The sequence below is a fragment of the Streptomyces sp. NPDC058773 genome, from assembly GCF_042746015.1.
Taxonomy (GTDB): Bacteria; Actinomycetota; Actinomycetes; order Streptomycetales; family Streptomycetaceae; genus Streptomyces.
Genome location: NZ_JBHYPE010000044.1, coordinates 1 through 55617, shown reverse-complemented (window position 1 = coordinate 55617; position 55617 = coordinate 1). Strand labels below are relative to the sequence as shown.

The 55617-nt window shown below is 71.5% G+C and carries 51 protein-coding genes, 1 tRNA gene and 1 riboswitch; of the genes, 23 read left to right on the top strand and 29 right to left on the bottom strand.

What is annotated here, in order from left to right:
* Both ACFW5B_RS28805 and ACFW5B_RS28800 read right to left on the bottom strand, forming a co-directional pair.
* Positions 1-1189 (bottom strand): alpha/beta hydrolase (locus tag ACFW5B_RS28805; RefSeq protein WP_386445686.1); only part of this gene is annotated, 1189 nt, incomplete at its 3' end.
* Positions 1190-1507: 318 nt separating this feature from the next.
* Positions 1508-2161 carry a TetR/AcrR family transcriptional regulator gene (locus tag ACFW5B_RS28800; protein ID WP_386445684.1) on the bottom strand — a complete coding sequence of 218 codons (654 nt, stop codon included), beginning with the start codon at positions 2159-2161 and terminating at the stop codon, positions 1508-1510.
* A 115-nt stretch (positions 2162-2276) separates the two neighbouring features.
* Here ACFW5B_RS28800 and ACFW5B_RS28795 point away from each other — a divergent pair, with 115 nt between their 5' ends.
* Together ACFW5B_RS28795 and ACFW5B_RS28790 are read left to right on the top strand one after the other, a co-directional pair.
* The gene (locus tag ACFW5B_RS28795) at positions 2277-3878 is read left to right on the top strand and encodes an MFS transporter (RefSeq protein WP_386445681.1); all 1602 of its coding nucleotides are present in this window, start codon (positions 2277-2279) and stop codon (positions 3876-3878) included.
* A gap of 691 nt (positions 3879-4569) precedes the next feature.
* Positions 4570-4995 carry a peptidase inhibitor family I36 protein gene (locus tag ACFW5B_RS28790; protein ID WP_386445678.1) on the top strand — a complete coding sequence of 142 codons (426 nt, stop codon included), beginning with the start codon at positions 4570-4572 and terminating at the stop codon, positions 4993-4995.
* Positions 4996-5123: 128 nt separating this feature from the next.
* Here ACFW5B_RS28790 and aceE read toward each other — a convergent pair whose 3' ends face one another.
* On the bottom strand, positions 5124-7856 hold the full coding sequence (gene aceE, locus ACFW5B_RS28785) for a pyruvate dehydrogenase (acetyl-transferring), homodimeric type (RefSeq protein ID WP_386445676.1): 2733 nt from the start codon (positions 7854-7856) through the stop codon (positions 5124-5126).
* A 515-nt stretch (positions 7857-8371) separates the two neighbouring features.
* Between aceE and ACFW5B_RS28780 the strand changes: the two genes are divergently transcribed.
* The 6 genes from ACFW5B_RS28780 (at position 8372) to ACFW5B_RS28755 (ending at position 12944) form a co-directional block, all read left to right on the top strand.
* Positions 8372-8803, top strand: a complete 432-nt coding sequence (locus ACFW5B_RS28780; protein WP_386445673.1) for a DUF3052 domain-containing protein — start codon at positions 8372-8374, stop codon at positions 8801-8803.
* Positions 8804-8950: 147 nt separating this feature from the next.
* Complete coding sequence (locus ACFW5B_RS28775) at positions 8951-9409, top strand: peroxiredoxin (protein WP_386445670.1); 459 nt, start codon at positions 8951-8953, stop codon at positions 9407-9409.
* Between the two features lie 163 nt (positions 9410-9572).
* Positions 9573-10148, top strand: coding sequence for a TerD family protein (locus ACFW5B_RS28770; RefSeq protein ID WP_386445667.1), 576 nt, complete (start codon positions 9573-9575; stop codon positions 10146-10148).
* 190 nt (positions 10149-10338) lie between these two features.
* Positions 10339-10914, top strand: coding sequence for a TerD family protein (locus tag ACFW5B_RS28765; protein ID WP_386445664.1), 576 nt, complete (start codon positions 10339-10341; stop codon positions 10912-10914).
* Positions 10915-10966: 52 nt separating this feature from the next.
* Positions 10967-12103, top strand: coding sequence for a DUF475 domain-containing protein (locus ACFW5B_RS28760; RefSeq protein WP_386445661.1), 1137 nt, complete (start codon positions 10967-10969; stop codon positions 12101-12103).
* Positions 12104-12200: 97 nt separating this feature from the next.
* A complete protein-coding gene (locus ACFW5B_RS28755) occupies positions 12201-12944 on the top strand; it encodes a Tellurium resistance (RefSeq protein ID WP_386445658.1) in 744 nt (247 codons plus the stop codon).
* An 89-nt stretch (positions 12945-13033) separates the two neighbouring features.
* Here the strand turns inward: ACFW5B_RS28755 and ACFW5B_RS28750 are convergent, their stop codons facing one another.
* Complete coding sequence (locus ACFW5B_RS28750) at positions 13034-14179, bottom strand: TerD family protein (RefSeq protein ID WP_386445655.1); 1146 nt, start codon at positions 14177-14179, stop codon at positions 13034-13036.
* Between the two features lie 218 nt (positions 14180-14397).
* Here ACFW5B_RS28750 and ACFW5B_RS28745 point away from each other — a divergent pair, with 218 nt between their 5' ends.
* From ACFW5B_RS28745 to ACFW5B_RS28730, 4 genes are all read left to right on the top strand, one after another.
* A complete protein-coding gene (locus tag ACFW5B_RS28745) occupies positions 14398-15570 on the top strand; it encodes an HpcH/HpaI aldolase/citrate lyase family protein (protein ID WP_386445652.1) in 1173 nt (390 codons plus the stop codon).
* A 15-nt stretch (positions 15571-15585) separates the two neighbouring features.
* Positions 15586-18099, top strand: a complete 2514-nt coding sequence (locus tag ACFW5B_RS28740) for a phosphoribosyltransferase (RefSeq protein WP_386445649.1) — start codon at positions 15586-15588, stop codon at positions 18097-18099.
* Positions 18096-18971: an HAD family hydrolase gene (locus tag ACFW5B_RS28735; RefSeq protein WP_386445646.1), complete on the top strand. Its 876-nt coding sequence runs from the start codon at positions 18096-18098 to the stop codon at positions 18969-18971. Before ACFW5B_RS28740 ends, ACFW5B_RS28735 begins: the two co-directional genes overlap by 4 nt.
* Positions 18972-19174: 203 nt before the next feature.
* Entirely contained in the window at positions 19175-19834 is a 660-nt protein-coding gene (locus ACFW5B_RS28730; RefSeq protein WP_386445643.1) for an O-methyltransferase, read from the top strand.
* Between the two features lie 68 nt (positions 19835-19902).
* On the opposite strand, the gene ACFW5B_RS28725 is transcribed toward ACFW5B_RS28730, so the two are convergent.
* The 7 genes from ACFW5B_RS28725 to ACFW5B_RS28695 form a co-directional block, all read right to left on the bottom strand.
* Positions 19903-20118 (bottom strand): zinc ribbon domain-containing protein, encoded by a 216-nt coding sequence (locus tag ACFW5B_RS28725; protein WP_362829442.1) that lies wholly within the window; start codon positions 20116-20118, stop codon positions 19903-19905.
* A 25-nt stretch (positions 20119-20143) separates the two neighbouring features.
* Complete coding sequence (locus ACFW5B_RS28720) at positions 20144-21220, bottom strand: sugar kinase (protein WP_386445698.1); 1077 nt, start codon at positions 21218-21220, stop codon at positions 20144-20146.
* An 80-nt stretch (positions 21221-21300) separates the two neighbouring features.
* On the bottom strand, positions 21301-21921 hold the full coding sequence (locus tag ACFW5B_RS28715; protein WP_386445639.1) for a bifunctional 4-hydroxy-2-oxoglutarate aldolase/2-dehydro-3-deoxy-phosphogluconate aldolase: 621 nt from the start codon (positions 21919-21921) through the stop codon (positions 21301-21303).
* Positions 21922-22140: 219 nt separating this feature from the next.
* Complete coding sequence (gene dgoD, locus ACFW5B_RS28710; RefSeq protein WP_386445636.1) at positions 22141-23286, bottom strand: galactonate dehydratase; 1146 nt, start codon at positions 23284-23286, stop codon at positions 22141-22143.
* Positions 23287-23526: 240 nt separating this feature from the next.
* Positions 23527-24234 carry a FadR/GntR family transcriptional regulator gene (locus ACFW5B_RS28705; protein WP_386445633.1) on the bottom strand — a complete coding sequence of 236 codons (708 nt, stop codon included), beginning with the start codon at positions 24232-24234 and terminating at the stop codon, positions 23527-23529.
* Between the two features lie 118 nt (positions 24235-24352).
* Positions 24353-24985, bottom strand: coding sequence for a DUF4383 domain-containing protein (locus ACFW5B_RS28700; RefSeq protein WP_386445695.1), 633 nt, complete (start codon positions 24983-24985; stop codon positions 24353-24355).
* 405 nt (positions 24986-25390) lie between these two features.
* Positions 25391-26770: a hypothetical protein gene (locus ACFW5B_RS28695; protein WP_386445630.1), complete on the bottom strand. Its 1380-nt coding sequence runs from the start codon at positions 26768-26770 to the stop codon at positions 25391-25393.
* A 142-nt stretch (positions 26771-26912) separates the two neighbouring features.
* Here ACFW5B_RS28695 and ACFW5B_RS28690 point away from each other — a divergent pair.
* From ACFW5B_RS28690 to ACFW5B_RS28675, 4 genes are all read left to right on the top strand, one after another.
* Positions 26913-26984: transfer RNA gene (locus ACFW5B_RS28690), tRNA-Val, on the top strand.
* A gap of 229 nt (positions 26985-27213) precedes the next feature.
* Positions 27214-28308, top strand: coding sequence for a DUF1152 domain-containing protein (locus ACFW5B_RS28685; protein WP_386445627.1), 1095 nt, complete (start codon positions 27214-27216; stop codon positions 28306-28308).
* Positions 28309-28585: 277 nt separating this feature from the next.
* Entirely contained in the window at positions 28586-29137 is a 552-nt protein-coding gene (locus tag ACFW5B_RS28680; protein ID WP_386445624.1) for a DoxX family protein, read from the top strand.
* Positions 29138-29330: 193 nt separating this feature from the next.
* Positions 29331-29831, top strand: a complete 501-nt coding sequence (locus ACFW5B_RS28675) for a VOC family protein (protein ID WP_386445621.1) — start codon at positions 29331-29333, stop codon at positions 29829-29831.
* Between the two features lie 70 nt (positions 29832-29901).
* On the opposite strand, the gene ACFW5B_RS28670 is transcribed toward ACFW5B_RS28675, so the two are convergent.
* From ACFW5B_RS28670 to ACFW5B_RS28660, 3 genes are all read right to left on the bottom strand, one after another.
* Positions 29902-31056 carry a HoxN/HupN/NixA family nickel/cobalt transporter gene (locus ACFW5B_RS28670; protein WP_386445692.1) on the bottom strand — a complete coding sequence of 385 codons (1155 nt, stop codon included), beginning with the start codon at positions 31054-31056 and terminating at the stop codon, positions 29902-29904.
* A 30-nt stretch (positions 31057-31086) separates the two neighbouring features.
* Positions 31087-31300, bottom strand: a riboswitch (cobalamin riboswitch).
* A 67-nt stretch (positions 31301-31367) separates the two neighbouring features.
* Positions 31368-32216, bottom strand: a complete 849-nt coding sequence (locus ACFW5B_RS28665) for an alpha/beta fold hydrolase (protein ID WP_386445618.1) — start codon at positions 32214-32216, stop codon at positions 31368-31370.
* Positions 32213-32971: a MarR family winged helix-turn-helix transcriptional regulator gene (locus tag ACFW5B_RS28660; protein WP_386445616.1), complete on the bottom strand. Its 759-nt coding sequence runs from the start codon at positions 32969-32971 to the stop codon at positions 32213-32215. Before ACFW5B_RS28660 ends, ACFW5B_RS28665 begins: the two co-directional genes overlap by 4 nt.
* A gap of 128 nt (positions 32972-33099) precedes the next feature.
* On the opposite strand from ACFW5B_RS28660, the gene ACFW5B_RS28655 reads away from it, so the two are divergent.
* The gene (locus tag ACFW5B_RS28655; RefSeq protein WP_386445689.1) at positions 33100-33513 is read left to right on the top strand and encodes a hypothetical protein; all 414 of its coding nucleotides are present in this window, start codon (positions 33100-33102) and stop codon (positions 33511-33513) included.
* Here ACFW5B_RS28655 and ACFW5B_RS28650 read toward each other — a convergent pair.
* The 8 genes from ACFW5B_RS28650 to ACFW5B_RS28615 form a co-directional block, all read right to left on the bottom strand.
* A complete protein-coding gene (locus ACFW5B_RS28650) occupies positions 33476-34144 on the bottom strand; it encodes a nucleoside/nucleotide kinase family protein (RefSeq protein ID WP_386445613.1) in 669 nt (222 codons plus the stop codon). The genes ACFW5B_RS28655 and ACFW5B_RS28650 overlap by 38 nt on opposite strands.
* A gap of 54 nt (positions 34145-34198) precedes the next feature.
* Positions 34199-35413 (bottom strand): methyltransferase, encoded by a 1215-nt coding sequence (locus ACFW5B_RS28645; RefSeq protein WP_386445610.1) that lies wholly within the window; start codon positions 35411-35413, stop codon positions 34199-34201.
* Between the two features lie 196 nt (positions 35414-35609).
* A complete protein-coding gene (locus ACFW5B_RS28640) occupies positions 35610-36194 on the bottom strand; it encodes a GNAT family N-acetyltransferase (RefSeq protein WP_386445607.1) in 585 nt (194 codons plus the stop codon).
* A gap of 223 nt (positions 36195-36417) precedes the next feature.
* A complete protein-coding gene (locus tag ACFW5B_RS28635; protein ID WP_386445605.1) occupies positions 36418-37065 on the bottom strand; it encodes a DedA family protein in 648 nt (215 codons plus the stop codon).
* A gap of 308 nt (positions 37066-37373) precedes the next feature.
* Positions 37374-37838, bottom strand: coding sequence for a DoxX family protein (locus ACFW5B_RS28630; protein ID WP_386445602.1), 465 nt, complete (start codon positions 37836-37838; stop codon positions 37374-37376).
* A 153-nt stretch (positions 37839-37991) separates the two neighbouring features.
* Positions 37992-39941: an FAD/NAD(P)-binding protein gene (locus ACFW5B_RS28625; protein ID WP_386445599.1), complete on the bottom strand. Its 1950-nt coding sequence runs from the start codon at positions 39939-39941 to the stop codon at positions 37992-37994.
* Between the two features lie 241 nt (positions 39942-40182).
* On the bottom strand, positions 40183-41907 hold the full coding sequence (locus tag ACFW5B_RS28620; protein ID WP_386445596.1) for an alkaline phosphatase D family protein: 1725 nt from the start codon (positions 41905-41907) through the stop codon (positions 40183-40185).
* Positions 41908-42042: 135 nt separating this feature from the next.
* Positions 42043-42687 (bottom strand): HNH endonuclease family protein, encoded by a 645-nt coding sequence (locus ACFW5B_RS28615; protein ID WP_386445594.1) that lies wholly within the window; start codon positions 42685-42687, stop codon positions 42043-42045.
* 208 nt (positions 42688-42895) lie between these two features.
* On the opposite strand from ACFW5B_RS28615, the gene ACFW5B_RS28610 reads away from it, so the two are divergent.
* The gene (locus ACFW5B_RS28610; protein WP_386445592.1) at positions 42896-43654 is read left to right on the top strand and encodes an ABC transporter permease; all 759 of its coding nucleotides are present in this window, start codon (positions 42896-42898) and stop codon (positions 43652-43654) included.
* A gap of 230 nt (positions 43655-43884) precedes the next feature.
* Positions 43885-44466, top strand: a complete 582-nt coding sequence (locus tag ACFW5B_RS28605; RefSeq protein ID WP_386445589.1) for a TMEM165/GDT1 family protein — start codon at positions 43885-43887, stop codon at positions 44464-44466.
* Positions 44467-44750: 284 nt separating this feature from the next.
* Here the strand turns inward: ACFW5B_RS28605 and ACFW5B_RS28600 are convergent, their stop codons facing one another.
* Positions 44751-45413: an HAD-IA family hydrolase gene (locus ACFW5B_RS28600; RefSeq protein ID WP_386445586.1), complete on the bottom strand. Its 663-nt coding sequence runs from the start codon at positions 45411-45413 to the stop codon at positions 44751-44753.
* 175 nt (positions 45414-45588) lie between these two features.
* Entirely contained in the window at positions 45589-46299 is a 711-nt protein-coding gene (locus ACFW5B_RS28595; RefSeq protein ID WP_386445583.1) for a peptidoglycan-binding protein, read from the bottom strand.
* A 409-nt stretch (positions 46300-46708) separates the two neighbouring features.
* Between ACFW5B_RS28595 and ACFW5B_RS28590 the strand changes: the two genes are divergently transcribed.
* Complete coding sequence (locus tag ACFW5B_RS28590; RefSeq protein WP_386445581.1) at positions 46709-48793, top strand: DHA2 family efflux MFS transporter permease subunit; 2085 nt, start codon at positions 46709-46711, stop codon at positions 48791-48793.
* A 70-nt stretch (positions 48794-48863) separates the two neighbouring features.
* Here the strand turns inward: ACFW5B_RS28590 and ACFW5B_RS28585 are convergent, their stop codons facing one another.
* Both ACFW5B_RS28585 and ACFW5B_RS28580 read right to left on the bottom strand, forming a co-directional pair.
* Complete coding sequence (locus ACFW5B_RS28585; RefSeq protein ID WP_386445578.1) at positions 48864-49388, bottom strand: GNAT family N-acetyltransferase; 525 nt, start codon at positions 49386-49388, stop codon at positions 48864-48866.
* Positions 49389-49454: 66 nt separating this feature from the next.
* On the bottom strand, positions 49455-49793 hold the full coding sequence (locus ACFW5B_RS28580; RefSeq protein ID WP_386445575.1) for an antibiotic biosynthesis monooxygenase family protein: 339 nt from the start codon (positions 49791-49793) through the stop codon (positions 49455-49457).
* On the opposite strand from ACFW5B_RS28580, the gene ACFW5B_RS28575 reads away from it, so the two are divergent.
* Positions 49794-50726 carry a recombinase family protein gene (locus ACFW5B_RS28575; RefSeq protein WP_386445572.1) on the top strand — a complete coding sequence of 311 codons (933 nt, stop codon included), beginning with the start codon at positions 49794-49796 and terminating at the stop codon, positions 50724-50726.
* The gene (locus tag ACFW5B_RS28570) at positions 50677-51000 is read left to right on the top strand and encodes a hypothetical protein (RefSeq protein ID WP_386445569.1); all 324 of its coding nucleotides are present in this window, start codon (positions 50677-50679) and stop codon (positions 50998-51000) included. The genes ACFW5B_RS28575 and ACFW5B_RS28570 overlap by 50 nt, the downstream gene beginning before the upstream one ends.
* Positions 51001-51347: 347 nt before the next feature.
* Here the strand turns inward: ACFW5B_RS28570 and proP are convergent, their stop codons facing one another.
* From proP to ACFW5B_RS28555, 3 genes are all read right to left on the bottom strand, one after another.
* Positions 51348-52859: a glycine betaine/L-proline transporter ProP gene (proP, locus tag ACFW5B_RS28565; RefSeq protein WP_386445565.1), complete on the bottom strand. Its 1512-nt coding sequence runs from the start codon at positions 52857-52859 to the stop codon at positions 51348-51350.
* A gap of 443 nt (positions 52860-53302) precedes the next feature.
* A complete protein-coding gene (locus ACFW5B_RS28560) occupies positions 53303-54334 on the bottom strand; it encodes a CU044_5270 family protein (protein WP_386445562.1) in 1032 nt (343 codons plus the stop codon).
* Positions 54327-54962, bottom strand: a complete 636-nt coding sequence (locus ACFW5B_RS28555) for an RNA polymerase sigma factor (protein WP_386445560.1) — start codon at positions 54960-54962, stop codon at positions 54327-54329. Before ACFW5B_RS28555 ends, ACFW5B_RS28560 begins: the two co-directional genes overlap by 8 nt.
* A gap of 125 nt (positions 54963-55087) precedes the next feature.
* On the opposite strand from ACFW5B_RS28555, the gene ACFW5B_RS28550 reads away from it, so the two are divergent.
* Positions 55088-55617, top strand: a 530-nt coding sequence (locus tag ACFW5B_RS28550; protein ID WP_386445557.1) for a cbb3-type cytochrome c oxidase subunit I, incomplete at its 3' end; no start/stop codon positions are given.

Sequence of the window (55617 nt, the reverse complement as noted above, 5' to 3'; positions counted from 1 at the left end):
GGGGGTCGCACGCGCTGGCGTCGGGGGTGGGCGCGCCCACCCCGCCGCGCGCTATGGTGCGCTGGCTGGGGGGGCCCGGCGCGATGTCGCCGGCGTGGCCGCCGGCGCCGCCGCCCGACAGGATGCGGGAGCCGAAGGACGGGTCGACCGGGTCGGCGCCGTGCCCGAGCCCGCCGACCTCCAGGTTCGGGATGTCCTGGATCCAGTCGTCGGAGTCCCGCATCGCCCAGACCCGGGCCTGAGTGCCCAGCGCGGAGCGGCTCTTGGCCCGCATACCGGGGCTGCCGGCCACCGCGATGTCCTCGACGTTGGACGGGAGGTCACGGGCCGCGACGCCGCACACCACGGAGCCGTAGCTGTGGCAGAACAGCGAGACGGCGTCGGAGGAGGGCAGCGCGTCCACCAGGGCGCGCAGCCGGACCGCACCGGCCGCGGCGAGCTGCCCGGTGGCGGCCTCGACGCCGACCCCGGCCGGCGAGGTGTAGTCGGCCCAGGCGATCACGGCCGTACGGGCGCCCGGCCGGGCCTGACGCTCGGCGCCGTAGAGGGCGCGCGCCATCCCGACCGGAGCGCTGGTCGCCCGCGCGGTGCGCTCGAAGGTCGTCAGATTGGTGTCCACACCGGGCACCACGACGGACACCCGGTGGGCCGCCGGGAGATTGCCGAAGACCTCGGCGGCCCGGCCGCCGCCGGCCGGATCGAACGCCAGGATCTGCCGGCCGGGCGCCATCATCGATTCGAGGCGGTGCATCAGCCGGCCCGCCTCCTGGCGGCCGACGGGCGTGAGCCGCCGGTCGTTCATCCGGCGTTTCTCGATCCGGCGGGCGTCGTCGATCGCCATCCGGTTGGCGCGGTAGCGCAGCTTCACGGGGGCGCCGCCCATATTGCCGACGACCAGCGGATAGCGGGCCGTGAGCTGCTGTTTCTCGGCCCGGTCGAGGCCGGCGAAGAAGGAGCGGACGGCGGCCGGCGGACCCTGGGGGTCGGGCAGCGGACGCCCGAGGAAGGTGGCGTGCTGCCAGGCGGTTCTGGCGGTGGCCAGCGGGTTGGCGTCCTCCTTGGTACCTCTGACGGCCGTCCACCCGGTTATGGCGAGCATGACGAAGACCACCGCCAGAGCGAGAGCGGCACGCCAGGCCGTGGACTGCAGGAAACCGGAGGAGGGGCCGAGGCCCGAGAACGAATTCACCGCGAGCCACCCTAGGAGACGTGACGGGGCGTCCGCTGTGACCGTGAGTGATATCACGTTTTGCGGTGGGTATTTCGAACAAAACGGACACGGGTCAGCGGTTTCCCGTGCTCAGCCGTGCAGGGCGAACCTCAGGCGGGGCCCGTCATGATCGCTTAGCGGTGTGTCGTCGTCACGGAGAGTGTTGGATTTTGTGAGGGTGGTGCGGGGCGGTGTGTCCGGCCCGGGGGCTTCGCCGGACCGGAACCGGAACGCCCGGTCCATCCCCCGTGGCCGGGCGCCGTGGCGCTCGGTGCGCTCCCCTCGGGCGCGCGGCGCTCAGCGCGTCCCCCAGTCGTCCTCCATGGCCGGCCCGATGTGGTTCATGTAGGACCTGGTCAGCTCGCGGATCGACGCCACGGTGCAGTCCTGGCCCTCGCCCCACACCTGGCCCGCCACCCGCATCACCCCGCCGAACGCGGCGACCAGCACCCGCGGCCGGGGGTCGGTGTCCACGTCCAGCCCTTCACGCCGGGCGATCAGCTGCGCTATCCGCTCCTCCAGTTCGGACGAGCGCCGCAGATGCGCCGCCACCAGGGCGGGCGTCGACTCGATCATCCGGAACGAGCGCATGTACAGCTCCACCGGGATCACCGACTCGATGGCGCTGCCGATGTCGTCCCAGGCCACGATCACGGCGGTGCGCAGGGCGGTCAGCGGCGCCTCCGACGTGGGGCGCGCGGCCAGTTCGTCGAGGAGGCGGGCCTCGACCATCTCCTGGACGGCGAAGGTGACGTCCTCCTTGTTGGCGAAATAGCGGAAGTACGTCCGCTGGGAGACGTTCACCGCCTCCGCGATCTCGTCGATCGTCGTCGTCTCGTACCCGTGCTCCGTGAACAGTTCGAGTGCCGCGCGGATCAGCGCGTCGCGGGTGCGCTGCTTCTTGCGTTCCCGCAGGCCCGCGGGTGCCGTCTGCGGCGTCGGGGTCGCCATCCTGAGCCGCCCTTCCGTGGAGTTCTCGCTGCTCAGGTTACCTGTGAGCGAGATGACAGTTACCGACTCATGAAATGCTTTGTCAATTGTCAGTGGCTGACATTAGCCTCGGGGTATGAGTTCTCAGACCCCGGTCGCCGAAGCCGCGCCGGAACTTCCCGTACCGGATCCCCCCAAGGGGCTGCGCGGTCATCCCTGGCTGACCCTCTTCTCCGTCGCCATCGGCGTCATGATGGTCGCCCTGGACGGCACGATCGTCGCCATCGCCAACCCGGCCATCAAGCAGGACCTCGGCGCCTCTCTCGCCGACGTGCAGTGGATCACCAACGGCTACATGCTCGCCCTGGCCATCTCGCTGATCACGGCCGGCAAGCTCGGTGACCGCTTCGGCCACCGCCAGACCTTCCTGATCGGCATCCTGGGCTTCGCCGCCGCCTCCGCCGCCATCGGCTTCTCCGGCGAGGTCGCGCTGGTCATCACCTTCCGGGTGCTCCAGGGCCTGTTCGGCGCGCTGCTGATGCCCGCGGCGCTGGGGCTGCTGCGCGCCACCTTCCCGGCCGAGAAGCTCAACATGGCGATCGGCATCTGGGGCATGGTCATCGGCGCCTCCACCGCCGGCGGCCCGATAGTCGGCGGACTGCTGGTCGAGCACGTCAACTGGCAGTCCGTGTTCTTCATCAACGTCCCGGTCGGTGTGCTGGCCCTCGTCCTCGGCCTGGTGATCCTCAAGGACCACCGCGCGGAGAACGCGCCCCGTTCGTTCGACATCCCGGGCATCGTGCTGCTCTCCGGCGCGATGTTCTGCCTCATCTGGCCGCTGATCAAGGCGGGGGAGTGGCACTGGGACAGCATGAAGACCTGGGGCTTCCTGATCGCCTCCGTGGTCCTCTTCGTCCTGTTCGCCCTTCTGGAGAGCAAGGTCCGCGAACCGCTCATCCCGCTGCGGATGTTCCGCTCGCTGCCGCTGACCGCCGGCACCGTTCTGATGGTGCTGATGGCCTTCGCCTTCATGGGTGGCCTGTTCTTCGTGACGTTCTACCTCCAGAACGTGCACGGCATGACGCCCGTCGACAGCGGTCTGCACCTGCTGCCGCTCACCGGCATGATGATCGTCGGCTCGCCGCTCGCCGGCGCCCTGATCACCAAGTTCGGCCCGCGCATCCCGCTGGTCGGCGGCATGGTCCTCACCGCCGTCGCCATGTACGGCATGTCCGGCCTCGACACCGGCACCGGCACCGGCCCGATGTCCCTCTGGTTCGCACTGCTCGGCCTGGGCCTCGCGCCCGTCATGGTCGGCGCCACCGAGGTCATCGTCGGCAACGCCCCGCTGGAGCTCTCCGGTGTCGCCGGCGGTCTCCAGCAGGCCGCGATGCAGGTCGGCGGCAGCCTGGGTACGGCCGTGCTCGGCGCGGTGATGGCCTCCCGCGTCGACAACGACCTCCCGGACAAGTGGCGGTCGGCCGGCCTCCCGCCGGTCCCGCCCGCGAAGGCCGCCGAGCTCTCCGACGCCGTCTCGGCCGGTATCGCCCCGGTCCCGAAGGGCACCCCGCCGGAGTTCGCCCAAAAGATCACCTCCGTCGCCCATGAGACCTTCGTGTCCGGCATGGGCCAGGCCTTCACGGTCGCTTGCGGTGTGGCGATCGTCGCGGCGATCGTCGCCATCTTCACCAAGCGCGGCACGAACGCCGAGGCGGGCGCGGGCGTGGGACACATCTGAGCGACGGCGCCCGGCCTGCGGAGCGGCTTACGACTGGCCGGCCCCAGCGGTACCGGTGCGCGGAGCGACCTACGGCCGGTCGGCCCCACCACCGGCGCCCGGCGCGCGGTACGGACGAGGTTCTCTCGTTCGTGCCGCGCGCCGTTGTCTGTGCGGTGGGAGGTGGGGGCGGCACGGCGGCGCCCAGCCGGCCGGCCAGTCGACGAGCGTGCCCGCCGCCCGGCTCGCCCGCCGCCCCCTTTCCCCGCCGCCCAGGTTCCCCGGCCCTCCACCCGCCGCTCCACCACACCGCGCGTCAACCAGCCGCCCCGGCCCGCCGCCGGGCCCCATCTGCCTTGGCCCAGGCGGCAGTTGGCCCCGGGCGCCGGGGCGAATCCCTCATCCGGATGAGCCGGACCGGGAACCCCGCCGCGCCCCCTACGGCCACGGCGTACCGCCACCGGGCGCCGCACCCGGCGGATCACGGGAGGAACGGTTTCCGCAGCCCGCCCGCGCCGTCCCGGGCAGCGTCAACCTCGCGCACCGGGCGTTCCGCTCCGGCGCGGCCGTTCGTCCACATACCTGATCCGGGTGGCAGTGCCGTCACGGGCTTGGCAGCCGCACAGCGCCGTCGCGATGCTCGAAGAGAACCCGCCGCGGGCAGCCGGCCCGCCGCGGTGCCTCAGCGTCGTACTCCACGGGGGAGATTCCCATGCGCCTGCGTACCACCCTGCGTACATCCCGGACCACCGCGCTCCTCGCCGGCCTCCTGGCCGCACTGACCGCGGCGTTCGCCATCCCGCCCGCCCTCGGCACCCCGGCCGCACACGCGGTCGCCGGCCACCGCTCCGCCTCGTCCGGCGACTGCGACGCGGGCCAGCTCTGCCTCTGGACGAAGGCCGACTACGGCGGCGCCCGGCGGACCTACGAACTGTCCGGTACCGACATCGAGAGCTGTGTCCCGCTGCCCAAGGGAAGCCGCGCCGCCGCTCTCGCCAACCGCACGGGCCGGCCGGTCACCACCTACCAGAGCGCGGAGTGCGCCGAGACCGCCGAATTCGACACCTATCCGGGCGGCGGCAGCTGGGTGCCCCGCTCGCCGTACCGGGTCCGGGCGTTCAAGGTGTGGGAGCGCTGAACCGGCCGCCCACGGGCCCGCCGTCGCGCGCCCGTACACCCCGCCCGACAGCACCGCGCCCCCCGGTCCGCGCAGGACGCGGATCGGGGGGCACGGGGAGAGCGCTGCGGCGGCAGGCCGCGGTGAGGTCAGGCGTCGCCGCCCGCCTCACCCGCCTCGGCGGCCGCCACGTCCAGGAGCTGGTAGCGGTCGATCGCCTGCTTCAGCAGCGACCGGTCGACCTTGCCCTCCTTGGCGAGCTCGGTGAGCACGCTCAGGACGATGGACTGCGCGTCGATGTGGAAGAAGCGACGGGCCGCGCCACGGGTGTCCGCGAAGCCGAAGCCGTCGGCACCCAGCGACTGGTACGTGCCGGGAACCCAGCGGGCGATCTGGTCCGGGACGGACCGCATCCAGTCCGAGACCGCGACCTTCGGGCCCTCGGCACCCTGGAGCTTCTGCGTCACGTACGGGACGCGCTGCTCCTCCTCCGGGTGCAGCAGGTTGTGCTCCTCGGCGTCCACCGCCTCGCGGCGCAGCTCGTTCCAGGACGTCGCCGACCAGACATCGGCCTTGACGTTCCACTCGTCCGCCAGGATCTGCTGAGCCTCGACCGCCCACGGCACGGCCACACCCGAGGCGAGGATCTGGGCGCTGTGCTCGCCCTTCTCGCCCGGCTTGACGCGGTGCAGACCCTTGAGGATGCCCTCGACGTCGGCGTCGGCCGGCTCCGCGGGGTGCAGGATCGGCTCGTTGTAGACGGTGAGGTAGTAGAAGATGTCCTCGGCGTTCTCGCCGTACATCCGGCGCAGACCGTCCTTGACGATGTGCGCGATCTCGTAGCCGTAGGCCGGGTCGTAGGCGACACAGGCCGGGTTGGTCGAGGCCAGCAGCTGCGAGTGGCCGTCCGCGTGCTGGAGACCCTCACCGGTCAGCGTCGTACGGCCGGCGGTGGCGCCGAGCACGAAGCCGCGGGCGAGCTGGTCGGCCATCTGCCAGAACTGGTCACCGGTCCGCTGGAACCCGAACATCGAGTAGAAGACATAGACCGGGATCAGCGGCTCGCCGTGCGTCGCATAGGCGGAACCCGCCGCGATCAGCGACGCCGTGCAGCCCGCCTCGGTGATGCCGTCGTGCAGCATCTGGCCGGTCGGCGACTCCTTGTACGCCAGGAGCAGTTCGCGGTCGACCGACTCGTACTGCTGGCCCAGCGGGTTGTAGATCTTGGCCGACGGGAAGAACGCGTCCATGCCGAAGGTGCGGTACTCGTCGGGCGCGATCGGCACGAAGCGCTTGCCGATCTCCTTGTCCCGCATGAGGTCCTTCAGGATGCGGACGAACGCCATGGTCGTGGCGATCTTCTGCTGCCCCGAGCCCTTCTTGGCGCCCGCGTAGGCCTTGTCGTCCGGCAGCTTCAGCGGCTCGGCGCGCACGACACGGGTGGGCACATAGCCGCCCAGGCCCTTGCGGCGGTCGTGCATGTACTGGATCTCTTCGGAGTTCCGGCCCGGGTGGTAGTACGGCGGCAGGCCGTCCTCCAGGTCCTTGTCCGGGATCGGCAGGTGCAGCCGGTCACGGAAGCCCTTGAGGTCCTCGACCGTCAGCTTCTTCATCTGGTGGGTCGCGTTGCGGCCCTCGAAGTTCGGGCCGAGCGTCCAGCCCTTGACGGTCTGCGCGAGGATCACCGTCGGCTGGCCCTTGTGGGCCTTGGCCGCCGCGTACGCCGCGTAGATCTTCTTGTGGTCGTGACCGCCGCGGCCCAGGTGCAGGATCTGGTCGTCGGTCATGTTCTCGACCATCGCGCGCAGGCGGTGGTCGTCACCGAAGAAGTGCTCGCGGATGTACGCACCGGTCTCGGTGGCGTACGTCTGGAACTGGCCGTCGGGGGTGGTGTTGAGCTTGTTGACCAGGATGCCGTCGCGGTCCTGCGCGAGCAGCGGGTCCCAGCTGCGGTCCCACACCAGCTTGATCACGTTCCAGCCGGCGCCGCGGAACTGCGACTCCAGCTCCTGCATGATCTTGCCGTTGCCGCGGACCGGGCCGTCGAGGCGCTGCAGGTTGCAGTTGACGACGAAGGTCAGGTTGTCGAGGCCCTCACGGGCGGCGATGGACAGCTGGCCGAGCGACTCGGGCTCGTCCATCTCGCCGTCGCCGAGGTAGGCCCAGACGTGCGACTTGGAGGTGTCGGCGATACCGCGCGCCTCCATGTAGCGGTTCATCCGCGCCTGGTAGATCGCGCCGAGCGGACCGAGACCCATCGAGACGGTCGGGAACTCCCAGAAGTCCGGCATCAGCCGCGGGTGCGGGTAGCTGGACAGCCCGTCGGGAGCCTTCGACTTCTCCTGGCGGAAGGCGTCGAGCTGGTTCTCGTTCAGCCGGTCCAGGAGGTACGCGCGGGCGTAGACACCGGGCGAGGCATGGCCCTGGAAGAAGATCTGGTCGCCGCCGTCACCCCCGTCCTTGCCCCGGAAGAAGTGGTTGAAGCCCACGTCGTAGAGGGAGGCGGAGGAGGCGAAGGTGGCGATGTGGCCACCGACGCCGATGCCCGGACGCTGGGCGCGCGAGACCATCACGGCGGCGTTCCACCGGGTCGCGTTGAGGACCTTGCGCTCGATCTCCTCGTTGCCCGGGAAGAACGGCTCGTCCTTGGTCGCGATGGTGTTGACGTAGTCCGTGCTGCGCATCTCGGGCACGGCCACACGCTTCTCGCGGGCGCGCTCGATCAGGCGGAGCATGAGGTAGCGGGCACGTTCCCGGCCTCGCTCGTCGACGGCCGCGTCGAGCGAGTCGAGCCATTCCTGGGTCTCTTCGGGATCGAAGTCCGGGACCTGGCTGGGAAGGCCGCCAATGATGATCGGGTTTCGATCGGATCCGGAAGCCACGCTGTTCCTTCGTGTTCGGTTCGTGTCGTGCCCCGCAAGGGATTGATGCTGCGCACGGACGAATGCTGTCTCTGCCTTGGTGTCGCGCCGTCTTCCATCGTGTACCGAGCCACAGGGATACGTCACCTCTACTGATGGGTAACCCGTCAGTAGAGAGATGGCGCTGAAAAGGCCGATTTCTCGGGTCGGCCAAATCGCAACCATACGCCCATGTCGAAAGTGCTTCGCGTACGGACGTGCGGACCCCGAAATCAGGTCCGCGAGCGGCGGCTGCCCCCCGAAGGGACCAGTCAGGCGCGAGTACCCGATAAACCCTGCAGAAAGCTGTGTCGTGAATCACTTCAGCCTCTCCCGCAGGGGTCGCGGTTGCGGCGAGACGCCGCCAAACGTCACCGTTTCGGCGGTCTGGACCGCCGGGTACTTGCGCGATCCGCCCGGCCCGTGTGGACTACGCCCAATGCTCCGCGCACGCGCGGGGTCCCCGAGCATTTCCGAAACATGACAGGAGGCAATCCGTGAGCGCGACCGCGGACCACGCGGAGGAGCGGACCAACCCTGCCGCCAGGCTGGGGTTCGAGCCCGGACAGGTGGTCCAGGAGATCGGTTACGACGATGACGTCGATCAGGATCTCCGCGAAGGCATTGAGACCGTGATCGGCCAGGATCTCGTCGACGAGGACTACGACGACGTGTGTGACGTCGTGGTGCTGTGGTTCCGCGACGAGGACGGCGACCTCACGGACGCGCTGGTGGACGCCATCGGCCTGATCGACGAGGGCGGGCAGATCTGGCTGCTGACCCCGAAGACCGGCCGTGACGGCTACGTCGAGCCGAGCGACATCAATGAGGCCGCGCAGACCGCGGGTCTGTCCCAGACCAAGAGCATCAACGCGGCCAAGGACTGGACCGGCAGCCGCCTGGTCACGCCCAAGTCCGGCAAGCGCTGAGCCACCCCGACTCGACGTTCGCCGCCGAGCCCCTTCCGCCTGTTCCGGAGGGGGCTCGGCCCTGTTCAGGACAGGTTCCCCGGACGTGTGCACCGGCGCGTAGGGTTGGTCGCGTCCTGTTGTGAGTGAGCGGAAGGGAAGCACCCCATGGCGATCGAGGTCGGCACGAAGGCTCCGGATTTCGAGCTGAAGAACCAGCACGGCGAACTGGTCAAGCTCTCCGACTTCCGCGGCGAGAAGGCCGTCGTCCTCCTCTTCTACCCCTTCGCTTTCACCGGTGTGTGCACCGGCGAGCTCTGCGCGCTCCGTGACGAGCTGCCGAAGTTCGTCAACGACGACGTGCAGCTGCTGGCCGTCTCCAACGACTCCCCGTTCTCGCTGCGCATCTTCGCCGAGCAGGAGGGCCTGGAGTACCCGCTGCTGTCCGACTTCTGGCCGCACGGCGAGGCCTCGCGGGCGTACGGCGTCTTCGACGAGGAGAAGGGCTGCGCGGTGCGCGGCACCTTCATCATCGACAAGGAGGGCGTGGTGCGCTGGACGGTCGTCAACGGCCTGCCCGACGCCCGCGACCTGAACGACTACGTCAAGGCGCTCGGCACCCTCTGAGCCGGCGCACTCTCCCGGGTACCGCTGCGCCCACCGGGCCGACATCCGCATGATCCAGGTGCGAGAGCTGCAATCGGTGGGAACCGGTCACTAGGATCAATTCGTTGATCCGATGCCATGCACGATGGGGGCGCAGGTACCCCTCGAATCTATGGGAGGACTCGTGGGAGTCAGCCTCAGCAAGGGCGGCAACGTCTCGCTGACGAAGGAAGCCCCCAATCTGACCGCCGTCGTCGTCGGTCTGGGCTGGGATGCGCGTACCACCACCGGTACGGACTTCGACCTGGACGCCAGCGCCCTGCTGACGAACGACCAGGGCAAGGTGGGCAACGACCAGAACTTCGTGTTCTTCAACAACCTGAAGAGCCCGGACGGTTCGGTCGAGCACACCGGTGACAACATCACTGGTGAGGGCGAGGGCGACGACGAGCAGATCAAGGTGAATCTGGCCGCCGTCCCGGCCGATGTCGCCAAGATCGTCTTTCCGGTGTCGATCTACGACGCCGAGACCCGCCAGCAGAGCTTCGGCCAGGTCCGCAACGCCTTCATCCGCGTGGTCAACCAGGCCGACAACAACGAGCTGGCGCGTTACGACCTGAGCGAGGACGCCTCGACCGAGACCGCCATGGTCTTCGGCGAGCTGTACCGCAACGGCGCGGAGTGGAAGTTCCGGGCCATCGGCCAGGGCTACGCCTCGGGCCTGCGCGGCATCGCGCAGGACTTCGGCGTCAACGTCTGACCGGGCCGGACCCGGGTCCGATCGACGACGCCGCCAGGGCAGTGCCGTAGCGGCGGCTGCCCGGGCCAAGAACGACCGCGTCCGGCGCCGTACGTCCCCGCCCGGGGAGTGCGGCGCCGGACGCGCGTGAACGAGGGTGACGGGCCGCGCGCCGGGCGGGCCCGCACCGACACCGGGGAGGATGCGAACGATGAGCGTCACGCTTGCCAAGGGGGGCAATGTCTCCCTGTCCAAGGCCGCGCCGGATCTCACGCAGATCATGGTCGGCCTCGGCTGGGACGCGCGGTCCACGACCGGAGCGCCGTTCGACCTGGACGCCAGCGCGCTGCTGTGCCAGGCCGGCCGGGTGCTGGGGGACGAGTACTTCGTCTTCTACAACAACCTCAAGAGCCCCGAGGGCTCCGTCGAGCACACCGGGGACAACCTCACCGGCGAAGGTGAGGGCGACGACGAGTCGATCCTGGTGGATCTTTCCCAGGTGCCCGAACAGGTCGACAAGATCGTCTTTCCGGTCTCCATTCATGAGGCGGATCTGCGCGGCCAGAGCTTCGGCCAGGTCAGCAATGCCTTTATCCGCATCGTCAATCAGGCCGACGGCAGTGAACTCGCCCGCTACGACCTCAGTGAGGACGCCTCCGGCGAAACCGCGATGATCTTCGGCGAGGTCTATCGCTACCAGGGCGAATGGAAGTTCCGGGCAGTGGGGCAGGGGTACGCGTCGGGTCTCCGGGGCATCGCTCTAGACTTCGGGGTCAACGTTTCGTAAAGCGCCGCGCGCTGCGCGCGGGGGACCCACACACCGAGGGAATGGGTAGGCAGTGCTCCTGAAAACCTTTGGCTGGTCGTTCGCCGTCACGGCGCTCGGCCTCGCCTTGGCGGGCGTGCTCTGGGGGTGGCAGGGGCTGGCGATTGTCGGGATCCTGTCCGTCCTGGAGATCTCCGTCTCGTTCGACAACGCCGTCATCAACGCAGGCATCCTGCGCAAGATGAACGCCTTCTGGCAGAAGATCTTCCTTACGCTCGGCATCCTGATCGCCGTGTTCGGCATGCGACTGGTGTTCCCGGTCGTCATTGTCGCGATCACCGCGAAGCTGGGGCCGATCGAGGCGGTCAACCTCGCCATCCATGACAAGGCGCAATACCAGGAACTGGTCACCAGCGCCCATCCGGCCATCGCGGCCTTCGGCGGAATCTTCCTGCTGATGATCTTCCTCGACTTCATATTCGAGGAGCGCGATTACAAGTGGCTGTCCTGGATCGAAAAGCCCATGGCCAAGATGGGCAAGCTGGACACCCTGTCCATCATCATCGCGCTGGTCGCCCTGCTGGTGGCCGCGATGACGGTGGCCACCGACGTCGCGCACGGCGGCGGTGACAAGAGCGCCACGGTGCTGCTGTCCGGCGTCGCGGGCCTGATCACGTACCTCGTCGTCGGCGGTATCTCCGGCTACTTCGAGGAAAAGCTGGAGGAGGACGAGGACGACGAGGAGGCGGGCGACGGGGCCGCGGCGGCTCCCGCCACGAACGGCAACGGCTCGGCCGTCGGCCTGGCCGGCAAGGCCGCGTTCTTCATGTTCCTCTACCTCGAGGTCATCGACGCGTCCTTCTCCTTCGACGGCGTCATCGGTGCGTTCGCGATCACCAACGACATCTTCATGATGGCGCTGGGCCTGGGCATCGGCGCGATGTACATCCGGTCGCTGACCGTCTTCCTGGTCCGCAAGGGGACCCTGGAGGACTACGTCTACCTGGAGCACGGCGCCCACTACGCGATCGGCGCGCTGGCCGTCATCCTGCTCATCACGATCAAGTACGAGGTCAGCGAGGTCATCACCGGCCTGGTGGGCATCGTGCTGATCGCCCTCTCGTTCGGCTCTTCCGTGCTCCGGAACCGGCGCGAGGGCCGGTCGGGGGACAGCTCCGGAGACAAGGCGGAGGTCGCGTCCGGAGTGTGACGCGGCGCTGATTGAGGAACGCTCATTGCGGGGCGGCCTGAGGTGCGGACCTCGGGCCGCCCCGTAGTAGTCGGGGCCGAGCAATGGGGTGGGCAAGGTGTCGTTCCTGGGGAACCTGTGGCGCGGTGGCGCGCAGAAGTATGACTTCGACAGCGGTGGTGCGTCGTATGTCGTCGAGCTGACGAAGCGGAATCCGGCCGTCTCGCTGACCAAGCAGGGGGCCGCCACCGGACATCTGCGGGTCAATCTGCACTGGCAGATGCGGACTTCGGACCTTCATGAGCGGGGCGGCCCGGGCCGGGGCGGGCTGCTGCGGCATCCGGGCAAGCTGTTCAAGCCCGAGGTCGTCCAGGCGCAGGGGCCGGCCGTGGTCAACGTCGACCTGGACCTGGCCTGTCTGTACGAGCTCAAGGACGGCACCAAGGGCGTGGTGCAGCCGCTGGGCAGCTTCCTGGGGGATCTCAACGGGGCGCCCTTCGTCCAGCTCAGCGGGGACGACCGCTTCGGATCCGGGTCCGGTGAGACGCTGTACATCAACCTGGACCAGCGCGACGAGATCAAGCGCATGCTGATCTTCGTCTACATCTACGACGGCACACCGGCCTTCGACCGCACACACGCGGTCGTGACGCTCTACCCGAGCAGTGGGCCGCGGGTCGAGGTCAAGCTGGACGAGCGGGCGCCGCAGGCTCGCTCCTGCGCGGTCTTCATGCTGGAGAACGTGAAGGGCGAGCTGACGGTGCGCCGCGAGGTGAAGTACGTCTACGGCTTCCAGGCGGAGCTCGACCGGCTGTACGGCTGGGGGCTCCAGTGGGGGCGGGGCTACAAGTCCAAGGTGTGAGCCGCCCCGTGCGGCGCAGCACCCGGAGTGGTACGGGGTGTGCGCCGCCGGTTGTGCGGTGGCCGTCCGGGGCCCCGCCGGGTCATCCGCTAACGGCGCTGGAACTGCGGCCCCTGAGGCGGCAGGACGAAGGACGGGTCCGGCACGAAGGGCTGCTGCATCGGGTAGCCGTACGTCGAGGCGGGGTGCGGCTGGGGCTGTGGAGCGCCGTACGGGGACGGTGGCTGCTGCGGGGGCTGGTACTGGGGCGGCGGCCCCGGGTAGCCGTAGGCGGGCTGGGCCGGGGGCTGCGCCGGCAGGGGCGGAACCTGCTGGGGGTAGCCGTAGCCGCCGCTCGTGGGCGGGGGTGCCGCGGGGGGCGTGGCGACGGGGGACTGCGGTGCGGCCGGGCCCTGCTCGGGCAGCGCATCCGCCACATGCTGGGTGGCGGCATCGGGGTCCGACGCCGGAGGGGTCTGCGCGTCCGCCGCGGAGGGCGGGCCCGAGGCCTCTTCCGGCCAGGTGCTGGGCGGCGGGGTCACGGGGGAGTCGGCGGGGCCGTTCGCCGGACCGCCGGCGGACGGGCTGCCGGAGGCGGCGGCGCCCGGTGCGCCCTCCGGGGACGGCACGTGGGCCGTCGTGGCATCCGAGCCGGACGGGGCCGACGTGGGCGCCTTTGCGGCCGGAGGACCGGAGGGGCCGGCGTCCGCCTCGTTCTCGTCCACCGAGATCCCGAACTCGGTCGCCAGACCGACCAGTCCGGTCTCGTACCCCTGCCCCAGCGCACGGAACTTCCAGGAATCGGCGCGGCGGTACAACTCCCCGCAGATCAGGGCCGTCTCGTCACCCGTCTCGGGCACCACATCGAAGACCGCGAGCGGTTCGCCGTCGCTCGCCGCCGCGTCGTACAGCCGGACCTGCAGATCCGTGACGCCCGCGAACGCGCCGCCGTCCGACGACGCGGCCAGCACCACCCGGTCCACCGACGGGTCCAGCGCCGTCAGATCCGCCTCGATGGTGTCGGCCAGCTTGTCGGCGAGCTGGGCCTTGGGCAGATGCCGCACCAGGCCGCTGGGGTGGCGTGGCTGGTTGTAGAAGACGAAGTCCTCGTCGGAGCGCACGCGTCCCTCGGGTCCCACCAGCAGGGCCGAGGCGTCGACATCCGGAACATCCGCGCCGGGCGTCCAGCGCAGTACGGCCCGAACAGCCGTGGCATCGAGGGGTACGTTCGACCCTTTCAGCATCGCGTGCGTCATGCCGTCATCCTGCCTTCCCTGAGGTCGCAGGGACAACGCGGGGGCCTTGGTGGGGTGCAGCGGGCTCCCTCGCGGACGCCCGGGTGACTCGTGGGGGTTACGTGATTTTCATGTACGCGGGAACTTTCCACACCCCCGCGCACGTACGATTACCGGCTGGATCCAGACAGCGAGACGCAGCGGGGGTGCCCGGGTCCCGCAGGCAGACGGGGAGATTTATGCGGCATTTTGGGCATCTTGCGCCTGGCATCCGGAACACGTTGTTCCATCAGGAGCCGGTGGACTTCACCGCCGATTCCCCGGCCCGCACGCTCGCGGTCGCGCTGGGTGCCACCCTCTACAGCCCCGCCACCCGCCCGCACCTCGCCGCCGACGTCCTCAAACAGGCCGGGCGCGGCGTGATGTCCATGGTGCTGTGCCTCGAGGACTCGATAAGCGACGCGGAGGTCGCCGCCGGCGAGGAGAATCTCGTACGGCAGCTCGGTCTCCTCGACGAGGCGGCCGCCGCCGGCGCCTGCCTTCCGCTGCTGTTCGTCCGCGTCCGCACCCCCGAGCAAATAGCGGACCTGGTGGGCCGGATGGGCGCCGCCGTCCACAGACTGTCCGGATTCGTACTTCCGAAATTCACCGAGGAGCGCGGAATCCCGTTCCTTGAGGCGCTGGCCGTGGCCGAGTCCGTCTGCTCCCGCCGGCTCTTCGCGATGCCTGTGCTGGAGTCCCCCCAGCTGCTGCATCTGGAGAGCCGCGCCGAGACCCTCCAGGGCATCGCCCGGACCGTCGACAAATACCGGGACCGGGTGCTGGCGCTGCGGCTCGGCGTCACGGACTTCTGCTCCGCCTACGGCCTGCGCAGACCGCCCGACATGACGGCGTACGACGTCCAGATCGTCGCCTCCGTGATCGCCGACGTGGTGAATGTGCTCGGACGGGTCGACGGCACGGGCTTCACGGTCACCGGGCCGGTGTGGGAGTACTTCCGGCTGCACGAGCGGATGTTCAAGCCGCAGCTGCGGCGCAGCCCGTTCCTCGGACGCGCAGAGGACCTGCGGACGGCGCTGATCGAGCACGACATGGACGGCCTGCTGCGCGAGATCGAACTCGACCGTGCCAACGGCCTGCAGGGCAAGACCTGCATCCACCCCTCGCATGTCGCGCCGGTGCACGCCCTCTCGGTCGTCAGCCATGAGGAGTTCAGCGACGCGGTCGACATCCTGCGGCCCGAACGCGGCGACGGCGGGGTGCTGCGCTCCTCGTACACGAACAAGATGAACGAGGTGAAACCCCACCGGGCCTGGGCCGAGCGGACCCTGCTGCGCGCCGAGGCCTTCGGGGTCGCCCGGGAGGGCATCGGATTCGTGGAACTGCTGACGGCGAGCGTGCCGCAGGGCTGATCTGCGGTGACCGAGATGAACGACACGACGGAGGAGACGGAACGCGTGGTCTGGACAGGGGAATGGGTCGCCGGCCGGCTCGGGGTCTCGCTGAGCGGCGGGGACGAGCTGCCGGAACTGCTCGGGCTCGCGCTGCGGCGCAACCCCAAGCGGGCCCATCTGCTCGTGTCGAACGTGCTCGGCAAGCATGTGCCGCAGCGACCGGGCGTGGTCCATGGCGCCGGCGTCGGGCTGGGACGCCGGGTGCGGGAGCTGCTGGGCGACGAGGACGCCGCCCGCTCCGTCGTGCTGGGCTACGCCGAGACCGCCACCGGCCTCGGGCACTCGGTCGCCGACGGCCTCGCCCTCGCGCCCTATCTGCACTCCACCCGGCGCCCGGTGGCCGGTGCGGCGCAGGCCGGCGGCTTCGAGGAGGAGCACAGCCACGCCACCTCGCATCTGCTGCTCCCCGAGGACCGGGACCTCCTGGCCGGGGACGGGCCGTTGGTGCTGGTCGACGACGAGTTCTCCACCGGCCGGACCGTCCTGAACACCATCAGGGCGCTGCATGCGCGCTTCCCGCGCGAACGGTACGTGGTCGTCGCCCTGGTCGACATGCGTTCCGACGCGGACCGCGGCCGTCTGGAGAAGTTCGCGGCGGAACTGGGCGCCCGCGTCGACCTCGTCGCGCTGGCCGCGGGCGGCGTAGACCTGCCCGAGGACGTGCTGACCCGCGGCCAGGAACTCGTCGCCGCACACGAGGAGCCGGGGGCTGCCTCGGGGAGGGCGGCTGCGGATGACGGGCGGCACGCGGCAGCTGCCCCGGCCGCGCCCGGCGGCCCCGGCGCGGACCTCGTACGGATCGACCTCGGCTGGCCCGTGGGACTGCCGGACGGTGGCAGGCACGGCTTCACACCGGCGCACCGGGAACGCCTGGAGGCCGGGCTGCCGGAGATGGCCGGCCGTATTGCCCAGCGGCTGGACGGCGCCCGCCGCGTCCTCGTCCTCGGCAACGAGGAACTGATGTACGCGCCGCTGCGGATGGCCGAGGCTCTGGACGCGCTTGTCGCGCCGGAGGCTCACGGGGACGGCGTCTTCTTCTCCACCACCACCCGGTCGCCGGTGCTCGCCGTCGACGACCCCGGCTACGCGATCCGGACCCGGCTGTCCTTCCCCGCCCACGACGCTCCCGCCGACGGGCCGGGCGAGCGGTACGCCTACAACGTCGCCGCCGGCACCGACCCCGACCGCCGCTTCGACGCCATCGTGGCCGTCGTCGACTCGCACGGCGACCGCCCCGAACTGCACGCCGCCGACGGTCTGCTGCACCGGCTCGCCGCGCACACCGACCGGCTGCTGCTCGCCGTCATCCCCTCGTACGCCCCGCGACCACAGGCCGGACCCATGCCCCTCCCCGAGCCGCTGCGCGGCCCCGCCTTCTCCTCCTACACGGCCGACGAGGTCGGCTGGCTGCTGCAGGATCTCTCCGAGGTGACCCTGGAGGCGCCGACCGAGGAGCGCGAGGAGGCGATTCAGCGTGGCGGCGCCCACTACGCGGAGTCGCTGCCCGTCGAATACCAGCCGAGCGAGGAGTACCAGGCGCTGTTCCACAGCGCGCTGGAGGCTTCCGCGAGCCGGATCGCGCGGGCCGTCGGGACGGTCACCGAGACCGTGCTCGCCGAGCGCGGTCCACGTCCCGTGCTGGTCTCGCTGGCGCGGGCCGGGACCCCCGTCGGGGTGCTGATGCGCCGCTGGGCGCGGCACGCGCACGGCCTGGACCTGCCGCACTACGCGGTCTCGATCGTCCGCGGCCGGGGCATCGACACCACGGCGCTCCGGTGGCTGGCCGCGCATCACGATCCGGCGGATGTCGTCTTCGTGGACGGCTGGACCGGCAAGGGGGCCATCACCCGTGAACTCGCCCAGGCCCTGGCGGACTTCCCGGGCTTCGACCCGCGGATCGCCGTGCTCGCCGACCCCGGCGGCTGTGTCGAGACGTACGGCACCCGCGACGACTTCCTCATCCCGTCGGCCTGCCTCAACTCCACCGTCTCCGGTCTCATATCGCGCACCGTCCTGCGCGATGACCTCGTGGGGCCGGATGACTTCCACGGCGCGAAGTTCTACCGCCATCTGGCCGGAACCGATGTGTCGCGCGCCTTCCTGGACACAATCGGCGCGCGCTTCGACGACGTCGCCCCGGACGTCGCCGCCGACGTGAAGGTGCTGGCCGCCGCCGACCGGGCCCCCACCTGGGAAGGCTGGGCGGCCGTCGAGCGGATCAGCGAGGAGTACGGCATCCATGACGTGAACCTCGTGAAGCCCGGTGTCGGCGAGACCACCCGCGTCCTGCTGCGCCGGGTCCCCTGGAAGATCCTGGCCCGGCGGGGAGCCGGAACGGATCTCGATCATGTGCGCCTCCTGGCGGAACAACGGGGCGTGCCGGTCGAAGAGGTCGACGAACTTCCCTACACCTGCGTCGGGTTGATCCACCCCCGCTTCACCCGCGGGGCCACGGGTGCCGACGGCAAGGCGGTGGCCACCCGATGAGCCGCCGGCCCCTCGCCCACCGCCACCCTTCCCTGGAAGCGCTGCGCGCTGCCCCTGTTCTGGTCGCCAGCGACCTCGACCGCACCCTGATCTATTCGGCCGCGGCACTGGGCCTGGCCATGCCCGACGCCGAGGCGCCCCGGCTCCTGTGCGTGGAGACCTACGAGCGCAAGCCGCTGTCCTATATGACGGAGACCGCTGCCGGGCTGCTCGCCGAACTGGCCGGCACGACCACCTTCGTGCCGACCACCACCCGCACCCGTGAGCAGTACGCCCGCATTCATCTCCCCGGCCCGCCCCCGGAGTTCGCGATCTGCGCCAACGGCGGCCATCTGCTCGTACGGGGCGAGTCGGACCCGGACTGGCAGCGCAGCGTCGCCCGGCGGCTCGCCGCACAGTGCGCGCCCCTGGACGAGATCCGCACGCATCTCGTCCGCACCGCCGACCCGGCCTGGCTGCTCAAGGAGCGGGTCGCGGAGGACCTCTTCGCCTATCTCGTCGTGGAGCGGCCGCTGTTGCCGGACACCTGGGTGAAGGACCTCACCGGCTGGGCCGACGAACGCGGCTGGACGGTGTCCCTCCAGGGCCGCAAGATCTATGCCGTGCCGCAGCCGCTGACCAAGAGCGCAGCCGTGGCGGAGGTGGCGCGCCGCACCGGGGCGTCCGAGATCCTCGCGGCCGGCGACTCCCTCCTCGACGCCGATCTGCTGCTGGCCGCGGACCGCGGATGGCGGCCCGGACACGGCGAGCTGGCCGACTCCGGCTGGCAGGCCCCTCATGTCACGGCGCTCGACGAGCGGGGTGTGGCCGCGGGCGAGGAGATCGTGCGGGCCTTCCTCCGCGGCGGCGTAGCTCCGGGCCACGCCGGCTGACACGACGACGACGTCCGCCCATGGCCGTCGGGCCGTCATGGGCGACGTCGGAGTGACGGCGCTTCGGGGGAGGAAGACGGCGCGTCGGGGAAGGGACAAAACCGCGGACGGTTGGTGAGGGGCTCGACTACTGTCACCGAGTCGGTCGGCCGCACCGACCGGCGATCCGTCGGGACGACGATCCTTCTTCATGAGGAGAGCGAGTGGCTGAGTCCAAGAGCACGCCGATCACAGCGGAGCTGTACACCTACGTTCTCGCCCACAATCCGCCGCTGAACGCCGCGCAGCGGGACATCGTGGAGCTCACACACCAACAGTTCCCTGAAGCGGCGGGCATGCAGTCGGCCGAGGAGCAGGGGCCGCTGCTGGCGTTCCTGGTCCGGCTGACCGGGGCGCGGCGCGTCGTCGAGGTAGGGACGTTCACGGGCTTCTCGACGCTGTCGATGGCCCAGGCGTTGCCCGAGGACGGCACGCTGATCGCCTGCGACGTATCCGAGGAGTGGACCGCCTACGGCCGGGAGTCCTGGGCCAAGGCCGGCGTCGCGGACCGCATCGACCTGCGGATCGCGCCCGCGCTGGAGACCCTGCGGGCGATGCCGGACGAGCCGCACATCGACCTCGCCTATCTCGACGCGGACAAGGGCGGCTACATCGCCTACTGGGAGGAGCTGGTGCCCCGGCTGCGGCCGGGCGGCCTGATCGTCGCGGACAACGTGCTGTATCAGGGGGAGGTCGCCGACCCGGCGGCGACCGGGTCGGCCCTGGCCATCCGGGCGTTCAACGACCACGTTCTGGCGGACGCCCGGATGGAGGCGGTCATGCTCACCGTGGCGGACGGGTTGACGCTGGCGCGCAAGCGGTAGCGGCGACGGCGCCGGGGGCCGGGGCCGCCACGACGTGGCACGGCCCCCGTGAAAACGCCCCTGGCGTCCTAGCCGCAGCAGCCGCCTCCGCAGCAACCGCCGCCCCCACCGCTCGGGGCGCGGGCGGGGGCGGCCGCGGAGCCGCCGACGGCGACCGTGGAGAGCAGCTTCACGGTGTCCTCGTGGCCCTCGGGGCAGACGGCCGGGGCGGAGGACTCGGCCATCGGCCGGTTCAGCTCGAAGGTGGAGCCACAGGGGCGGCACCGGTATTCGTAACGGGGCATGGGCACAGGTTAGCCGCGGCGCCGCTCAGCGCACGACGGTGCCGGGCGGCGCGCCCAGCATGCCCAGCTCCGCGCGGGTCGGTGCGCCCTCCCAGTCGCCGGGCGACGCGACCGCGAACGCTCCGGTGGTGACGGCGCGCTCCAGGCGTCCGGCCGGCCCCGCACCGTCCAGCAGCGCCGACAGATAGCCCGCTACGAAGGCGTCGCCGGCGCCCACGGCATCCACGGCTCGCACCGCCCTGGCGGGCCGGTGCAGGGAGCCGCTGTCGGTGAAGGACGTCGCCCCCGCCGCACCGAGTTTGACCACGACCTCGCCGACGCCCTGGTTCAGCAGGAGCCCGGCCTGCGTCGCCACGGTGGCCGCAGGGTCGCCTGCGCCCTTCTGGGGCGGGAGGGGCGCGGTGTCGTCGGCCGTGTCGGTCGCCTCGGCCCCTGGGCCCGCACCGGCCCCGGCACCCGTCTCGCCCCCGCCTCCCGGCAGACACAGCGGTAGTTCGTCGTCGGAGGCGATCAGGACGTCCACGGAGGGTATCCACTCGCGGAGCACGTCGGCGGCCTCTCGGGCGGTCCACAGGCGGGCGCGGAAGTTGACATCGAGGCATACCAACGTGCCGTGTTGGCGGGCCAGTTGGAGGGCGTGCCGGGACGCCGCGCGGGCCGTGGGGCTCAGGGAGGGCGTGATGCCCGTGAGGTGCAGGACGCGGGGCGGTGCGGCAGCGAAGGCGCGCCGGATCGCCTCGGCGGTGAGCCGGGAGCCGGCCGATCCCGCGCGGTAGTAGTGGACCCGGGTCACCTCGGGGAGCCGTGGCTCGAAGAGGAGCAGCCCGGTCGGGGCGCCGGGATCGGTCGTGGCGCCGGATACGTCGACACCTTCGGCGCGCAGCGTACGCAGCACCAGCTGTCCGGCCTCGTCCTCGCCGACCGCGCCCGCCCAGCGGACCTCGTGTCCGAGCCGGGCCAGGCCGATCGCGACATTGCTCTCCGCCCCGGCGACGGAAACGTTCATCGTGCCGCCGAGCTTCAGCGGGCCGCTGCCCCGCAGGGCGACCATCGTCTCGCCGAGCGTGAAGACGTCCGGGCGACCGGGCCGTCCGGGAAGCAGCGGGCGGGCGGGTGCCGCTCGGGAGCGCGGGGCGGCGGCACCCCGCTGGTCCGCGCCGCCCGTGGCCCTCGACTGCCCTGTCACTGTGCGCACGCCGCCTTGAACTCCGCCGCACGCTTGCGCAGCTCGTCCAGGTCGCCGCCGTCCGCCGCGTCCCCGATGAGCGGTGAGCCGACGCCCACCGCCACTGCTCCGGCGGCGAAATACGCCGGTGCGGCCGCCGCGTCCACCCCGCCGACCGGCACGAACGCCGGCTCGGGGAACGGAGCGCGAAGCGTCCGCAGATACTCGGGCCCGCCCACGGACGCCGGGAACAGCTTCAGGGCCGAGACGCCCAGCGCGTCGGCCGCGATCACCTCGGACGGTGTGAGCACCCCGGCGAGCGTCGCGAGCCCCTGTCGTACGGACTCCTCCAGACCGGCCCCCAGGCCGGGCGTGACGATGAGATTGGCCCCGGCCTCGGCGGCGCGCCGGGCGTCAGCCGCGGTCAGGACCGTGCCGGCGCCGAGCCAGGCCGCATCGCCGAGCTCGGCACGCGCCCGTCGGATGACGGTCAGGGCGTCGCTTCCGCTGAGCGAGACCTCGATCAGCGGAACGTCTGCCTCCGCGAGCGCCATGACCGTACGGAAGGACGCCTCCGCATCTCTGCCCCGGATGATGGCGATCAGCCGCTCGGTCCGAAGCGCTGTGCTGAAGTCCATGGCGTTCCTGCTTTCTCCTGCTTCCCGCCGCATGCGTACTGCGCGGCCGGGCCGTTCGGGCGCACGGGTGACACCTCTGATTATTCCGGTCCGGGCGGGCGGCCGTGCGGGCTGTGGACAACGAGCCGGATGCGGCCAGGAGGGCGCGGCGGCTCGGGCGTGACGTGCGCGTCGTCCCCCGGACCGGGCCGTGGCGATCGGCGGCTCGCGCCCGGCCGTTCACCACTCGGCGAAGGCTCCGTCCTCGTGGCGCCACACCGGATTCCGCCAGGCGTGCCCCCGCCGGTCCGCAGCCCGTACGGCGGCCTCGTCGACCTCCACGCCGAGCCCGGGGCGCTCGGTCCGCAGCAGCGAGCCGCCGTGGAAGCGGAACGGCTCCGGATCCGCGACATAGTCCAGCAGCTCGGCGCCCTGGTGGTAGTGGATCCCGAGGGACTGCTCCTGGATGAGGAAGTTCGGGGTGGTGAAGGCGACTTGGAGGCTGGCGGCCAGGGCTACCGGTCCGAGGGGGCAGTGCGGGGCGAGCTGCGCGCCGTACGTTTCCGCGAGCGCGGCGATCCGGCGTAGCTCGGAGATGCCGCCCGCGTGCGAGATGTCGGGCTGGAGGATCGCCACCCCGGCTTGCAGCGGAGCCAGGAACTCTCGCCGGGTGAAGAGACGTTCACCGAGTGCCAGGGGGATGGAAGAGGCGTTCACGAGGTCGGGGAGGGCATGCAGGTAGTCGCAGAGGACGGGCTCCTCGACGAACATCGGTGCGTAGTCGGCCAGCAGGGGGAGCAGTCTGCGGGCGTTGGCGGGCGAGACCCGGCCGTGGAAGTCGAGGCCGAAGTCGCGTTCGTCGCCGAGGACTTCGCGTGCGGTCTCGGCGCGCAGCAGACACTCCCGTACTTCCGCGCGGGTCGCCACCGGGGGCATCCTGCCGCAGCCGTTCATCTTGACGGCGGTGAAGCCCGCCTCGGTCTGCGCGGTGACCGCGTCCCGGATGGCCTGCGGCTCGTCGCCGCCCACCCACGCGTACGCGCGGACCTTCTCGCGGACCGGCCCGCCGAGCAGCTGGTGGACGGGGAGAGCGTGCCGCTTCCCCTTGATGTCCCAGAGCGCCTGGTCCAGGCCGGCGACGGCGGACGACAGGACGGGCCCGCCGCGGTAGAAACCGCCCTTGGTCATGACCTGCCAGTGGTCCTCGATGCGCGCCGGATCCCGCCCGAGGAGGTACTCCGACAGCACCTCCACGGCCGCCCGGACCGGCTCCGCCCGCCCCTCGACCACCGGCTCACCCCAGCCGACGACGCCGTCATCGGTCTCCACCCGGACGAACATCCAGCGCGGCGGGGCGAGGAAGGTCTCGATGCGGCTGATCTTCATGGACCGGTTCGTCCCTTCGCCCTGCGGCCGTGTCTGCCGGGCGGCCCGGGCCGGGCGCGCCGGACCGCTGCGCGAAGTCCTGCCCACCCACGCCGTCGCCTGAACCGACGCCGCTCCGCCGCTCCCGGAACGCGGACCCGGCCGCCCCCTCCCGCACCGCGCCGCATCCCGGCCCCACGCCAAATGCTCCCGCCACCGCTACGGACACCCGTGCCGCCACCACGGACACCCGCGTCGCCGCTACGGATGCTCCCGCGCGGACGCATCCAGCAGTTCGAGCATCGCCATATAGGCGCCGTCGACATCCCGGTTCCGTACGGCCTCGACGACCGCGGCATGCAGCGCATGGGGATGCTCGGCCGCGCGGTAGGCGGCCGCCACCTCCCGGTCGCGCTGCACGAGCACCGGCACGATCACCCGGTGCATCTGCGCATAGAAGCGATTGTTCGACGCGATCAGCATCGCCGTGTGGAAGGACGCGTCAGCGCGTACGAGCAGCACCGGGTCCGGGTCGTGCTCGGTCGCGGCCATCGCGCTCAACGCGGCGTCCAGGGCCGCCAGATCCTCGTCGGTACGGCGCTCCGCGGCGAGCGCGGCCGCCGCGGGCTCGATGGACCGCCGCAGTTCGAGCACATCGGCGAAGAAGTCCGACGAGACACCGGCCGCCAGCTTCCAGCGCAGCATGTCCGTGTCCAGGAGGTTCCAGTCCGCCCGGGGCCGGACGAAGGTGCCGCGCTGTGTGTCGCTCCCGAGGAGACCCTTGGTGGTCAGCACCTTGACCGCCTCCCGCAGCACGGTCCGGCTCACCGCCAGCTCCGCCATCACCTCCGGCAGCACGAGGCTGTCGCCCTCCCCGTACCTGCCCCGGAAGATCCGCTGGGCGAGCGCCCCGGCCGCGCTGTGGTGCGCCCCGTGTCCTGCCGGGGAGGCGCGCCCCGAACGGCTCATCGTGCTGCTCCCTGCTCCCCGTCCTGCCCCACCCCGGCCGTCACACCCCAGCCGTCAGGGCGTACCGAGCACCCCAATCCCACCTCGGTACGCCCTGACGTCTCCTCGCCGCCCCGGCTCAGGGTTTCTTGCCGCTGTCGCCGCCGCGGGTGCCGGCATCGAGGGTGGTGGTGTGCCGTCTGCTCCCGCTGGTGCCGGCGCCGAACGAACCGCGCCCGGCATGGGAGGCGCCCTGCATGTGGACCCGCGCCGCCTGCCGCGCGGCCGTCATCCCGGAGACGGGTTGCAGCTGTCCGCGGTCGAACCGCTCCGCCTCCTCCGGGTGCCGGGCGCGCCAGTACGGATTGTCATGGGAGAGGCCGCCGCTGACCCGCCCGTACATCCCGAAGACCAGCAGCATCAGTCCGACCAGGAAGCTGAACAGGACGTTCTGGATCCGGAAGGCGAGGAAGTTCAGGCCGGTGTCCAGCAGCGCCAGGTTCACGAATCCGCTCAGGAGGAAGAGCACGCCGAACACGATGTTGAGGGTCGAGGCGAAGTTCCCGCCGATCACCATGCCGACGAAGAGGATGGCTCCGACGACGATCGAGAGCACGCTCAGGGCGCCGTTGGTGTTGAGCCCCGCAACGGTGTCGCCGCCGGTGTCGAAGTAGCCGATGTGATGGGTCAGCCCGAGGATGCCGAACGCGATCAGTACCAGGCCCATCAGCCCGGCGCCGATGCGGTAGACCCTGCTGAGCCGGTGGTCCACGGGCAGATGCTCGTCGAGGTGTGTGCGGTGCCGCTTCTTCACCCGGTGGAGCGGGTTCACGGGCCCGTGCAGGGTCTGGCCAGTAGCCCCAGTAGCCATGTCCGGCCTCCTTCGCGCAGGTGCCGACTGGACGTAGCTCCCTCCAGGATCCGCCCGGGGGCCCTTTCGCGCCATCGCACCCGGCGGCGGGGAGCAGGGCGCGGCCCGCCCACGGGGGGGCGGCCCGCGCGCCCGGCCAGGGGTCTCCGGCCGGGCTCCGTGCTGCGCACCGGGGCCTTCCGGCCCGGCCACCGGCCTGGCCGGCCCGCACACCGGCTGGAAGGCCACCGTCCGTGGCCGCCCCTGGGAACGACAGCCCGCCCTTCGGAACGCAGCCCGGCCCCCAGGAGCTGCCGGCCCCGAGCCTCAGCCGCCGGTCCCGCCCCTGGCCTCCCGGATCTCCTGCACCACCCGCGCCGCCGTCTCCCGCACCGCCTCGGTCTCCATCAGGAAGTGCCACCAGTCGGGATGGCGCCCCTCCAGACCCGCGACCGCACGGTCCAGCCGCGCCACCGCGTCGTCCAGGGGACCGGCATGCCGCGGATCGGGGGTGCTGCGCCCGGTCATCGCCAGTCGCTGCGCGTCCCGTACGGCGAAGCGGGTCCGCTCGATCTCCTTCTGCCGGTCGAACGACACCGCATCGAGCCGCTGCAGCCGGTCACCGGCCGCCGACACCGCCTCATCGGTGGTGTCCAGCAGCGCGCGTACGGTCGCCAGCCGGCTCGTGGCGTCCGCCCAGCGCTGCTCGTCCCGCGCCTGCTGGGCCTCTCGCAGCTTGACCTCGGCCTGCCGGACGGACTGCGCGGCCTGCTCGGGTACGTGCTGAAGATCCTGCCAGCACGCCGCGCTGTAGCGCCGCCGCAGCTCACTGAGGACCGGATCGACCTTGCCCGCCCGCGTCGTGATCGCCTGCGCCCGGGTCCGCAGCGACACCAGCCGCTTGTCGATCTCCGCGGCCTTCCCCGGCAGCCGCTCGGCCTCGGCCCGTACGCCCTCGGCCTGGCGCAGCACCTCGTCGGCGCGCCGGATCGTCTCCGGTACGCCGTGCTGCCCGGCGCCCTGATTCAGCTTGGTCAGCTCCGGCCCGAGCGCCGCCAGCCGGGCCGCGAGATCATCGGCCCGCAGGCCCTCCGCACGGACCGCGTCCAGCGCATTGCTCGCCGCCAGCAGCGCCTGCCGCGCCCGCTCCACGGCCGGGGCCAGCCGCGCCAGCTGCGTCTCGGCGGACTGCAGCAACGGGTCCAGCCCCTGCGCGAACCGGTCCAGCTCGCCCTTGACGCGGTCCAGCTCCTGCTTCGCACGCGTCAGATCCGCCCGCGCCCGCGCCATCGCGGTGCCGTCGAGGTCGTCACGGTCCAGATCGTGGGAGTCGACCGCGGTGATGTAGCCATGACTCACCTCGTCGATCCGCCGGCCGAAGCCCTCGTACTCCTCCGCCGCCTTCCGCGCGGCCGGTGAGGTGTCGACGGCGGTGATCGTCTCTATCGAGATCCGCAGATCCCGGTGCGCGGTGTCCAGCTCGTAGAACGCCGCCGCCGCGGCGTCCTTTGCGGCCTGCGCCTCGGCCCGCTGGCCTTCCCCCCGCCCGAACCACCGACGGGTCCCCCCGCTCGCGAACGACAACGGCGCCAGCGCCGCCACCAGCGGCAACGGCAGCAACACGAGCGCCAGCACATCCCGGACCGGGCCCCTACGGGCGCGACGGCGTTCTCGCTGCTCATGCGGCTGAGTGTCTGTCGCCGTCACTTCCCTCTCCCGATCGGATAGCCCCAGGACCGAATGTCATTCTCCCACTCACCGGAAACGAACACACCGGCCGCTGAGTTCGCACTTCGCGTACTCGTTTGCAGTTCAGCCCCGGAGGCAAGGTAGTCTGTCGGCTCGGCAAGGGCGCATAGCTCAGCGGTAGAGCGCTGCTCTTACAAAGCAGATGTCACAGGTTCGAATCCTGTTGTGCCCACTCCTTGCGCGAAATGACAAAGGCCCAGGTCATCCGAGGTGAATTCGGATTCCTGGGCCTTGATCATTTCTGTGGCCGGCCGGCGGAACGTCCGGTGCCCGCGACGGGACGTCTGATGGCGGACGCCGGGCCGTGGGCGGCGGACGGGGCAGGCCGGCGGGCCGCGTCCGCATGCCCGGCGGTTCGACGCCGATGCGTCGGTCGCCGATGCACTCGTACGCTGGCATATGTGACGCGCGTGATCGTGGCGGCCGGGGGCGGCGGCGACGCTGTTGCCGCCGCGATGCTGGATGCCGCGCTCCATGGTGAGGAGAATCCGGCGGTGGTGCTCACCTACGCGTGGGACCGGCTGGTGGTCGACCCCGTGCCCGGGCCGAGAGGGCCGGCCAATTTCGCCGGTCTCCGGGCCCTCACCCGCAGCGTCCGTACGGTCCCCGCCGACGCGGCGCCGATCGCTCCCGCGGGATCGACGCTTCCCCGGCTGGCCGCCGCACTCCCGCAGACCTTCGCGCTCATCGATCCGCACCACGGCGCGGAGGGCATGGTGCGCCAACTGGAAGAGCTCATCCGGTTCGTGGAGCCGGAGTCCGTCGACCTCCTGGACGTGGGCGGCGACATCCTGGCGCACGGGGACGAACCCACGCTCCGTAGCCCGATCGCCGACGCGCTCACCCTTGCGGCGTGCTGCGAACTCAACTTCCCCGTACGGCTCCTGATCGCCGGGCCCGGCCTGGACGGCGAGCTGCCTGCCGATGCCCTGCACGAACGGCTGGGCCCGGGTGTCCTGACCTTCACGGCCGAGCATGTCGCACCCGTCAGCCCGGTACTGGAATGGCACCCCTCCGAGGCCACGGCCATGCTCGCCGCCACCGCGCGAGGCGCCCGCGGCCTGTGTGAAGCGGGAGACGCCGGCATACGTGTCCCGCTCACCGACGAGGGGCCCGTCGTGTACGAGGCGGACCTGGAGGAGGCCCTCGACTGCAACCGGCTCGCCGGTGCCGTCCTCGCGACCGAGAACCTGCATCAGGTCGAGCAGTTCAGCCGGGAGATCTGTGGTTTCTCGGAAATCGACGACGAGCGGAAGAGGGGAAGTCGGTCCGGCCGTCCGCCCGTTCGGGAGCTCACCGCGGAATTCGTCCTTCCGCGGCTCGACGCATTCGAGGCGGATGCCCGGAACCGCGGCATCACCCATACGACATTCCGACGCCTCGCCGAAGCCTTCGGTTTCGGCGGCAGTCGACGCCAGGACCTCAGGGAGCTGCTGATCGGAACCCGTCCGGAGCAGTACGAGGCCCCGCTCTGGCGTATCCGGTCCGGGGCCTGAGGAGGGACCCGGGCCGCGGGTGGTTGACGCCGCGCCTGCGTTTCGCCGGGTTGCTGGATGAGGGGGGCGGTGAACTCGGATGGCGGCGACGGGAGTTGGTGGTCCTGTCATGGCCCGGTCCGGTGGGTGCGAGGTGGCGCGCCGTACGTGATGTTGTTCCTCGCCGGGGTGCTGTGTATCGTCGAAAGCAGTGTCTTGAAGTTTCAAGTAAATGTTCGGCCTCGCGGGGCCGGTACTCGACACGCACCAGACCCGACCTGCGAAAGAGCGGCTCCTGATGACGTCCCCCCTCGGCACCCTCGCGTCCTCCCGCCTCGACATCCCCACACGCCACACTCCTTCCCAGCACGGCTACGACAGCGGGCTCCTTCTGCTGCGCCTCGTGCTCGGGCTGACCATGGCGGCCCACGGCGCCCAGAAGCTGTTCGGCTGGTTCGGTGGTCCGGGCCTGGACGGGACCGGGCAGTTCTTCACCATGAGCGGCTATCCGGCGGGCCGGACGATGGCCGTCGTCGCCGGGCTGAGCGAGCTGTTCGGCGGGCTCGGGCTGGCGGTCGGGCTGCTCACACCGCTGGCCGGTGCGGCGGTCGTCGGCACGATGATCAATGCCCTCGCCGTGAAGTGGGGCGGAGGCTTCTTCGCGCCCAAGGGGGTGGAGTACGAGCTGCTGCTGACCGTCGGTGCGGCGGCCGTGGCGCTGACCGGGCCCGGTCGTTACGCCCTCGACCGTCTGCTGCCCGGTCTGCGCAGCCACCGGGCGGTCCGTGGGGTGGTCGCGCTGTTGCTGGGTGTGGTGCTGGCCGGCGCGGTGCTGCTGGTACGGAAGTGACCCCCGGGGCGAGCCCCCGGAGGTGACCGCCTCGCTCCGCGCGTACCGGATGTGTGCGACGGACGGGACCTCCGCCGACCGGATACCGGCCGACCGGCCCTGGGCGGGGGCGGGGTGTGCGGGATACAGCAGATAAAGGGGAGGCGGCGGCGCCGTGGCGGTGTCGTGGCCGGGAGATCGGAGAGCAGGTCCCATGTCAGTACGACGTCTGAACCACGCGGTGCTCAATGTCCGCGATGTGGCGCGGTCGGTGGCGTTCTACACCGAGGCCCTCGGGCTGACGGTGGATGTCGAGATTCCGGGACGGGCCGCGTTCCTCAGTGCTCCCGGCTCGCTCAACGATCATGACCTGGGGCTGTTCGCGGTGGCGCCGGACGCGCCGGGGCCGGGCGCCGGGCGGGTCGGGCTGTACCACCTGGCCTGGGAGGTCGGCACACTCGGCGAACTCGTCGCGGCCCGTACCCGGCTGATCGAGCGGGGCGCCCTGGTGGGGGCCAGTGATCATCTCGTGGCCAAGTCGCTGTACGCCAAGGACCCGGACGGCAACGAGTTCGAGGTGATGTGGCGGGTGCCGCGGGAGGACTGGCCGGGCCCGGACCTGCCGGACCGGCTGCTGCCCCTCGATCTGGCGGCGGCGCTGGAGCGCTGGGGGCCGGACCGGGAGACGGGGGCGGCGGCCGGCTCGGCCACGTGAGGGTGCCGCGCCGTCGGTCACCGAGGCTGCGAGCCGGCTCGGCCACCTGCCGGGCCGGCCGGAGGGCCCCTCAGGAACCCGGCGCGGACTGCTCCGCCGGCTCCGTTCGCCCGGACCGCTCCGCTCGGTCGGCCCGTTCCGCCCAGCGCTTCTCCACGCCGGCCAGTCGCCAGTAAGCCAGCGCCGCGGCCCACACCACCACGAACAGGCCGACGATGATGAAGCCGACGTTGTCGAGGTCGAGTCCCGAAATCCAGCCGGTCAGCGCGTCGTTGAGGCCGAGCTTGTCGTGCAGCACGGTCACCAGCTCGATCGTGCCGATGAAGAAGGCGACGGCGATCGACAGGCCGGTGATGGTGAGGTTGTAGTAGACCTTGCGCACCGGGTTGGCGAACGCCCACTGGTAGGCGAAGTTCATGAAGGTGCCGTCGAGGGTGTCGAACAGGCTCATTCCGGCGGCGAACAGCAGCGGCAGGCACAGGATCGCGTACCAGGGCAGGCCCGCCGCGGCGCCGCTGCCCGCCATCACCATCAGCGTCACCTCCGTCGCGGTGTCGAAGCCGAGCCCGAAGAGGAAGCCGAGCGGGAACATCTGGCCGGGGCGGGAGATGGAGCGGGTGAACCGGCCCAGGAAGCGGTTCATGAAGCCGCGCGAATCGAGGCGCTGTTCCAGCTCGGCCTCGTCGTACCGGCCGTCGCGCATCCCGCGGAAGACCCGCCAGATACCGGCCAGCGCAAGGAGGTTGAGGGCGGCGATGAGGTAGAGGAACGTGCCGGAGACGGTGGTGCCGACGGTGCCCAGGATCTGGTGCGTACGGGACTCGTCGTTCAGCAGCGTGCCGGCGAGCTGGGCGCCGCCGGCCACCAGGGCCGCCATCACCACGACCACGCTGGAGTGCCCGAGGGCGAACCAGAAGCCGACCGAGACCGGCCGCTTGCCGTCGGCCATCAGCTTGCGGGTGGTGTTGTCGATCGCGGCGATGTGGTCGGCGTCGAAGGCGTGCCGCATACCGAGGGTGTACGCGGTGACGCCGAGGCCGACGCCGAAGACCTGGCTTCCGACGGAGTAGTGGTACGGGACCACGAGCAGGAAGAGCACGCCGAAGGCGACGACATGCAGCCCGGCTATGACGGCCATCAGGCCCGCGGTACGGACGGTGTCCTGCCGGCGCCAGCGGAACGCGGCGGGGGCAGGGGTGTTCGGGGTATCGGTGGACAGGGCCATCCGGCGGTCACGCTCCAGCACCTCGTGGATCAGTTCGTGAGATGCCGTGGCCGGTCTCCTGGCTTACGGGTGCCCGCGTCCGCCCCGCCTTCCCGGCCGCGGGCTGCGGTCAGTGGCGCCGCAGACGCGTCAGGCGTCTGCGGAAGGGGTGGAAACTCCCCGATCACAGTGGCGAGGGCCGCTCCGGGCTGGGACCGCAAAGTCCGTCACCGGCTTCCCGAGCACCACGGCCCGGCCACTCTAACCGCCGCTCCGGAGGCGCGGGCGGTCTGGGGGTTTTCGCCCCCGGAGGGGGAGCGCCGCGCTATGGGTCAGTAGTCCAGGGATGAGAGGAAGGCGTGCAGTTCGTGATCGAAGAGCGGGGTGTTCTCCAGGTTGACCATATGGGCCGCACCCGGGATTCGGACTCTTCGGGCGCCCGGGACGGCCAGGGCTATCGCATGGGCGTTGGCGGAGATGTCTCCGCTGTCGAGGTCGCCGTCGAGCACCACCGTCGGCACCCGGATCTCGCCGAGGCGGTCGGCGGCGCCGACTTCGAGGGGCATACCGGCTCCCATGCCGTCCGCATGGACCTCCACATTGGCCGCGGCCGAGGCGCGCATCCGTTCACGGAATCCCGGGTGCACGGCGGACGGCTCCCGGTGCGGCCCGTCCACCCACATCCGCAGGAAGTGCTCGACATACCGCTCCGCGCCGTCCGGTGCGCCGATCGCCGCCACCTGCTCCTTGATGTGCGCCAGCACGAAGGGGTCGGTGAAGGCCCGGCCGCTGATCCCCGGTGAGGCGAGCGCGAGGGCCGTCACCCGGTCGGGGTGGGCGAGGGCGGTGTCGAGCGCGACCCGCGCGCCGTGGGAGAGGCCGACGAGGACGGCGCCGGGGACCTCAAGCGCGTCCAGCAGGGCGCACAGGTCGTCGTGGTTGGCGTAGTCCCCGGTCACGGTGGAGGAGAGGCCGTGGCCGCGGGAGTCGTAACGGATCGCGCGCAGGCCGGAGTTGACCAGCCAGGTGAACTGCTCGTCCCACATGTGCTGGTCGAGCATGCCACCGTGCAGCAGCACCACCGCTGGGCCCGAGCCGGCCGTCTCGTAGAACAGCTCGCCGTCGTCGACCGGCACGATGCCGTTGTCGATCTCGGACCAGGCGGTGATTCTCTGCGTCATTCTCCTGACCGTCCTTTGTGCGTGAGAGGGGCCGAGGCGGGTCTGCGGCCGTGACCGTCAGGTTTGCCGTTGCCGTTATTGCGATTACTGCGGTTGCCGTTGGTGCCGTCGCTGTCCTCAGTGCGACGACCGTTACGAGTATCCCGACTGTCGCGACTGCCCTGACTGTCGGGTTCCTCCCGTGGAACGCGCGAGTCGTTCGCCAGGTGCCGGAATTCCTCGCCGAGTCGGTCGAGGACGTGCAGCGCGGTGCGGACGTCGTCGGCGGGCAGGTCCGCCAGTCGTTGCCGCAGCTCCGTCGCCTCGAACTGCTGGATGCCGCGTATCGCCGCCGTGCCCTCGGCGGTGAGCCGGATCAGGGACGAGCGGCGGTGGGCGGGGTTGGGAGCCGTGACGACCAGGCCCAGTTCCGCGGCGTGGTTGACCCGGCGCTGCACCGGCTGGCGGTCGAGACCCATGGTGCGTGCCAACTGCGGGACGGTGCGCGGGCCTTCGGTGTGCAGGGCGTCCAGCAGTGCGTGTTCGCCGGCGGTGAGGCCGGTGTCCGCCAGTTCGCGTTCCACCGCGCGTACGACCGTGCGGTGCAGTGGCCACAGGCGTCGGATGACGTCGTACAGCAGGTCTTCGGTGGTCGTTGCTTCCCCGGTGCCGGTATCCGTCGCCGCATCGCTCCCGGCGTTCGTCTCGGTGCTCGTCCCGCTGGTCGCCTCGGCACGCCGCGAGGTGCCCGGGAGATCCTCCTCGATGACACTCATGATGTCATGATGACACCGCTGATGTCGTTTGGGAAGGGGTCTGCCGCGGAATGGAGTTGAGGGGGCGGAGGAGGCAGAGGGGTGGCGTGAGGCTTGTGTGGCGCGTCGACGAGGAAGGCGGAGAGCGGATGAAGGTCGGACTGTTGCGTACGGTCGGGGTCGCCACGGCGGTTTACGGGGCGGCGGTGGCCGCGGTGCCCGATCTGCTGGCGCGGCCCTCGGGTCTGGTCGATGAGCAGGGCCGGACCGGGCGGGCGACGCGCACCTCGCTCCGCCCGCTGGCCTGGCGGGATGCGGTGAGCGGGCTGGCGCTGGCGCTGGCACCGGAAGGACCGGCGCTGCGCACCGCCGCATATGTGCGGATCGCGGCCGACTTCGGGGACGCCGTCCTGCTGGGTGCGACGCTGCCCGGCCGCGACCGGAAGCTGGCGGCGGTGGCGGTGTCCGTGGGGTGGGGCGCGCTGTCGGTGGCCGGGCTGCTCGCCGGTGGGCGGCGGCCGGAGGTTATGTGCCCGCCGGCGGCGGGGCCTCTTCGGCGGTGAAGGTGATGACGAGGTCGGCGCGGTCGCGAGTGGCCGCCACGACACGGGCGTTGGCCTCGTCGGAGGCGTGCACGAAGCGTTCGGCGTCGGCCCGTGGACGCCCGAAGTGCTCATGGCGGTCGATCAGCCGCCGGACCCGCTCCGGGCCGTCCAGGTCCACGTACCAGACCTCGTCGAGCAGCGCGCGGACCCGCGCCCAGGGGGCGGAGTCGAGGAGCAGGTAATTGCCCTCGGTCACGATGAGCGGGATATGGGGCGCCACGGGGATGCTGCCGGCCACCGGCTCCTCGATACGGCGGTCGAACGCCGGGGCGTAGACGGTGCCGTCCGTCGCCGCGTCCGGCTCCGGCGCGCGCAGCCGTGCCAGCAGCGCCGCGTATCCGGCCGGATCGAAGGTGTCCGGCGCGCCCTTGCGGTCCGTACGGCCGAGGCGGCGCAACTCCGCCTCGGCGAGATGGAAGCCGTCCATCGGGACGAGCGCCGCCTGCCCGGTCAGCTCCGCCACCACATGGGCGGCGAGCGTGGACTTACCGGCACCGGGCGGGCCGGTGATACCGAGCAGCCGGCGCCGGCCGGGAGTGGCCGAACCGGCCAGCCGCCGGGCGCGGGAGTAGAGATGTCGGGGATCCATGGTGCGTCCATCGTGCCCGATCGGCGACGGACCGGGGCGGCCAACCGGTGGCGCTCAACAGGGGCCGGGCGCGGGCCGGTCCGCGGGGCCCAGGCGCCACAGGGACGTGACCTCGGCCATCCGGGCCACATGGAGCGGGTCGGAGGTGTCGCGGGCGCGCGGGTGGCGCGGGGCGATGTCCAGCCGGTCCAGGACCGTGAGACCGGCCTCGGCGAAGGCGTCGGCGAGCTCGGTGTGCGGGCGCAGGCCAAGGTGTGCCGCGAAGTCGGAGAGGATCAGCCAGCCCTCGCCGTCCGGGGTCAGATGGTCCGCGAGGCCGCTCAGGAAGCCGTACAGCATGCGGCTGCCCGGGTCGTAGACCGCGCGCTCCACGGGGGAGGTCGGTTTCGCGGGCACCCATGGGGGATTGCAGACGACCAGCGGGGCGCGGCCGGCCGGGAACAGATCGGCCTCGATGACCTCCACCTGCCCGGCGACGCCCAGGCGTTGGGTGTTCTCGCGGGCACAGGCCAGCGCCCGCGGGTCCTGGTCGGTGGCCACGATCCGGCGTACCCCGCGCCGGGCGAGCACGGTGGCCAGGACGCCGGTACCGGTGCCGATGTCGAACGCCAGCTCCTGGGTGGGCAGCGGCGCCTCGGCCACCAGGTCGACGTATTCGCCGCGGGCCGGGGAGAAGACGCCGTAGTGCGGATGGATGCGGTCGCCGCCGAGCGCCGGGATCTCGACGCCCTTCCTGCGCCACTCATTGGCGCCGATCAAGGCGAGGAGTTCGCGGAGCGAGACGAGGGTGAGGGCCGGTTCCGGGCTCTCCGTGGCGCCGGGCGCCGGAGCCGCGTCCGCGGCCTCGGCACGGGCGGGCTCGGCGGGGCCGTACGCCCGGACGCAGGCCTCGCGGACGTCGGGGGCACGGTGCAGCGGGACGGTGTAGGCCGCGTCCAGGGGGACCAGCAGCATGCCCAGGATGCGGGCACGGTGATTCTGCGCGGCCCGGTGCACATGGAACGCCTGGGTGACGTCGGCGGGCGGTGTCTTGCGGGGGCGGCGGTCGATACGGCGGGCCATCGCCGTCAGCAGCTGACGGGCGTTGTGGAAGTCGCCGCGCCACAACAGCGCGGTGCCCTCGCAGGCGAGCTTGTAGGCCTCGTCGGCCCTGGTCCGGTCGTCCGCGACGACGATGCGGCGCGGTGGCGGGGTGCCGTTCTCGGAGCGCCAACGGGCGGAGCGGGGCTGGTCGGCCTCGGTCCATTCGACGACCGGCGGGTGGTTCACCGCAGTGTGCCTCGTGTGTGTGGTGGGAGCCCTCCCAGGGTGCCGCCCATGAGGCGGCGCCGGTCCGGCGCCGGGGGAGCGGTGCTGCGCTCGCAGGAGACGGTGGGCGGGGTGGTGTGACCGTTGACTTTACTCCGTATTGGGGCCGCTCCCGGCCCGCGCACCGGACCGGGGGCGGGCGGCGCCGGGCCCGAGGTCAGCCGATGCCGAAGGCCGGGGCGTAGCGCACCGTGCCGCGCGGGGGCGCGGAACCGTCCAGGGACAGCGCCATGAAGGCCTCGTCCGGCCAGGGCTGCGGCGGCAGAATGCCGAACCGGGCCGTGGCCGGGACGAAGCCGAAGCGCGGGTAATACGGCGGATGGCCGAGCACGATCACGGTCCGCTCGCCGGCCGCCCGCGCCGCCTCCAGGAGTGCCCGGATCACGGCACCGCCCGCGCCGCACTTCTGGTAGGCGGGCAGTACCGCGCACGGGGCGAGCGCCACGGCGGGGACCTCGTCGACATGACAACGGGTCAGCAGCGCATAAGCGGCCGGGGTGCCGTCCGGGGCGTCGGCCACATAGGACAGGGCCGGCAGCCAGGCCGACGGGTCGCGGCGCAGCGCGTCGACGAGATCGGCCTCCTCGGCCGTCGCGAAGGCGGCGAGGTTGATCCGGCGGACGGCCGCGGTGTCCGCGGCGGTCTCGGGGCGCGGGTGCCAGGCGCCGGCGGGCACGGCCGGGTCCCCGGTGGCGCCGTCGTCGGTCCCGTACGGGTCGTGGGATGCGGGAATGCCACTCATATCGGTCATCGTCGCACCGGGCTCCGGCGTCCGGCCAAGGGATTTCCGCGCCTCCGGGAGCAACAGGCCGTCGACAACAGGCCGTCGTCACGAGGTGGTCGCCCACTGGCCGTCGCCGGCGGACCGTGACCAAGAGGCCGTCCCCGAGCGGCGGTCGCCAGCAGGCCGCCGCGGCACCCGGCATGCGGCGGGCACCCGTCGGCGGTCGCCCGTGACCGGCCGGTCAGTGTGCTGTGCGGCGCTCCGGGCGGCGTATCAGGAAGGCGGCGGCCGATCCGGCGGCAAACAGGGCGACGACCGAGACGGCCGTGCTCATCCAGGAGGTGCCGAGCCACTGTCCGCCGAAGTAGCCGAGGCTCACGCTGTAGGTCGCCCAGGCGACCCCGGCCAGTGCGGACCAGGGGAGGAACTCGCGGACCGTGCGGTGCGCGACCCCCGCGCCCAGGCTGACCACGGAACGCCCGGCCGGGGCGAAGCGGGCCAGGACGACGATGCCGCCGCCGCCCCGCGTCAGCGCCGTACCGAGGCGTCGCTGGGCCGTGGCCAGCCGGCGGGAGCGGCCGATGGCGCGGTCGAAACGGTCGCCGCCGCGCCGGGCGAGCCGGTAGGCGACCATGTCGCCGAGTACGGAGGCGGTGGCCGCGCACAGCATCAGGGAGCACATTTCGGCCAGGTGGGCACCGGAGTTGACGGTGACGGCGACGCCGCCGACCGCATCCGCCGCCGTACCGCTGCCCGCCGCCGTGGTGGCCGCGGCGATCACCAGGACGCCGCTGGGCAGGATCGGGACGAATACGTCGAGAACGATCGAGAGGCTGACGATCACATACACCCAAGGGGTGCCGCTGAGGGACCCCAGGCTCTCCAGCAACGTCCTTCTCCCGGTCCGAACCCCGCCGCGACGTCGCTCGGTGCGGCAGGGGCGGCTCTACAGCCATACAGCGTACGCCTGGCCGCTGTGGCCGAAAGGGCAGGGTCGGGATGCGAGGGAAGCGGCATTGCGCACCTACCGCCCGATGTATGCCGTATGAGCTGCGTGCCGGGAAGAGTGTGTCCTGTGCGCCGCCCGGCGTGTCCGTCGCGTCCGGAAACGCGGCACGGCCCGTACGGCGGAGTGGCCGTACGGGCCGTGAAGGGCGGGGCCGGGAGGTCCCGGGGTTCCGTCGGGAGTTCGGTGCGTCAGACGACGGAGGGCTCGCGCCGGGCGGCCGGGGCCGCCTCCTGGTCGCGCTCGCCGAAGAAGATCCGGTCGAGTGCCCACGAGCCGGGCCCGGTGAAGACGAGCAGCAGGAAGGCCCAGCAGTACATCGCGGAGGCCTCGCCGCCGTTCTGGATCGGCCACAGCGCCGTGCCCTGGTGGGTGGAGAAGTACGCGTACGCCATCGAGCCGGAGCTGATGAACGCGGCGGCGCGGGTGCCCAGGCCGAACATCACCAGGACGCCGCCCGCAAGCTGGATCACCGCGGCGTACCAGCCCGGCCAGCTGCCGGCGGGCACGGTGCCGCCCTGCCCCATGGCGCCGCCGAGGACGCCGAAGAGCGAGGCCGCGCCGTGGCAGGCGAAGAGCAGGCCGATGACGATGCGGAAGAGCGCGAGCGCGTGGGGGGTGCTTCTCTGGAGGAACGCGCTGAGGGATGCGGACATGTGGGGACTCCTACGGTTTCTGGGGACGAGGTAACCGCCGAAGGGCAAAGGTTAGGGAAACCTAATCAGTACTTGCAAGTTCAACCTCTGGCCATGAGGGTTCTTTGGCCGGAAGCGGTTCACCTGTCGCCGAAACCACACCCGCCGCCGGAGTCACGCACTCGCCGAGGCCACGCCCGCCCGCACGCCTCCGCGCCGGCCCGTGTCAGGCGCCGCGGCCGCCGCTCGCAGCGCCGCCCGCGCCACCGCGTCCGTATCGGACAGGGTGACCGATCCCACCCCGGGACGCGCCCCGGCCGCCGTCACCCAGTGCACCCCCTCCGTCGGCACCCCCACGGCGAAACGCCGCGGATGGTGCCGGCCGTCGGCCTCGATCAGGCGGTACGGGCTCGGCGACACATCGAGTCCGCCCGTTTCGTAGCCGTCCACGGTGTGCGGCCGGCCGCCGCCCTCGGCCAGCAGCCGGGCCAGCAGCGGATCCGCGGTGCGCCGGACATCCGGTTCCGGCAGCCGCGCCTCTATCAGGGCCGCGGCCGTCACCACCGAGCCCGGCACGTCCGGCGAATGCGCCGTGAAACCGGGCGCGCGGCCGTCGGCGGAGCCGGGCCGGACCGTCATCCGGGGGCCGACCACCTCCAGCACCCCGGCCTCGATCAGCGCGGCCATCTCCTCGATCCGGCGCCGTGGCGGCCCGATGGACAGAAAGGCATTGAGCGGGGTGTACCAGCGGTCCAGGTGGTCGCGGCGGGACGCACCGGCCAGCCCGCCGTGGTCGACGATCTGCCGCAGCTCGTTGCGCAGATCCCGCAGCACGTCCAGGGCCGCCTTGACCGGGCCGGACACATTGTCCTGGCGGGCGTGCGCGACATCCGCCCGCAGATGGTCCAGCAGCCACTCCCGGAAGGCGGAGCGGTCGGCGAACGACCGCTCCCCGTGCGGCCGGGAGACCCGCTCCCAGTCCCAGCGCTCGGCAGGCGCGATCCCGAACGCGTCCAGGGCGGCGGCCTCTTTGGGGCCGCGGTGCGCGCTGCCCAGGAAGCGCTGCCGGAAACGCTCCCGCACCAGGGGGTCCGGCGCGCCGCCCGCCTCCCGCCGCGCCAGCAGCGCCTCGTAGTAGACGGCTTCCACTTCCTTGGCCACCAGGGGCCAGACCTCCGTCAGGAAGTCGGGCAGTTCACCGCAGTCCGCGCGCTTGCGGAAGGCCGCTATCACGTCCGGGGTGAGCACCAGCGGCAGATGACGGCCGTGCGCGCCCTTCGCGTTGTCGCCGCGCGCGTGGTACGGAATGCCGCGCCGGGAGCCCGCGTACAGCCGGGGCTCGCGGCCCGACGGCAGATACGTCAGCGCCCCGTCGGAGCCCCGGACGAACCGGCCGCCCCGGGCCGTCGTCAACAGCGCCATGTGGTCGAAGAAGTTGAGGCCGAGACCGCGCAGCAGTACCGGGCGGCCCGGCGGCAGCGCCTCCAGGGAGGCGGAGAGGTCGGCGGGGTTGGCGGGCGGCAGATAGCGCAGCCCGTGCCCGGCGGCGTAGTCGGCCAGGCGCCGCTGCTCCGGGTCCGCCACGGCCGGCAGATGCCCCTGGGCGAGGACCACAGCGCCCAGCCCGTGCAGCGTCCGGCCGTCGTCGAGAATGACGGACTGCGAGCCGTCGGGGGCCTCGGCCAGCCGCACCGCGCGGGCCGGGTGCGTCACGACCGTCACCTCGGCGGGCGCGGTGCGCACCGTGTGGCGGAAGAACCACTCCAGATAGCGCCCGTACAGCGCGCGCCCCGGATAGTCGTCCGGCCCGACCTCGCAGCCCTCCCAGGCGTACAGGCTCGGCCCGGGGCGGATCGGGCCGGCGCACTCGACGCTGTCGTCGGTGAACAGGGTGACCTGCGAGGCCACGGTGTTCATCAGCAGCTCGGGTGGCTGGGCGGTGCGCCATACCTGGCCGGCGCCGGGCGGGGCGGGATCGATGACATGGACGGTCAGCCGGGCGCCCGGGACGAGTTCGGCGGCCGAGGCGCAGATCCGTTCCAGCACGCTCGTCCCGCGCGGCCCGGCGCCGATGACTGCGAGGGCGGGCCGGGGGCGGTGATCGGCGAGGTGGTCGGCGGCCAAAGCGGGCTCTCCTGGGGCGGCGGACGGCCGGCCCGCGGGGGCGCGGCCGCCCGGGAAGGCGGGCGACGGGCAAACGTGCGCCCCATCATCACCGCCCGAACCGGTCGCGGAGCGGCTGCTGAAGAAAAAATATGGTGGAGATCGCAGGTGGAGCGCTCCACCTCCGGTGCCCGGCCGGAGGTGCACGGACGCCGGACCGCCCGTCCCCTCCGCGCCGCCCGCGTCCTGCGGACCGTCCGTCTCAGCCGGCCCCGGGCCGCCCGGTCCCCGCTGCCGCCTCGCCCGCACCACCGGTTTCCCCGCCGACCCGTGCCTCGGTCAGCGCGGCCCGCCAGACCGTGACGAGCCGGACGCCGCCGTGCTTCTCCCGGCGGGTCTGGTCCAGGGCCAGCCGCGCCGCACGGCCCGCCAGCGTCAGCGTCATCAGCTGATTGCCGAACCAGGGACCGCCCGTGCGCCGCCACTTCACGGCTGACCGGGGCAGCCGCCCGTGCCGGGCCAGCAGCTTGCCCAGCCAGCGGCCGGGGCGGCTCCAGCCGAAGCGGAAACCGGCCTGCAGCGAGCCCGGAATGCTGTTGTGGACGGGCGAGCAGGTCAGCTGGAGGACCCGGCTCGCGGGGTGCGGACCCGCGCCGCGCCAGTGCGGCTCCGCGACATACGCATGGTGCACGTCCCCGGACAGCACACAGACCGTCGCCGGGGCCCGGTCACCGGAGCCGGCCTCCGCGATCAGCTCGGTGAGCGCGGTGAACGAGCCGGGGAAGGCCGCCCAGTGCTCCAGGTCGGCGCGCTGGCGCAGGCGCTCGCTGCGGCGGGCCCAGCGCGGCCCCCGCTCACCGGCGCACAGCGCGGCGTTCCAGCCCTCCCCGGCGTGGATGAGATGCGGCAGCAGCCAGGGCAGCGAACTGCCGAGCAGTAGATGGTCGTAGCCGTCGCGCCCGTCCAATACGGCCTGCCGCAGCCATTCGCCCTCCGTCTTGTCGAGCATCGCGCGGTTGCCCTCGTCCAGGACGCGGGTGGCCCGGGTGTCGATCATGACCAGCCGCACCCGGCCGAAGTCGCGGCGGTAGCTCCAGCGCGCCCGCGCCGGATCGGCGTCCGCACCGTCCGCGAACTCCCGCACCAGGTCCGTGGCGTCGGGCACCGACCGCACCCGGGCGTACAGCTCGTCGGCGGCCAGCTCCGCGGGGGAGAGATTGCCCAGGTGCTGGTGCACCCAGTACGACATCAGCCCGCCGAGTATCCGCTCGCGCCACCACGGGGTCGCGCGCATCTCGGCCAGCCAGGACGACGAGGTGTTCCAGTCGTCGATCACATCGTGATCGTCGAAGATCATGCAGCTGGGGACCGTGGACAGCAGCCAGCGGACCTCCGGGTCGAGCCAGGACTCGTAGTAGAGGTAGGTGTATTCCTCGTAGTCGGCGACCTGCTTCCACGGCGGCTCGGTGAGATCGCGGCGGGCGGCCAGCGTCCGCGCGGTCGCCTCCGAGGTCTGGTCGGCGTAGACCTGGTCACCCAGCAGGAGCAGTACGTCGGGGCGCCGCCGTCCTCCGGCTCCGGCGGCCAGCGCGGCAGCGAGGGCGTCCAGGGCGTCCGGGCCGACCGGGTCGTGCCCCGCGTTCGAGGGCGTCGCGGACCAGCGGCAGGAGCCGAAGGCGAACTGCAGCGGCTCCTGCGCGCAGGCGGGGAGCGTACGGATCGTGCTCACGGGGAAGCGGCTGTCTGGCGGCGGCCAGACCGGCTGATCGTCGAGCAGCACCCGGTAGGGCGTCTCGCCGCCGGGCTTCAGGCCGGTCACCGGGACCAACGCGTAGTGGTGCCCGGCGACCTGCCAGGTGTGTTCCGCGCCGGATGCCCCGTCGTCGCAGCGGATGCGCACCACGCACGGCCGGTCGGTCTCCACCCACACGGTCGCGCTGTCCGCGTCGACATACCGCAGCAGCGGTCCCAAACGCAGTCCGGCCATCGGGTGCCTCCCCTCGTCGTGGTCAGAGGATAGGAGCACACCGGGCGCGGCGGGGGCCGGGGTGGCGGCGCGCCCGCCGGACGGTGAGGTTCCGGCCGACGGGCGCGGGGGACCGGTGGTCCCGGGGAGCGGGGCTCAGCAGCCGTCCAGAATCTTCTTCAGCGCGGCCTTCTCGGCGGAGTCCGCGGTCATGTCGTACTCATGCTTCACCGACACCCACATCCGGGCGTACTCGCAGTGGTACGAGGCCTTCGGCGGCAGCCACTTCGCCGGGTCCTGGTCGCCCTTCTCCTGGTTGAGGTTGTCGGTGACGGCGATCAGCTGGGAGTGGGTGAGGTCGTTGGCCAGGTCCTTGCGGCGCTCGGTGGTCCACTGCGCGGCGCCCGACTTCCAGGCCTCGGACAGCGGTACGACATGGTCGATGTCCAGGTCGGCCGGGTCGGTCCAGGTCGCGTCGTCGTAGGCCGAGACCCACTTGCCGCTGGTCGTCTTGCAGCTGCCGTCCTGCTGGACGTTCGTGCCGTCCCGCTTGAGCACCACTTCGCGGGTGTTGCAGTTCTTGCCCTGGTCGATCCAGTGCGGGAACTTGTCGCGGCTGTAGCCGTCCTGCGGGCCCTCAGGCTGTTCCTTGATCTCGGCGAGGTACTTCCGTGCGGTGGCGGCGTCCGGCGGGCTGGGCGGTGCCGCCTGGGCGGACTGGCCGCTGAGTGCCAGTGTGCAGACCAGGGCCGCGGCCGAACCCGCGGCGAGGGACACTCGACGCGCGTAGACCTTTTTCATCGAAACTCCCGTTATGTGGGGGGAAGTTGACGTGCGGTGCGTGCCTCATGGTGACGCTGTGGGGTTTCCATGAGATGGGCACCAAGTAACAGAGTGACGACATGCCCACGTCACTTCAAGGGCTGACGGGGCGCCATAAATGCACAACGGCGCTCCGGTTGTGCCGCTCCGGCGTCCGCGCGCCCTTCGGCACCCCTACAGTGAGCGCGTGCTGCTGCCGGTCAACGCCACTCTCGGGATCGTCCTCGCCGTCCTGCTGATCGCCGCCGTGGCCGTCGCCGCACTGGCCCGCCTCGGCCACTCCCGGGCCATCGCGGTCGCCGGACTGCGCGCCGCCGCCCAACTCGCCGCCGTCTCCTACCTCATCGGCTGGGTGGTGCACGCCCTGCCCCGGCTGGTGGCGTTCCTCCTGCTGATGTTCGCGGTGGCGGCACGGACCGCCGGGCGCCGGATCACCCGGAACCGCAGCTGGTGGTGGGCCGCCGTGCCGATCGCCGCCGGGGTCGGCCCGGTTGTCGGTCTGCTGCTGCTCACCGGCCTGGTGCCGCCGCGCGGACTCACCCTGATCCCGGTCACCGGCATCCTGATCGGCGGCGCGCTGACCGCCACCGTCCTGGGCGGGCGGCGGGCGCTGGACGAGCTGGAGAGCCGGCGCGGCGAGTTCGAGGCGGGTCTCGCGCTGGGGCTGCCCGACCGCGACGCACGGATGGAGGTCGCCCGCCCCGCCGCGTCGGACGCCCTGCTGCCGGGGCTCGACCAGACCCGGACGGTGGGGTTGGTCACACTCCCCGGGGCGTTCGTCGGCATGCTGCTGGGCGGGGCCTCGCCCGTACAGGCCGGGGCGGTGCAGCTGTTCGTGCTGGTGGCGCTGCTGGCGGTGCAGGCGACGGCCTGTGCGGGGGTGCTGGAGCTGGTCGCGCGCGGAAGGCTGCACCGCGTACCCTTGACCGCAGCAGAAGGGGAGTAGCTCTCTGCCGGACCGTCGACATACTGCTTTCCCACCCGTCGCCCGCCCACCGCCCCTGGTGGAACGCGCTTCGCGCGTGCAGATGGGATGGGCGAGCCGGCGCCCGGAGCGCGATACGGAGACGTACCGCGCAGCGAGACCTTCGGCCGCAGTGTTTGACGCTGCCGTGCCGAAGCGACCCCTTTCCCGGGCCCTTTGGTGCGGCCCGACCGATCGAGGTATCCCACCCCGTGTTCAGCTTCACCATCGCCGCCGTCGTCTTCGGCGTCGTCTTCCTTGCCGAACTGCCCGACAAGACCGCGCTCGCCGGGCTGATGCTCGGCACCCGCTACCGCGCCTCCTATGTGTTCGCCGGAGTCGCCGCCGCCTTCCTGGTGCATGTCGCCCTCGCCCTCGCGGCGGGCAGCGTGCTGACCCTGCTCCCGCACCGCTGGGTGCAGGGCGTGGTCGGCGTGCTCTTCCTGGCGGGCGCCGCCGTGCTGCTGTTCCGGAAGGACGATGACGAGGAAGAGGTGAAGAAGCCCGCCGACCAGAGCTTCTGGAAGGTTTCCGGGGCGGGCTTCATGATGATCCTGGTCGCCGAGTTCGGCGATCTGACCCAGATCATGACCGCCAACCTCGCGGCCCGTTACGACGACCCGCTCTCGGTCGGCGTCGGTGCCGTCCTGGCCCTGTGGGCGGTGGCGGGCCTGGGCATCCTGGGCGGCCGCACGCTGATGAAGTACGTGCCCCTCAAGCTCATCACCAAGATCGCGGCGGGCGTGATGCTGGTGCTGGCGGGCTTCAGCCTGTATGAGGCGGTTGGGGGGTAGGGGCTTCCTGCGGCTGGTGGGATCCCTGCGGTGAGTGGGTTCTCCTTGGTGGGGCCCGTGGTGGGGCTCCGCTGTGGGGGCTTTTCCTGCCGCTCGCACCTCTGGGCAAGGGTTTGCTTCGCCCCCCGTGCCCTCGGGTAAGGGTTTTTCCCGGGTAGAGGAGGAGAGGTTTTGGCCCGCGCCGGCGCTCAGCCCTCGGCGTGGCTCGGCGCCGGCTCTCCGGCGTGTACGGACGCTCAGCCCTCGGTGTGGCTCGGCGCCGGCTCTCCGGCGTGTACGGGCGCTCAGCCCTCGATGCGGACCGCGATCCCACCGTCCGTGAGCGCCTCGACGCGGACGCGGGTGAGGTCGGGGACCTGCACGGTGGGGGCGAAGGCCGCCGCTCGGCCGCCGACGCCGACCACTCGCATCCCGGCCGCCCGGCCCGCCTCGATGCCCGCCTCGGAGTCCTCGAAGACCAGGCAGTCCTCCGGGGCGAAGCCCAGCTCGGCGGCGCCCTTGAGGAAGCCCTCCGGATCGGGCTTGCTGGCGCTCACGCTCTCCGCCGTGATCCGCACGGCCGGCATCGGCAGCCCGGCGGCGCCCATCCGGGCGTCGGCGAGCGGGACGTCCGCGGAGGTCACCAGGGCGTGCGGGAGCGCGGCGAGGGAGGCCATGAAGTCGGGTGCGCCGGGGACCGGCACCACACCGTCCATATCGGCGGTCTCCTGCGCCAGCATCCGGCGGTTGTCCGCGAGGTTGAGCTCCATGGGGCGGTCCGGGAGCAGTGCGGCCATGGTGGCCCAGCCCTGCCGGCCGTGCACGACCCGGAGGATCTCGTCGCCGTCCAGCCCCTGCTCGGCCGCCCAGCCGCGCCAGCAGCGCTCGACGACGGCCTCGGAGTTCACGAGCGTGCTGTCCATGTCCAGCAGCAGGGCGCGGGCGGTGAGCGTGGTGGTGGCCGTCATCGGCGGGCTCCTGGGCGCTACGAACAGGCGGACGGTGCGGAGCGCACACGTACGGAAAGAACAGAGCGGCTCCGCCCGCCGGTCAGGGAGTGCGGGCGGAACCACTTTGTTCCTTCACGATACAAAACGCGGCGGCTGTCGACAACCAGGCAGGTCAGAGCCCTGTGGGCCCCTGCTACGGCTCATCGGTCCGGGCCTCCAGGGACACCCGGGTCGGCGCCCCGTAGACGCCGTCGGCATCGCCCGCCACCCCATAGGCCCGCTGGTAGCGCGACACGGCGTCCCGTACGTCCGCGTCATAACGGCCGTCATCCGGGCCGGGGTACGCCGCCAGCTGCCCCAGCCGCTCCTGTAGCTCCACGACCTCCGGGCCGCCGGCCCCCTCGCGCAGCACGATCGGCCCCGTGGGCGGGGCACTGGGGCCATGGGTCGCGGGGGAGTCCGAGACGCTGCCGGCCGCCCGGGTGGGTGCGGGGGGCCGCGGGGGCGTGGGCCGATGGGGCCGCACGGGGGACTCGGAGGCCGTCGCGTCCGGCGACGGGGAGCGGGACGCGGTGGGGGTGGCGGCGCCGCCCGGTGCGCGGGCGGAGGCGCCGCCGGTGGGGCGGGCGGCGTCGGGGGTGGCGATGCCGTGGTGCACTGCCGCGTCCACCCCGGGTAAGTCCGCCAGCGGGTCGCCCCGGCCGAAGCCGGTACCGTCCGGCTCGCCCCCGACGTCGTCCCCGTGCTGGCTGCCCGCCTTCCCGTCGTGCGCGTCGGGCAGTGACACGTACGGCCGAATGCGCAGCGGATCAAAGTCGTCCGCCTCGGCCGCCGCACACAGGCAGGTGGGCCGGCCGCCGCCGCGTGCGGGCGCGCGGCAGTGCGGACAGGTCTGTGCCGTCACGGGTGTTCCCCTCCCTGGAGGCATCGAACCGGCAGCGATTATCCAGACGCCGCACGGTCCGCGCAGGCGCTCCGACACATCCGCCCGGCATGCCCCGGGTGTCCCTCGGAGACGCCCGCTTCCGGGCGTTGTCCGGCGGGCCGTATCCGGCGGAACCGCCCAGGATGGAAGAAGCCTGAAGGAGGGGTGCAACCGGAACACAGCGGCAGCACAGCCGGCACGAACGCGACAGGGCGGACGGCGAGCGCGGCCAACGAACGGCCCGAACGGACCGTACGGGACGCCCGGGGACCCGCACCGTACGGGACGCCCGGGGACCCGCACCGTACACAGCCCACCCAGGCCGCACGCCACACGGGACCCGCAGCCCCGCCACCCACGGCACGCTCCGGAACGGAGGGAGACGCTCATGGCGCAGGACACCGGCACCGGCGCTCCGGCCGTCCCCGGTGAGGACCGCTCCCGGCGGACGGTCCTCGTCGCGATCGGGGCGCTGCTGCTCGGCCTGCTCATCGCGGCGCTCGACCAGACCATCGTCGCCACCGCGCTGCCCACCATCGTCAGCGACCTCGGTGGCCTCAACCACCTCTCCTGGGTCGTCACCGCCTACCTCCTGGCCTCAACGGCCGCGACACCCCTCTGGGGCAAGCTCGGTGACCAGTACGGCCGCAAGAGGCTCTTCCAGACCGCCATCGTCCTCTTCCTGATCGGCTCGGTGCTCTGCGGCATCTCCCGGAACATGGGCGAGCTGATCGCCTTCCGGGCCCTCCAGGGACTGGGCGGCGGCGGGCTGATCGTGCTGTCGATGGCGATCGTCGGCGACATCGTGCCGCCCCGTGAACGCGGTAAGTACCAGGGCCTGTTCGGCGCCGTCTTCGGCGGTTCGAGCGTCCTCGGCCCGTTGCTCGGCGGGCTGTTCGTGGACCATCTCAGCTGGCGCTGGGTCTTCTACATCAACGTCCCCGTCGGCATTGTCGCGCTCGCCGTCATCGCCACCGTGCTGCACATCCCGCGCCGGCGCACCCCGCACCGGATCGACTACCTGGGCACCGCGACGATCGCCGCGGTCGCCGTCTGCTTCGTGCTGATGACCTCGTTCGGCGGGGTCACCTACCCCTGGTCCTCCTGGCAGGTCGTGGGGTGCGGAGTGCTCGGCGTCGTCCTGCTGGGCGCCTTCCTCCTGATCGAGCGCCGGGCCGCCGAACCCGTGCTGCCGCTGCGGCTGTTCCGGCTGCGGACCTTCTCGCTCACCGCCGTCATCGGCTTCGTCATCGGCTTCGCGATGTTCGGGTCGATGACCTATCTTCCGACGTTCCTGCAGGTCGTCCAGGGCGTCAGCCCGACCACGTCCGGGGTGCACATGCTGCCGATGGTGGTCGGCATGCTGCTGGCCTCCACCGGCTCCGGTCAGATCGTCAGCCGCACCGGTCACTACAAGGGCTTCCCGATCGCCGGCACCGGCGTCGTGGCCCTCGGGCTGCTGCTGTTGCACCAGCTCGAACCGGCCGACGGCGTCGCCGAGATGAGCGCCTGTTTCTTCGTCTTCGGCTTCGGACTCGGCCTGGTCATGCAGGTGCTGGTGCTCATCGCCCAGAACGCGGTGCCCTACCAGGACCTGGGCGTGGCCACCTCCGGCGCCACCTTCTTCCGCTCCATCGGCGGCTCGTTCGGCGTCTCCCTCTTCGGCACGCTCTTCGCCGGCCACCTCGGCCCGCGGATCGCGGACGCCCTCGCCGGCCGGCGCCTGCCGCCCGGCATCGACCCCGCCCGGATCGCCGAGGACCCACGGACCGTCGCCCGGCTGCCGGCCGGTCAGCGGGCCGGTGTCCTCGACGCCTACGCCGTCTCGATCACCGATGTCTTCCTCTACGCCGTCCCGGTCGTCCTGGTGGCGTTCGTGCTGGCCTGGTTCCTCAAGGAGGAGCCGCTGCGCAGCAGTGTCACCGCGCCCGACGCCAGTGAGGTGCTCTCCTCCAACCCCGTCGAGCGCTCCTCCCGCGACGAGGTCGCCCGGGCCCTGTCCATCCTCGGCAGCCGAGAGGGCCGCAAGCACGTCTACGAGAAGATCGCCGCACGGGCCGGACTGGACCTCAAACCGGCCGCCGCCTGGCTGATCCTGCGCATCCACCGCTGCGGATCGGTGGAACCGGTGCTGCTCGCCGAACGCAGCACCGTCCCGCTGGGGGTGATCTCCGAGAGCGTCCGGCAGATCGAGGTACGCGGACTCGCCCGCCGCGAGGGGCTGTTGCTGCTGCTCACCGACCGCGGGCGGGACAACGCGGAGCGGCTCTCGGCGGCCCGGCAGCAGTCGCTCGCGGAGATGCTGGGCGACTGGTGGACCCGGGAGCGGCCCACCGACCTCACCGCACTCGTCCACGAACTGACGGCGGAACTCTGCGGCTCCGACGCGGAGGAGCCCCACAACGGCGACACCCGGCCACCGCTGCCCCGCACCCCTCCACCGACGCCGCGGCCACCGGACCGGGCGAAGTGAGCGGGGCCGGCGGGCAGGACAGCGGACCGTGGAAGCCGCCTTGAGCGTCAACCGGCCGTTGACCGGCCGGTCAACACCCCCTGGCCAGCCGCTTCTCGAAGAAGACCTCCGCATAGGGGTCGTCGTGGTAGGGCTCGATCTCCACGAAGCCGTGCCGCCGGTAGAGCGTGACGGCCTCCACCAGATCCCGCCGGGTGTCGAGCCGCATCCGTTCGGCGCCCAGCTGCACCGCGGCCGCCTCCGCCGCCAACAACAGCGCGCCCGCGCCACCCCGCCCGCGCGCGGCGGCCCGGACGAACATCTGCTTCAGCTCCGCCGTGTGCGCGTCCAGCATCCGCACGCCGGCACAGCCCGCCACGTCGCCGCCGTGGCGCGCCACCAGCAGCACCCCGCCCGGCGGCGCCAGATCGGCGCTGGGGTACTCCGCCACGCCCTCCGCGATCTCCTCCGCCGTCGCACGGCGGTTCTCGTGCAGCGCGAAGTAGCGGTCGGCGACCTCGGTGTAGTACTCGCGCAGCAGCGTTTCGGCGTCCGCCGAACCGGCCGGCTCGGCAGCGACGGCCCAGGGGAGACGGAGGGCGGCGGCGTCACTCATGGCGCCATTGTCACGGCCGGTCCGGTACGCCGCGCAACGCATTTCCGGTGACGCCGCCGACGGGGGTCAGCCCTGCTTCGGCCCGGCCTGCTGCACGACCTCGAACGACCACAGCGTGGAACCGGACGCCGCGGGCTTGGGCCGCTCCCCGCCCTCGGCGGCCCCGCCACCCTGCTGGTGCGCGGCCTTCATCGGCCCCTCCATCCACGCCTGGAACGACTCCTCGTCCCGCCACCGGGTGTAGACGAGGTACTGGTCGGTGCCCTCCACGGGGCGCAGCAGCTCGAACCACTCGAAGCCGTCGGAGGAGTCCACGGACCCGGCCCGCGCGGCGAAGCGCTTCTCCAGGACCTCCCGCTGCTCGGCGGGGACGGTCAGTACATTGATCTTGACTACGCTAGGCACATGGCACCTCTCAGGAAACGGGAGTTAGGCTCCACGCCTAACCTCGATCATGTGCGAGCAGTCTCCTACATCCGGCAGAGCAAGCGTCGCGACGACGACTCCCAGGCCTCACCGGTGGCTCAGCGCGAGCGTTGTTCGTCCCTCATCGCATCCAAGGGCTGGGACGACGCGGGTCACTTCGAGGACGTGGGGAAATCGGGGTGGGACCCCAGCGTTCACCGCCCCGGATTCGAAGAGATGATGGCCGCCGTTCGTGGCGGCCACGTGGACGCCGTGATCGTGTTTTCCCTGTCCCGGCTCACCCGGCGGGGAGCGCTGGAAGCCATGAAGATCATCGATGAGCTGGAGCGATACGGCGTTCGCCTGGTCTCGGTGGAGGAGCCCCACCTGGACACCTCCACCCCGGTAGGTGTTGGCATCCTGGCCGTCATCGCCGGACTCGCACAACAAGAGCCGGACCTGAAATCTGCGTACATCACCTCCACGAAAGACGCGCTTCGCCGAGCCGGTAGCCATGTCTCCGGCGTCGCTCCCTTCGGCTTCCAGCCGGAGCGCGAGACTCGGGGCAAACTCACTGTGACCCGTCTCGTTCCGGACCCTGTAGAAGCTCCCGTAGTCCGGGACATGGCGTCGTGGATCGCGGACGGACTCACCGCATCCGCTGTGTCCAAGCGGCTGAATGAGTCACGCGTGCCCACGAAGATGGCCGGTTTGGGAGAAGCGGGAGCGAAGCGAATGGAGGCGCGACGGGCCCGCGTCGGTTCAACAGGACACCTCCGAAAGGGAAACGGAACACGCGGCGGCCCGCTCGGAACTGGAGCACGTCCGGGAGTCGCTTCGGACCCTCTACCAGGACCGCCAAGAGGGCCTGTACGCGGGACCCGTGGGCACCAAGATGTTCCGCGAGTCCGTGGAGCGACTGACGGCCCATGAACAGCGGACACAGGAGTGTTTGAACGAGCTGGAGGCGGCGGACGTGGCCGTGGCGATCCCTGGAGAGTGGACGACGGTGGACGGTGACCCGATAGGAGAGGGATCCCCGTGGGCTGCGTGGGATCTGCAAGAGAAGCGGGAGTTCCTGGCGCTGTTCATCGACTCTGTCCGGATCGTCAAATCGCAGGGCAGGGGAAGGAACGCCAACACGTGTGACCGTGTCCTGGTCCGGTGGGCGGAGCGTCCCCGCAAAGGCGACGACGGCATGGCGTAGTAGCGTCGGCGGCAAGTAACCGGCGGAGCCCCGTGGGCCCGTTCCTCTCCGGAGGGGCGGGCCCTTCGCCATATCTCACAGGCCGCGTCACACCTTTGTGTAACGGCTCCCAGATAACAGTCAAGAGACATTGTCGTGTGTGACGCAACGCGACTCCGTGTCCCCCTTTCTGGGTTCTTCCTATAGAGAGCTCCATAGGAAGAGGACAAAAGCGAGGCCACGGAGCCGAGTTTCCTCACCCAACCGTCCACAACTGCGTGCAGGCGCCACCGCGCGAACGCCGAAGGCCCGGCCGGAAGGAGCATCCGGCCGGGCCTTCGCGGTATACGGGGCGGGTGGTCCGCCGGTCAGGCCGTCGCGTCGGCCTTGGTCACACCGTGGGCGGCGCGACGGAGTTCCTCGGCCTCCGCCTCGGTCTCGACGGCCGGCGGGGAGCCGGGCAGCGCCTTACCGGCGCTCTCCGACATCAGCAGGACGGCGATGCCACCGATGACGGCCGCCGCCATCATGTAGTAGGCGGGCATCATCTTGTTGCCGGTCGCGCCGATCAGGGCGGTGACCACCAGCGGCGTCGTACCGCCGAAGAGCGACACGGAGACGTTGAAGCCGATCGACAGCGAGCCGTAGCGGACCTTCGTCGGGAACAGCGCGGGCAGCGTGGCCGGCATCGCCGCGGTGAAGGTGACCAGCAGCAGCCCCAGCGCGCCCATGCCCAGGCCGATGGCGGCCAGCGACCCCTGCCGGATCAGCAGCAGCGCGGGCACGGACAGCAGCAGGAAGCCGAGGCAGCCCGTGGCGATGACCGGCCGGCGGCCGAAGCGGTCGGAGAGCCGGCCCGCGAACGGCTGGACGGCCATCATCAGGACCATCACCGCCAGCACGACCAGCAGCCCGTGCGTCTCGTCGTACTTCAGCTCCGAGGTCAGATAGCTCGGCATGTAGGACAGCAGCATGTAGTCCGTGACGTTGAAGACCAGGACCAGCCCGACGCAGAGCAGCAGCGCCCGCCACTGACCGAAGATCATCTCGCGGAGGCCGACCCGCTTCTCGGCCTCGCGGCGCGCCTTCTCCTTCGTCCGCGCTTCCTTCTCCAACTGCGCGAAGGCCGGGGTCTCTTCGAGCCGCATCCGCAGATAGAGGCCGATGATGCCCATGGGTCCGGCGATCAGGAACGGGATGCGCCAGCCCCAGGAGTTGAGGTCCTCGGTGGACAGCAGCGCGGTCATCAGCGTGACCAGGCCGGCGCCGCCGACGTAGCCGGCCAGGGTGCCGAACTCCAGCCAGCTTCCGAGGAATCCGCGCTTCTTGTCCGGCGCGTACTCGGCGATGAAGGTGGACGCGCCGCCGTATTCGCCACCGGTGGAGAAGCCCTGCACCAGGCGGGCGACGAGCAGCAGGATCGGTGCGCCGACGCCGATGGAGGCGTAGGACGGGATCAGGCCGATGGCGAAGGTGCCCGCGGCCATCATGATCATGGTGATCGCGAGGATCTTCTGCCGGCCGATCCGGTCACCCAGCGGCCCGAAGACCATGCCGCCGATGGGCCGCACCAGGAACGCCGCCGCGAACGCCCCGAACGTCGACAGCAACTGCGCGGTCGGGTTCCCGGACGGGAAGAAGACATGTCCGAGGGTGACCGCGATGTAGCTGTACACGCCGAAGTCGAACCACTCCATCGCATTGCCGAGCGCGGCGGCCGACACCGCACGCTTGACCATGGCGGGATCGACGACGGTCACCTCGCCCGGCGCGTGCTGCGCGGAATCCGCCGCGTGGTCCTGCGGGGGACCGGACGCGGAGTCGGCTCGACTGCCGGCGGGGTGACGGGGACCGGGTGCGACGGGGGACTGCGTCGGCACGTGCTTGCTCGCCTGCGCTCTCTTGGACGACAACATGACACCGCCCGCCGTGGGGAGGCGGGCAAAGCCCGTCAGGAGGCGACGGGCAAAGGTCGACCATAGGGGCAGACCGGATCATCACGGACAGTGCGCGGATGACCGCGCAGTCGGCCGTATACCCGCTCCTTGCTGGGGAAACGCCTTTTCTTGAACCACTTCCTGACACCTGTGCCTGTGATCCATATCGCGAAGTTCCGCTGCAACCATCGGCCCGTTGTGGCGTGTGCCACGCGCCGGAGCGGGGTGCGGCCGGGCAGGAGAACGGCGCGGCGGGACGTACTGCACCGCCGCGCCGAGGTGGATCGTCGCGTTCCCTCAAGGATCAGCCATGACCGACCGCCCCGCCACTCGGGCGTGTCCCCGGGCCGGGACCCGGCCCGGTGCCCGCCCCGGCCGTCGTCCTGTCATGGCATCCACGCCTCGTACGACATGACCGCCCCCGACGTCACCTTGAACTCCGGTTCGTCCTTGGTGAAGGTGATCTCCAGGCCCAGCAGTTCGCCGGTGCGCGGATCGAGGATCACCATCTGGCGGGTGGAATTCATCGCGCCGTCCGGGCCGTCGTACACATACGCCTGGCCGCGCCGGCCCAACCGGTCGGTGACCACGCCCGCCTGCCGCAGACCGTCCGCGTCGGCCAGCATCCGGACGACGGCGGCGGTCTCCCGCGGCCCCGGCGTCCACTCCTGGCGGAACGACGACAGCGCCGACAGTAGTTGCGGCGTCGTGCGGGTGCCGTCCGGCCCGCCGTACAGCCACGACAGCTGTTCGCGCAGCGCCTCGGCGTCCGTCGCGGGCTTCGTACGGGCGGCCAGCCCGCTGTGCCGGGCCTCCGAGCCCGCCGGATAGGTCCGGCGGTGCAGGACCTTGCCGTCGCTGACGGTCTGCCACCGGCCGTCGTTGTCGTGGATCACCGGACGGCCCGGGTGCCGCGGGTCGGTGGCCACGACCAGTTCAGAGCCGCTGCCGTCGTCGTTCCAGCTGGTGATGCGCTCCTCGGGCACGGTCACGGGGGGCGAGGCGTCCGGGCCCGTCTCCATGCTCATGTACCAGCTCTGCAGGTGGCTGCCCCGCCGCGGGCCGTCCTGGGCGCTCGCCGTCCGCGCCCTGGCCTCCGCCCGGCCGGCCAGCGCGTCCAGCGACACGGACCGCGCACCGCTGTGCAGGGGCAGGGCGACGGGTGCGGCGACGGCCGGGCTGCTGCCGGCGCCGGAAAAAGTGAGCACCACGGCGGCGACGGCGGCCGTCGACACGGCGGCCAGGCCCATCAGCAGACGGCGGCGGCGCACGGGACGCGGAGCGCCCTCGGGCGCCGCACCGGCCGTCAGTGCCTCCAGACGGGCCTGTGCCCGCGCGGTCAGCGGACGGTCGCGCCAGGGCCCCTCGTCGGCGGAGACGGGGTCGGCCTGGCGCAGCAGCTCCAGTTCCTCAGTCATGGCTGCGGCCTCCCGCTCGGGTCGCTACGGGCTGGGGGGTGAGGGGACGGGGCGCGGCCGGGCGCGGCGCCGGGGTGGGGGGCGCCTCGGGCCGTGGTGGGGGCGCGTCGGGCCGGGCACTGCCGCGCTGGCGCATCCGCTCGATCTGGGTACGGAGCCGGCCGCGCGCCCGGTGCAGCCGCATGGCCGCCGCGCTCTGGCCGCATCCCAGGGTCACCGCCAGCTCCTCGATGGTCAGTTCTTCCCAGGCGGTCAGCCGCAGCACCTCCTGGTCGGCGGCGGAGAGGCGGGCCAGCGCGTCGTGCACCCAGGAGCCGGGCCGCTCGGCGTCCGGACTGTCCACGGTCTGCCGACGGTGCGCCGCCTCGTGGTTGCCGAGCCGGTGCAGCAGCCGTCGGTAACGGCCCAGCCCCCGCACCGTATTGGCCAGACAGTTCCGGGCCACCCCGTACAGCCAGGGCAGCGGCGCGTCGGGAAGCTCGGCGCGGCGTCTCCAGGCTATGGAGAAGACCTCCGCCACCACTTCCTCGACCTCGTGTGCCTGCCCGTCGAGCCGCCGCGCCACGAAGCGGCTGACCGCCCAGTAGTGCGCGCGATAGGCCTCGGCGAAGGCGTCGTCCGTGCTCATGAACCCTTGGTGTCCGGCATGCGCCCGATCTTCACACCCTCTTCGGTGAGACTTCCCACCCCGTTGCCGGGCCCTTCGTCACCACCGCCAGTGAGGATCGCGACGCCTCCGGACACCAACCGGGCATGAAGTTTCCCGTGAAGTGGCTGACGACCACCGACCACAAGACGATCGGCACGCTCTACCTGGTCACCGCCTTCGCCTTCTTCTGCCTCGGCGGACTGATGGCCTTGGTGATGCGCGCCGAACTGGCCCGCCCCGGGCACCAGATCATGTCGAACGAGCAGTTCAACCAGGCGTTCACGATGCACGGCACGATCATGCTGCTGATGTTCGCGACGCCGCTGTTCGCCGGATTCGCGAACTGGCTCATGCCGCTGCAGATCGGCGCGCCCGATGTAGCCTTTCCCCGGCTGAACATGCTCGCGTACTGGCTCTATCTCTTCGGTTCGCTGATCGCGGTCGGCGGATTCCTGACGCCCCAAGGGGCCGCCGATTTCGGCTGGTTCGCCTATGCGCCGCTCTCCGACTCGGTGCATTCCCCCGGAATCGGCGCGGATATGTGGATCATGGGTCTGGCCTTCTCCGGCTTCGGCACGATCCTCGGTTCGGTCAACTTCATCACGACGATCATCTGCATGCGTGCCCCGGGCAT

Bases quoted from the DNA above. Each gene is read 5' to 3' on its own strand.
- ACFW5B_RS28800 (WP_386445684.1), bottom strand. From the start codon at position 2,161: ATGGCGACCCCGACGCCGCAGACGGCACCCGCGGGCCTGCGGGAACGC.
- ACFW5B_RS28795 (WP_386445681.1), top strand. From the start codon at position 2,277: ATGAGTTCTCAGACCCCGGTCGCCGAAGCCGCGCCGGAACTTCCCGTA.
- ACFW5B_RS28790 (WP_386445678.1), top strand. From the start codon at position 4,570: ATGCGCCTGCGTACCACCCTGCGTACATCCCGGACCACCGCGCTCCTC.
- ACFW5B_RS28775 (WP_386445670.1), top strand. From the start codon at position 8,951: ATGGCGATCGAGGTCGGCACGAAGGCTCCGGATTTCGAGCTGAAGAAC.
- ACFW5B_RS28765 (WP_386445664.1), top strand. From the start codon at position 10,339: ATGAGCGTCACGCTTGCCAAGGGGGGCAATGTCTCCCTGTCCAAGGCC.
- ACFW5B_RS28750 (WP_386445655.1), bottom strand. From the start codon at position 14,179: ATGACGCACGCGATGCTGAAAGGGTCGAACGTACCCCTCGATGCCACG.
- ACFW5B_RS28745 (WP_386445652.1), top strand. From the start codon at position 14,398: ATGCGGCATTTTGGGCATCTTGCGCCTGGCATCCGGAACACGTTGTTC.
- ACFW5B_RS28740 (WP_386445649.1), top strand. From the start codon at position 15,586: ATGAACGACACGACGGAGGAGACGGAACGCGTGGTCTGGACAGGGGAA.
- ACFW5B_RS28735 (WP_386445646.1), top strand. From the start codon at position 18,096: ATGAGCCGCCGGCCCCTCGCCCACCGCCACCCTTCCCTGGAAGCGCTG.
- ACFW5B_RS28725 (WP_362829442.1), bottom strand. From the start codon at position 20,118: ATGCCCCGTTACGAATACCGGTGCCGCCCCTGTGGCTCCACCTTCGAG.
- ACFW5B_RS28715 (WP_386445639.1), bottom strand. From the start codon at position 21,921: ATGGACTTCAGCACAGCGCTTCGGACCGAGCGGCTGATCGCCATCATC.
- dgoD (WP_386445636.1), bottom strand. From the start codon at position 23,286: ATGAAGATCAGCCGCATCGAGACCTTCCTCGCCCCGCCGCGCTGGATG.
- ACFW5B_RS28705 (WP_386445633.1), bottom strand. From the start codon at position 24,234: ATGAGCCGTTCGGGGCGCGCCTCCCCGGCAGGACACGGGGCGCACCAC.
- ACFW5B_RS28680 (WP_386445624.1), top strand. From the start codon at position 28,586: ATGACGTCCCCCCTCGGCACCCTCGCGTCCTCCCGCCTCGACATCCCC.
- ACFW5B_RS28675 (WP_386445621.1), top strand. From the start codon at position 29,331: ATGTCAGTACGACGTCTGAACCACGCGGTGCTCAATGTCCGCGATGTG.
- ACFW5B_RS28670 (WP_386445692.1), bottom strand. From the start codon at position 31,056: ATGGCCCTGTCCACCGATACCCCGAACACCCCTGCCCCCGCCGCGTTC.
- ACFW5B_RS28665 (WP_386445618.1), bottom strand. From the start codon at position 32,216: ATGACGCAGAGAATCACCGCCTGGTCCGAGATCGACAACGGCATCGTG.
- ACFW5B_RS28660 (WP_386445616.1), bottom strand. From the start codon at position 32,971: ATGAGTGTCATCGAGGAGGATCTCCCGGGCACCTCGCGGCGTGCCGAG.
- ACFW5B_RS28655 (WP_386445689.1), top strand. From the start codon at position 33,100: ATGAAGGTCGGACTGTTGCGTACGGTCGGGGTCGCCACGGCGGTTTAC.
- ACFW5B_RS28650 (WP_386445613.1), bottom strand. From the start codon at position 34,144: ATGGATCCCCGACATCTCTACTCCCGCGCCCGGCGGCTGGCCGGTTCG.
- ACFW5B_RS28640 (WP_386445607.1), bottom strand. From the start codon at position 36,194: ATGAGTGGCATTCCCGCATCCCACGACCCGTACGGGACCGACGACGGC.
- ACFW5B_RS28630 (WP_386445602.1), bottom strand. From the start codon at position 37,838: ATGTCCGCATCCCTCAGCGCGTTCCTCCAGAGAAGCACCCCCCACGCG.
- ACFW5B_RS28620 (WP_386445596.1), bottom strand. From the start codon at position 41,907: ATGGCCGGACTGCGTTTGGGACCGCTGCTGCGGTATGTCGACGCGGAC.
- ACFW5B_RS28615 (WP_386445594.1), bottom strand. From the start codon at position 42,687: ATGAAAAAGGTCTACGCGCGTCGAGTGTCCCTCGCCGCGGGTTCGGCC.
- ACFW5B_RS28600 (WP_386445586.1), bottom strand. From the start codon at position 45,413: ATGACGGCCACCACCACGCTCACCGCCCGCGCCCTGCTGCTGGACATG.
- ACFW5B_RS28590 (WP_386445581.1), top strand. From the start codon at position 46,709: ATGGCGCAGGACACCGGCACCGGCGCTCCGGCCGTCCCCGGTGAGGAC.
- ACFW5B_RS28585 (WP_386445578.1), bottom strand. From the start codon at position 49,388: ATGAGTGACGCCGCCGCCCTCCGTCTCCCCTGGGCCGTCGCTGCCGAG.
- ACFW5B_RS28575 (WP_386445572.1), top strand. From the start codon at position 49,794: ATGGCACCTCTCAGGAAACGGGAGTTAGGCTCCACGCCTAACCTCGAT.
- ACFW5B_RS28560 (WP_386445562.1), bottom strand. From the start codon at position 54,334: ATGACTGAGGAACTGGAGCTGCTGCGCCAGGCCGACCCCGTCTCCGCC.
- ACFW5B_RS28555 (WP_386445560.1), bottom strand. From the start codon at position 54,962: ATGAGCACGGACGACGCCTTCGCCGAGGCCTATCGCGCGCACTACTGG.